At 68.6% G+C, this 54,997-nt stretch carries 58 protein-coding genes (2 of these 58 only partly in view); 28 read left to right on the forward strand and 30 right to left on the reverse strand.

Annotated features, from left to right (window positions below; all coding sequences use genetic code 11):
• A protein-coding gene (gene ubiD / locus CKO31_RS00780) for a 4-hydroxy-3-polyprenylbenzoate decarboxylase (protein WP_200233068.1) crosses the window boundary here: on the forward strand, positions 1–1,076 show its 3' portion. It extends 391 nt beyond the left edge of the window; only the last 1,076 of its 1,467 coding nucleotides appear in the window; its start codon lies off the left edge, out of view; its stop codon occupies positions 1,074–1,076.
• A 174-nt stretch (positions 1,077–1,250) separates the two neighbouring features.
• On the opposite strand, the gene rbp is transcribed toward ubiD, so the two are convergent.
• From rbp to CKO31_RS00810, 6 genes are all read right to left on the reverse strand, one after another.
• Positions 1,251–1,517, reverse strand: coding sequence for an RNA-binding regulator (gene rbp, locus CKO31_RS00785; RefSeq protein WP_200233069.1), 267 nt, complete (start codon positions 1,515–1,517; stop codon positions 1,251–1,253).
• 403 nt (positions 1,518–1,920) lie between these two features.
• Positions 1,921–3,207 carry a permease gene (locus CKO31_RS00790; RefSeq protein WP_200233071.1) on the reverse strand — a complete coding sequence of 429 codons (1,287 nt, stop codon included), beginning with the start codon at positions 3,205–3,207 and terminating at the stop codon, positions 1,921–1,923.
• Between the two features lie 103 nt (positions 3,208–3,310).
• On the reverse strand, positions 3,311–3,592 hold the full coding sequence (locus CKO31_RS00795; RefSeq protein ID WP_200233073.1) for a YMGG-like glycine zipper-containing protein: 282 nt from the start codon (positions 3,590–3,592) through the stop codon (positions 3,311–3,313).
• Positions 3,593–3,700: 108 nt separating this feature from the next.
• Entirely contained in the window at positions 3,701–3,928 is a 228-nt protein-coding gene (locus tag CKO31_RS00800) for a YMGG-like glycine zipper-containing protein (protein ID WP_200233075.1), read from the reverse strand.
• Between the two features lie 31 nt (positions 3,929–3,959).
• On the reverse strand, positions 3,960–4,355 hold the full coding sequence (locus CKO31_RS00805; RefSeq protein ID WP_200233076.1) for a Rap1a/Tai family immunity protein: 396 nt from the start codon (positions 4,353–4,355) through the stop codon (positions 3,960–3,962).
• A gap of 196 nt (positions 4,356–4,551) precedes the next feature.
• On the reverse strand, positions 4,552–5,427 hold the full coding sequence (locus CKO31_RS00810; protein ID WP_322789064.1) for an SDR family oxidoreductase: 876 nt from the start codon (positions 5,425–5,427) through the stop codon (positions 4,552–4,554).
• 216 nt (positions 5,428–5,643) lie between these two features.
• Between CKO31_RS00810 and CKO31_RS00815 the strand changes: the two genes are divergently transcribed.
• Complete coding sequence (locus tag CKO31_RS00815) at positions 5,644–6,663, forward strand: CDP-6-deoxy-delta-3,4-glucoseen reductase (RefSeq protein WP_200233077.1); 1,020 nt, start codon at positions 5,644–5,646, stop codon at positions 6,661–6,663.
• Between the two features lie 124 nt (positions 6,664–6,787).
• Here CKO31_RS00815 and CKO31_RS00820 read toward each other — a convergent pair whose 3' ends face one another.
• From CKO31_RS00820 to CKO31_RS00840, 5 genes are all read right to left on the reverse strand, one after another.
• A complete protein-coding gene (locus tag CKO31_RS00820) occupies positions 6,788–7,507 on the reverse strand; it encodes a hypothetical protein (RefSeq protein ID WP_200233078.1) in 720 nt (239 codons plus the stop codon).
• Entirely contained in the window at positions 7,504–8,358 is an 855-nt protein-coding gene (locus CKO31_RS00825) for a uroporphyrinogen-III synthase (RefSeq protein WP_200233079.1), read from the reverse strand. The genes CKO31_RS00820 and CKO31_RS00825 overlap by 4 nt, the downstream gene beginning before the upstream one ends.
• A gap of 10 nt (positions 8,359–8,368) precedes the next feature.
• Positions 8,369–9,295, reverse strand: a complete 927-nt coding sequence (hemC, locus tag CKO31_RS00830; protein ID WP_200233084.1) for a hydroxymethylbilane synthase — start codon at positions 9,293–9,295, stop codon at positions 8,369–8,371.
• 118 nt (positions 9,296–9,413) lie between these two features.
• Positions 9,414–10,148, reverse strand: a complete 735-nt coding sequence (locus CKO31_RS00835; RefSeq protein WP_200233085.1) for a LytR/AlgR family response regulator transcription factor — start codon at positions 10,146–10,148, stop codon at positions 9,414–9,416.
• A complete protein-coding gene (locus tag CKO31_RS00840; RefSeq protein WP_200233086.1) occupies positions 10,145–11,248 on the reverse strand; it encodes a sensor histidine kinase in 1,104 nt (367 codons plus the stop codon). Before CKO31_RS00840 ends, CKO31_RS00835 begins: the two co-directional genes overlap by 4 nt.
• Positions 11,249–11,345: 97 nt before the next feature.
• Between CKO31_RS00840 and argH the strand changes: the two genes are divergently transcribed.
• From argH to CKO31_RS00855, 3 genes are all read left to right on the forward strand, one after another.
• On the forward strand, positions 11,346–12,752 hold the full coding sequence (gene argH, locus CKO31_RS00845; protein ID WP_200233087.1) for an argininosuccinate lyase: 1,407 nt from the start codon (positions 11,346–11,348) through the stop codon (positions 12,750–12,752).
• 122 nt (positions 12,753–12,874) lie between these two features.
• On the forward strand, positions 12,875–13,231 hold the full coding sequence (locus CKO31_RS00850) for a nucleotide pyrophosphohydrolase (RefSeq protein WP_200233089.1): 357 nt from the start codon (positions 12,875–12,877) through the stop codon (positions 13,229–13,231).
• Between the two features lie 101 nt (positions 13,232–13,332).
• Positions 13,333–13,791 carry a Crp/Fnr family transcriptional regulator gene (locus CKO31_RS00855; RefSeq protein ID WP_200233092.1) on the forward strand — a complete coding sequence of 153 codons (459 nt, stop codon included), beginning with the start codon at positions 13,333–13,335 and terminating at the stop codon, positions 13,789–13,791.
• Positions 13,792–13,881: 90 nt separating this feature from the next.
• Here the strand turns inward: CKO31_RS00855 and CKO31_RS00860 are convergent, their stop codons facing one another.
• The 4 genes from CKO31_RS00860 to CKO31_RS00875 form a co-directional block, all read right to left on the reverse strand.
• Positions 13,882–14,880, reverse strand: a complete 999-nt coding sequence (locus tag CKO31_RS00860) for a LysM peptidoglycan-binding domain-containing protein (RefSeq protein ID WP_200233094.1) — start codon at positions 14,878–14,880, stop codon at positions 13,882–13,884.
• Positions 14,881–14,963: 83 nt separating this feature from the next.
• Entirely contained in the window at positions 14,964–15,986 is a 1,023-nt protein-coding gene (gene sohB / locus CKO31_RS00865) for a protease SohB (protein WP_200233095.1), read from the reverse strand.
• A gap of 42 nt (positions 15,987–16,028) precedes the next feature.
• Positions 16,029–16,868 (reverse strand): thymidylate synthase, encoded by an 840-nt coding sequence (locus CKO31_RS00870; RefSeq protein ID WP_200233096.1) that lies wholly within the window; start codon positions 16,866–16,868, stop codon positions 16,029–16,031.
• Positions 16,869–16,971: 103 nt separating this feature from the next.
• A complete protein-coding gene (locus CKO31_RS00875; RefSeq protein ID WP_200233097.1) occupies positions 16,972–17,130 on the reverse strand; it encodes a hypothetical protein in 159 nt (52 codons plus the stop codon).
• Positions 17,131–17,363: 233 nt separating this feature from the next.
• On the opposite strand from CKO31_RS00875, the gene CKO31_RS00880 reads away from it, so the two are divergent.
• Complete coding sequence (locus CKO31_RS00880; protein ID WP_200233098.1) at positions 17,364–18,620, forward strand: glucose-1-phosphate adenylyltransferase; 1,257 nt, start codon at positions 17,364–17,366, stop codon at positions 18,618–18,620.
• 210 nt (positions 18,621–18,830) lie between these two features.
• Positions 18,831–21,521, forward strand: a complete 2,691-nt coding sequence (locus CKO31_RS00885; RefSeq protein ID WP_200233100.1) for a sensor domain-containing protein — start codon at positions 18,831–18,833, stop codon at positions 21,519–21,521.
• A gap of 85 nt (positions 21,522–21,606) precedes the next feature.
• On the opposite strand, the gene CKO31_RS00890 is transcribed toward CKO31_RS00885, so the two are convergent.
• A complete protein-coding gene (locus tag CKO31_RS00890; RefSeq protein WP_200233105.1) occupies positions 21,607–23,022 on the reverse strand; it encodes an MBL fold metallo-hydrolase in 1,416 nt (471 codons plus the stop codon).
• A 457-nt stretch (positions 23,023–23,479) separates the two neighbouring features.
• Between CKO31_RS00890 and CKO31_RS00895 the strand changes: the two genes are divergently transcribed.
• Positions 23,480–23,959 carry a hypothetical protein gene (locus CKO31_RS00895; protein WP_200233106.1) on the forward strand — a complete coding sequence of 160 codons (480 nt, stop codon included), beginning with the start codon at positions 23,480–23,482 and terminating at the stop codon, positions 23,957–23,959.
• Here the strand turns inward: CKO31_RS00895 and CKO31_RS00900 are convergent.
• The 4 genes from CKO31_RS00900 to CKO31_RS00915 all read right to left on the reverse strand — a co-directional run bounded on the left by CKO31_RS00900 (position 23,947) and on the right by CKO31_RS00915 (position 25,470).
• On the reverse strand, positions 23,947–24,363 hold the full coding sequence (locus tag CKO31_RS00900) for an ABC transporter permease (protein WP_200233109.1): 417 nt from the start codon (positions 24,361–24,363) through the stop codon (positions 23,947–23,949). The two genes, CKO31_RS00895 and CKO31_RS00900, sit on opposite strands and share 13 nt — an antisense overlap.
• Positions 24,364–24,439: 76 nt before the next feature.
• Positions 24,440–24,754 (reverse strand): tetratricopeptide repeat protein, encoded by a 315-nt coding sequence (locus CKO31_RS00905; RefSeq protein WP_200233110.1) that lies wholly within the window; start codon positions 24,752–24,754, stop codon positions 24,440–24,442.
• A gap of 53 nt (positions 24,755–24,807) precedes the next feature.
• On the reverse strand, positions 24,808–24,978 hold the full coding sequence (locus CKO31_RS00910) for a hypothetical protein (protein ID WP_200233111.1): 171 nt from the start codon (positions 24,976–24,978) through the stop codon (positions 24,808–24,810).
• 294 nt (positions 24,979–25,272) lie between these two features.
• Positions 25,273–25,470: an Alvin_2107 family globule sulfur oxidation protein gene (locus CKO31_RS00915; protein ID WP_200233112.1), complete on the reverse strand. Its 198-nt coding sequence runs from the start codon at positions 25,468–25,470 to the stop codon at positions 25,273–25,275.
• Between the two features lie 368 nt (positions 25,471–25,838).
• Here CKO31_RS00915 and CKO31_RS00920 point away from each other — a divergent pair, with 368 nt between their 5' ends.
• The 5 genes from CKO31_RS00920 to soxZ all read left to right on the forward strand — a co-directional run bounded on the left by CKO31_RS00920 (position 25,839) and on the right by soxZ (position 31,590).
• Positions 25,839–26,882, forward strand: coding sequence for an AAA family ATPase (locus CKO31_RS00920; RefSeq protein WP_200233116.1), 1,044 nt, complete (start codon positions 25,839–25,841; stop codon positions 26,880–26,882).
• A 128-nt stretch (positions 26,883–27,010) separates the two neighbouring features.
• Positions 27,011–28,357 (forward strand): vWA domain-containing protein, encoded by a 1,347-nt coding sequence (locus tag CKO31_RS00925; protein WP_200233117.1) that lies wholly within the window; start codon positions 27,011–27,013, stop codon positions 28,355–28,357.
• 189 nt (positions 28,358–28,546) lie between these two features.
• Positions 28,547–30,019, forward strand: coding sequence for a M48 family metalloprotease (locus tag CKO31_RS00930; protein WP_200233118.1), 1,473 nt, complete (start codon positions 28,547–28,549; stop codon positions 30,017–30,019).
• Between the two features lie 673 nt (positions 30,020–30,692).
• Positions 30,693–31,166 (forward strand): thiosulfate oxidation carrier protein SoxY, encoded by a 474-nt coding sequence (gene soxY, locus CKO31_RS00935; RefSeq protein WP_200233119.1) that lies wholly within the window; start codon positions 30,693–30,695, stop codon positions 31,164–31,166.
• Positions 31,167–31,278: 112 nt separating this feature from the next.
• Positions 31,279–31,590 (forward strand): thiosulfate oxidation carrier complex protein SoxZ, encoded by a 312-nt coding sequence (soxZ, locus tag CKO31_RS00940; RefSeq protein WP_200233120.1) that lies wholly within the window; start codon positions 31,279–31,281, stop codon positions 31,588–31,590.
• Between the two features lie 135 nt (positions 31,591–31,725).
• Here the strand turns inward: soxZ and CKO31_RS00945 are convergent, their stop codons facing one another.
• From CKO31_RS00945 to CKO31_RS00955, 3 genes are all read right to left on the reverse strand, one after another.
• Positions 31,726–32,412 carry an HAD family hydrolase gene (locus CKO31_RS00945; RefSeq protein ID WP_200233121.1) on the reverse strand — a complete coding sequence of 229 codons (687 nt, stop codon included), beginning with the start codon at positions 32,410–32,412 and terminating at the stop codon, positions 31,726–31,728.
• Positions 32,413–32,591: 179 nt separating this feature from the next.
• A complete protein-coding gene (locus tag CKO31_RS00950) occupies positions 32,592–32,996 on the reverse strand; it encodes a hypothetical protein (RefSeq protein ID WP_200233122.1) in 405 nt (134 codons plus the stop codon).
• Positions 32,997–33,050: 54 nt separating this feature from the next.
• Positions 33,051–33,680 (reverse strand): AAA family ATPase, encoded by a 630-nt coding sequence (locus CKO31_RS00955; RefSeq protein ID WP_200233123.1) that lies wholly within the window; start codon positions 33,678–33,680, stop codon positions 33,051–33,053.
• 299 nt (positions 33,681–33,979) lie between these two features.
• Here CKO31_RS00955 and aqpZ point away from each other — a divergent pair, with 299 nt between their 5' ends.
• Complete coding sequence (gene aqpZ / locus CKO31_RS00960; protein WP_200233125.1) at positions 33,980–34,729, forward strand: aquaporin Z; 750 nt, start codon at positions 33,980–33,982, stop codon at positions 34,727–34,729.
• A 261-nt stretch (positions 34,730–34,990) separates the two neighbouring features.
• Here the strand turns inward: aqpZ and CKO31_RS00965 are convergent, their stop codons facing one another.
• The gene (locus CKO31_RS00965) at positions 34,991–35,578 is read right to left on the reverse strand and encodes a hypothetical protein (RefSeq protein WP_200233126.1); all 588 of its coding nucleotides are present in this window, start codon (positions 35,576–35,578) and stop codon (positions 34,991–34,993) included.
• Positions 35,579–35,761: 183 nt separating this feature from the next.
• Here CKO31_RS00965 and hemF point away from each other — a divergent pair, with 183 nt between their 5' ends.
• Entirely contained in the window at positions 35,762–36,703 is a 942-nt protein-coding gene (hemF, locus tag CKO31_RS00970) for an oxygen-dependent coproporphyrinogen oxidase (protein WP_200233127.1), read from the forward strand.
• Positions 36,704–36,903: 200 nt separating this feature from the next.
• Here hemF and CKO31_RS00975 read toward each other — a convergent pair whose 3' ends face one another.
• On the reverse strand, positions 36,904–37,953 hold the full coding sequence (locus tag CKO31_RS00975) for an FAD:protein FMN transferase (protein ID WP_200233130.1): 1,050 nt from the start codon (positions 37,951–37,953) through the stop codon (positions 36,904–36,906).
• 339 nt (positions 37,954–38,292) lie between these two features.
• Between CKO31_RS00975 and CKO31_RS00980 the strand changes: the two genes are divergently transcribed.
• The 3 genes from CKO31_RS00980 to CKO31_RS00990 all read left to right on the forward strand — a co-directional run bounded on the left by CKO31_RS00980 (position 38,293) and on the right by CKO31_RS00990 (position 40,431).
• Complete coding sequence (locus tag CKO31_RS00980; protein ID WP_200233131.1) at positions 38,293–39,213, forward strand: HAD hydrolase family protein; 921 nt, start codon at positions 38,293–38,295, stop codon at positions 39,211–39,213.
• A 208-nt stretch (positions 39,214–39,421) separates the two neighbouring features.
• Complete coding sequence (arfB, locus tag CKO31_RS00985) at positions 39,422–39,847, forward strand: alternative ribosome rescue aminoacyl-tRNA hydrolase ArfB (protein ID WP_200233132.1); 426 nt, start codon at positions 39,422–39,424, stop codon at positions 39,845–39,847.
• A gap of 113 nt (positions 39,848–39,960) precedes the next feature.
• On the forward strand, positions 39,961–40,431 hold the full coding sequence (locus CKO31_RS00990; protein ID WP_200233133.1) for a c-type cytochrome: 471 nt from the start codon (positions 39,961–39,963) through the stop codon (positions 40,429–40,431).
• On the opposite strand, the gene CKO31_RS00995 is transcribed toward CKO31_RS00990, so the two are convergent.
• The 4 genes from CKO31_RS00995 to pssA form a co-directional block, all read right to left on the reverse strand.
• Entirely contained in the window at positions 40,352–42,718 is a 2,367-nt protein-coding gene (locus CKO31_RS00995) for a multiheme c-type cytochrome (protein ID WP_242475038.1), read from the reverse strand. The two genes, CKO31_RS00990 and CKO31_RS00995, sit on opposite strands and share 80 nt — an antisense overlap.
• An 81-nt stretch (positions 42,719–42,799) precedes the next feature.
• Positions 42,800–43,459 (reverse strand): cytochrome b/b6 domain-containing protein, encoded by a 660-nt coding sequence (locus CKO31_RS01000; protein WP_200233134.1) that lies wholly within the window; start codon positions 43,457–43,459, stop codon positions 42,800–42,802.
• The gene (locus CKO31_RS26635) at positions 43,456–44,868 is read right to left on the reverse strand and encodes a cytochrome c3 family protein (protein ID WP_242475039.1); all 1,413 of its coding nucleotides are present in this window, start codon (positions 44,866–44,868) and stop codon (positions 43,456–43,458) included. Before CKO31_RS26635 ends, CKO31_RS01000 begins: the two co-directional genes overlap by 4 nt.
• Before the next feature lie 246 nt (positions 44,869–45,114).
• Entirely contained in the window at positions 45,115–45,963 is an 849-nt protein-coding gene (gene pssA, locus CKO31_RS01010; RefSeq protein WP_200233135.1) for a CDP-diacylglycerol--serine O-phosphatidyltransferase, read from the reverse strand.
• Positions 45,964–46,258: 295 nt separating this feature from the next.
• Here pssA and hoxE point away from each other — a divergent pair, with 295 nt between their 5' ends.
• From hoxE to CKO31_RS01060, 10 genes are all read left to right on the forward strand, one after another.
• Positions 46,259–46,753 (forward strand): bidirectional hydrogenase complex protein HoxE, encoded by a 495-nt coding sequence (gene hoxE / locus CKO31_RS01015; protein ID WP_200233136.1) that lies wholly within the window; start codon positions 46,259–46,261, stop codon positions 46,751–46,753.
• Complete coding sequence (nuoF, locus tag CKO31_RS01020; protein ID WP_200233137.1) at positions 46,750–48,375, forward strand: NADH-quinone oxidoreductase subunit NuoF; 1,626 nt, start codon at positions 46,750–46,752, stop codon at positions 48,373–48,375. The genes hoxE and nuoF overlap by 4 nt, the downstream gene beginning before the upstream one ends.
• 27 nt (positions 48,376–48,402) lie before the next feature.
• Entirely contained in the window at positions 48,403–48,615 is a 213-nt protein-coding gene (locus CKO31_RS01025) for a type II toxin-antitoxin system HicB family antitoxin (protein WP_242475040.1), read from the forward strand.
• The gene (locus CKO31_RS27465) at positions 48,612–48,785 is read left to right on the forward strand and encodes a type II toxin-antitoxin system HicA family toxin (RefSeq protein WP_200233141.1); all 174 of its coding nucleotides are present in this window, start codon (positions 48,612–48,614) and stop codon (positions 48,783–48,785) included. The genes CKO31_RS01025 and CKO31_RS27465 overlap by 4 nt, the downstream gene beginning before the upstream one ends.
• A gap of 54 nt (positions 48,786–48,839) precedes the next feature.
• Complete coding sequence (hoxU, locus tag CKO31_RS01035) at positions 48,840–49,571, forward strand: bidirectional hydrogenase complex protein HoxU (RefSeq protein ID WP_200233148.1); 732 nt, start codon at positions 48,840–48,842, stop codon at positions 49,569–49,571.
• Positions 49,568–50,113, forward strand: coding sequence for an NADH-quinone oxidoreductase subunit B family protein (locus tag CKO31_RS01040; RefSeq protein WP_200233150.1), 546 nt, complete (start codon positions 49,568–49,570; stop codon positions 50,111–50,113). The genes hoxU and CKO31_RS01040 overlap by 4 nt, the downstream gene beginning before the upstream one ends.
• Before the next feature lie 5 nt (positions 50,114–50,118).
• Positions 50,119–50,730 (forward strand): hypothetical protein, encoded by a 612-nt coding sequence (locus CKO31_RS01045; protein ID WP_200233152.1) that lies wholly within the window; start codon positions 50,119–50,121, stop codon positions 50,728–50,730.
• A gap of 43 nt (positions 50,731–50,773) precedes the next feature.
• Positions 50,774–52,204 (forward strand): Ni/Fe hydrogenase subunit alpha, encoded by a 1,431-nt coding sequence (locus CKO31_RS01050; protein WP_200233154.1) that lies wholly within the window; start codon positions 50,774–50,776, stop codon positions 52,202–52,204.
• 153 nt (positions 52,205–52,357) lie between these two features.
• Positions 52,358–52,834 carry a hydrogenase maturation protease gene (locus CKO31_RS01055; protein WP_200233160.1) on the forward strand — a complete coding sequence of 159 codons (477 nt, stop codon included), beginning with the start codon at positions 52,358–52,360 and terminating at the stop codon, positions 52,832–52,834.
• 174 nt (positions 52,835–53,008) lie between these two features.
• A complete protein-coding gene (locus CKO31_RS01060; RefSeq protein ID WP_200233162.1) occupies positions 53,009–54,127 on the forward strand; it encodes an alkene reductase in 1,119 nt (372 codons plus the stop codon).
• Positions 54,128–54,332: 205 nt separating this feature from the next.
• On the opposite strand, the gene zwf is transcribed toward CKO31_RS01060, so the two are convergent.
• A protein-coding gene (zwf, locus tag CKO31_RS01065; RefSeq protein WP_200233164.1) for a glucose-6-phosphate dehydrogenase crosses the window boundary here: on the reverse strand, positions 54,333–54,997 show its final stretch. Its footprint extends 832 nt past the window's final position; the window shows 665 of its 1,497 coding nt (coding positions 833–1,497); its start codon lies off the right edge, out of view; the stop codon is at positions 54,333–54,335.

A 54,997-nucleotide genomic window follows, 5' to 3' on the forward strand; every position in this document is an offset into this window, starting at 1 on the left:
TCTTCGAGGGCGCCGACGTGGACCTGGGACGCCTGCCGGTGCAGCATTGCTGGCCCGGCGACGCCGCGCCGCTCATCACCTGGGGGCTGGTGGTGACCCGAGGGCCGGAGAAGACCCGGCAGAACCTGGGCATTTACCGCATGCAGATGCTGGGCCCCAATCGGGTCATCATGCGTTGGCTGGCCCACCGCGGCGGCGCGCTCGACTACCGCGACTGGCAGCAGCACCATCCCGGCGAGCCCTTCCCCATCGCCGTCGCCCTGGGGGCGGACCCGGCGACCATCCTCGGCGCCGTCACGCCGGTGCCGGATACGCTCTCGGAGTACGCCTTCGCGGGTCTGCTGCGCGGCAGCCGCACCGAGCTCGCGACATGTCTGGGCAGCGACCTACAGGTCCCGGCGAGCGCCGAGATCGTGCTGGAGGGCCATCTGCATCCGGGCGACACGGCCCCGGAGGGTCCCTTCGGCGACCATACCGGCTACTACAACGAAGTCGACGACTTCCCGGTCTTCACCATCGAGCGCCTGACCCAGCGCCCGGAGCCCATCTACCACAGCACCTACACGGGCCGGCCGCCGGACGAGCCGGCCATCCTGGGGGTGGCCCTGAACGAGGTCTTCGTGCCCATTCTGCAGAAGCAGTTTCCGGAGATCGTGGACTTCTATCTGCCGCCCGAGGGCTGCTCCTACCGCGTGGCGGTGGTGAGCATGCACAAGCAATACCCCGGCCACGCCAAGCGGGTGATGATGGGCGTCTGGTCCTTCCTGCGGCAATTCATGTACACCAAGTTCGTCATCGTCGTCGACGCGGATGTGAGCACCCGCGACTGGCGCGACGTCATCTGGGCCATGACCACCCGTATGGACCCGGCGCGGGACACGGTGATGGTGGAGAACACCCCCATCGACTACCTGGACTTCGCCTCGCCCGTCTCCGGGCTCGGCTCCAAGGTGGGCTTCGATGCCACCAACAAATGGCAAGGCGAGACCACACGCGAGTGGGGACGGCCCATTCGCATGGACGACGCCGTCAAGGCACGCGTCGACGCGCTCTGGCCCGAGCTCGGGCTCGACTGAGCCCGGCAGCTCCCCATGGCGCCGGGCTGCCTGCGCGCTGGCGCCGCAGGGCACCAGGGGCAAGCGGACCCGCCGGCGCTTGGTCGGCCCGCTTGGTCAGCCCGCTAGGTGGGCCTGGCGTATACCCGGTCCCGAGCAGCGGGCCAGGTCCGCTGGACCGGCAGCCCGGCCGGCTCAGAAACCCCGTTGGGGGCGCTCGGTGCGGGGCCGCGCTTCGTTCACGGTGAGCTTGCGCCCATCGTGCACGGAGTCGTTCAAGGCCTGGATGGCGTCCCCCGCCTCCGCATCGTTGGGCATGTCCACGAACCCAAAGCCCTTGGATTGCCCGGAGAACTTGTCCTTGATGACGTCCGCACTCGCCACCTGGCCGAACTCGCTGAACATCTCGCGCAGCTGTTCGTCGGTGACCTGGTATTTCAGATTGCCTACATAGATCCGCATCGCACTCTCTCGACAGCACCCGTGCATTGACCCCGCTGAGGCGGCCGCCGACCAACGCACAAATCGACGACCGACCAAGAACCACAGTATGGCGGCGCGGCCTGCACGCGGTGCGCGGCGCCTGTCGGCGACAGGCAAGCTCAGCGGGCGGCGGCGAGGATGGATGAGGACTCCGATCGACGGGCGCGGGCCGATGCGGCGGCAAGGCGGGGCGGGAAGGCTGCGGGCCGGGCGGTCTGCCGCGGCGCCGCTGCCTGGTGGTGTACCGACAGACGGCGGGCGCAGGCTGGAGCCCGAATCAGCACCGTGTCCGCCGTGCGTGCGGCGCAAAGACGGCCTGTTTGGCGTATCGATGGTGGAGCTTCAGCCCGAACCCTGTGCGCGCTGCGACATGACTCGCAATCTAGTGCAAGGACTCCGGGGCGTCAACGCAGCCCGGGGTTTTTTCGACGCCGCTGACGGTGAAGCCGGCGTCTTCGACGGCCTGCACCAACGCCGGCACCGCGAAGCCGCCGCCGCTGATGCGAACACGCCCGCTCGCCAGATCCGGCGCCGCCTCGTGCACGCGCTCAAGGGCCTCCAAGGAGCGCTTGACACTGCCAACGCAGTGCTGACAGCTCATTCCCTGCACGTGCAGGACCAGGCCGGCGTCCGGCGCCCCGCCGGCGCCGCCGGGAGCACCTGCGGACGCCCGCGCCTGCCAGCGCCGCCATAGCAGATAGCCCAACAGGCCGAGCAGCACCAGCGCGGACAGCGTCGCCAGCAAGCCGCCCCCGTGCTCGTGGGGCGCATGCAGCACCGGGGCAGCGCTCAGCACCTGGTCGAACAACAGACCAAAGCCCAGGCTCATGACCACCACAGTGCCCAGGTAGAGGCCGAGCACGCTCGCACCGAGGGTCCGGTAGACGGCGCCGATGGTGGCCACATTGGTTGCCGGGCCTGCCATCAGAAACACCAGCGCCGAGCCGGCGGGCATGCCGGCGACGATGAGCGAAGCGGCGATGGGCACCGACGCCGTCGTACAGACATACAAGGGTAGCGAAATGGCGAGCACCACCAGCATGCCGACCAGCCCCTGCGCCCAGGTCTGGCCGACGAAGAAGTCCGCCGGCACCAATGTCGTGATCAGCGCCGCCACCAACACACCGGCGATCAGCCACAGGTCGATGGCCGCGAGCAGATCGAGCACCGCGTAGCGGATTGCGCCGCTGACGCCCCGGTCGCCGCCCGAGCTGTTGAGGGTGGTCTCGCCGTCGGCGCCCGCCTCCGCCGGCGCCGGCGTCAGCCGATTCACCAGCACGCCGCCGATGACGCCGGTGACGAAGGCCGCGACCAACTTAAACAGCGCAAAGGGCCAGCCGAGAAAGGCGGCACTCACCAGAATGGAGTCCACGCCCGTCTGGGGCGTGCTGATCATGAACGATGTCGTCGCACCCGGAGACGCGCCGGACTTGCGCAGCCCCAGGGCCGTCGGGATGACACCGCAGGAGCACAGCGGCAGCGGCACCCCCAGCAGCGACGCCCGCACGGTGCTGGCGAGGTCCGGCCGGCTGAGCCGCCGGTGGATGGCCGCCGCCGGCACATAGACATGCACCAGACCTGCGATGAACAGCCCGAGCAGCAGCGACGGCGACAGCTCCAGCAAGATCTGCCATAGGGCGGCGGGGAAGCGTGCGACGGCGTCCAACATAGCAGCGGTAGTCAGCGGCGGGCGTCCGACCCGGTCAAGTCCCTGACAGGGGCATTGGACGCATCCAATTCAATCTGTCTAAAGCAGCAGCACCTTTGACGCGTTAATCGGCGGCACGTTCCTCGTAGCGCTCCCGCGCTTGGCGCTCCTTCTCTTTTTCGTGCTGGTCGTAGGCATAGCCGCCGAGGGCGCCGGCGGCGGCACCGATGAGCGCGCCCTTACCGGCATCGGCGCTGGCCGAGCCGATGGCGGCACCGGTAGCCGCGCCCGCCGCGGCACCGCTGGTGGTGCGGGAGGCCGTGGTGGTGCCACAGCCGCTGACGACGAGTGCGGCGAGCACAGCGGCCAGGGCGAACTTGATAGGGAGTGCGAGGGTTACGGGCATAGGGGTGAAACCTCCGAAGTGGGCGCATGGTGCGCCGGCGCGGGGCTTCCCGCGCCGGCGGCGAGGGCCCCGCGCGGGGCGCTCGCGGCGTCAGTGCAGCGGGCACGTCTAGTCGATGTTGCCCTTTTCGTGCTGGTCGAACAGGTAGCCGCCTAGGGCGCCGGCGCCGGCACCGATGAGCGCGCCCCTGCCGGCATTGGCACTCAGCGAGCCGATGGCCGCACCAGTGGCAGCCCCGAAGAGCGCACTGGAGCCTGCCCGCTCGCCGGTGGTGGTGCCACACCCGACCAGCAGCAGTGCGACCGCCGCGAAAAAAATAGTTGCGGTTTTAGTCATCTCGATCAACTCCGATGGCTGCTAAGGACGATCAGGGACAGGGATAGCGCGCCGCCAGCGCTCGCACCAGGCCGACGACAGGCAGCTCGCCCATGCGCTCGGCATCGTCCTTGCTGGCTTCCACCCAGCTCAGAAAGGCGCGGCGACCGTCGCCGATGGTAGCGTCGTCGGGATAGCAGATCAGCCGCTTCATCTGCTCCCGATCGCTGACGGCATCATGGTATTGCACGGACGCCTCGATGAAGGCGCGGCATGCGAAGGTCGCTGCAATGTGCTCGGGCTGCTCTGGTGTGGTCGCGCACACCGCATAGAGGTCTGCGGTGGTATCGAAGTCGAAATCCTCGTCCTGCACGGCCTGGGCCGGCGCGGCGGTCAGACCGAGCACCCAGATGGCGGCCAAGGCAAGATACATGTGGCGGGCCTGCATGGCATGACTCCCAAAATGCTGTCGCTAGATCGTTCTGCTCGGTGGCACGCACCGCGTCGCCAGTCCGCCCACCGCGCCTGGATCATGCTCCCAGCACACCGGTGGGAACAAGCCTGCCGGTGGGAACAAGCGTGCCGGTGGGACAAAGGCAGCCCGGCGCCGGGCTCTTGGGCTCTTGGGCCCTGCTGTCGGGCCCTCAGCCAGCGGGAAAGCACGCCGCCAAGCCCGCCTCCAGGGTCGGGTAGCGCAGCTCGATGCTCAGCTCATCGAGCAGCTTGTGGTTGCTGAGGCGCCGCGACTCCCGCAGGTACGATAGCATGCCCGCCGAGACCCGGCCCGGCGCCTGCGCCAGCGGAATCTGCGGCGGCGCCTCCACGCCCGCGGCCGCCGCGACGCTCAGAAAATAATCCGTCATCGTGCTCGGATGGCCGTCGCAGACATTGTAGAGACTGCCGTCCGGTGCGCGCTCCATCGCCGCCAGGCAGATACGCACCAGATCCTCTGCATGGATGCGGTTCGACCAGGGCGCCTCGTCGGCGGCCACCACGGGCTGACCGGTTTCGATGCGGGCCAGTGGCAGCCGATCACAGGCGTAGATGCCCGCCACCCGCAGGATGACCAGCTCGCCGCCGCCTGCTGCGTGCCAGGCGCGCAGGCGCTCCTCGGCATCCCAGCGGCGCAGCGCCCGGTCCGCGGCGGGCTGCGGGGTCCGGGTCTCGTCCACCCAGTCGCCGCCGCAGTCACCATAGACCCCGGTGGTGCCCACATACACCAGCCGCCGCGGCTGACCGCGCTCGGCGAAGGTCTGGATGAGGCGCGCCGTGAGCGGGTCCTCGCGACCCTCGCCTGGGGGCGGCGCCAGGTGAAAAACGTCGGCACCCGCGGTGTCGAGGCGCTCCAGCGGGTCCTCCAGCAGGTCGCGCTGTAGGGGGCGGATGCCGAGGGCCGGCAGCCGTGCCGCACTCTCGGCGCTGCGCACCACGCCAGTGACCGGATTGCCGCCGCCGGCGAGGCGGGCGCCGAGCGCACGGCCGATGTAGCCGCAGCCGATGATGATCACGATCTTGCTCACTCCTGCACTAGGTTGGGGCTGAAAAAAGCTTGGGGCTGAAAAAACCGGACGGCTCGCCGCGGCCCGCGGCTCACGCCGGCGTCAACGGCGGTCGGGGCCGACGCGGCCTGCGGGGCTTGCGCGGCGGCCCGCTCATCGCGACATGGTAAGGTCCGCGCCCGTCGTCACAATGCTTGCAGACCGCACCCAAGCGGGTGCGGCCGGGAGTTTCAGGCCATGCGCTACACCATCAGTACCGAGCCCGCCGGCCACGAGTTCAGGGTCGAGCCCGGGCAGACCGTGCTCGAGGCCGCCATCGCCCAGCGCATCGGTCTGCCCTATGGCTGCCGCGACGGCAAGTGCGGCAGCTGCACCGCCCAGCTCCTCGCCGGCCGTGTCGGCTACCCCAGCGGCAAGACCGAGGCCCTGTCCGGGCAGCCGCAGGGCGCCTGCCTCACCTGCCAGGCGGTGCCGGAGACCGACATCGCGCTGCGTGTCGCCGAGCTCGAGACCGTGGCCGACATCGAGGTGCGCATCCTGCCCTGCCGCGTGGCCGACAAGACCCAGCTCAATCACGACGTGATGCGCCTGCGGCTCAAGCTGCCGGAAACCCAGCGACTGCAGTTCCTGGCCGGGCAGTACCTGGAGTTCATCCTCGCCGACGGCCGCAAGCGCGCCTTCTCCATTGCCAACGCGCCGCATGACGACGCGCTGATGGAGCTGCATGTGCGCCGGGTGCCGGGCGGCGAGTTCACGGATTTCATCTTCGATGAGCTGAAAGAGCGCACCGTTCTGCGCATCCAGGGGCCGCTCGGCAGCTTCGTGCTGCGTGAGCAGTCCGACCGGCCCATGCTCTTCATCGGCGGCGGCACCGGCTTCGCCCCCATCAAGGGGCTGCTGGAGCATGCCTTGCACATGGGGATCACCCGGCCCATGACCCTATACTGGGGCGCGCGCGCCGAGCGCGACCTCTACCTGCCCGAGCTGCCCCGGCGCTGGGCGCAAGAGCACCCAAGCTTCCGCTATGTGCCGGTGCTCTCCCAACCTGACCCCGACTGGACCGGCCGCCGGGGCTATGTCCACGAGGCGGTACTGGAAGACCATCCGGACATCGCCGACTACGACGTCTACATGAGCGGCCCGCCGGTGATGGTCGAGGCCGGGCGTGCCGCCTTCGAGGCCCGCGGCCTGTCGCCGGATCACGTCTTCTCGGATGCCTTCGAGTACGCCGCCGACAGCCCGAGCTTCAAAGGCTGAGCCGAGTCTGGGCAGGCTGAGCCGCGGGGCATTCGCAACCCCTTGTGCACAGCCATTAGGGTTCGGAGACCGTTTGCAATGGCGATGACGATCCCCGATCAGGAGCTTGAGCCTATAGCTAGCCTCAGCGCACCGGCGCCGCGCGCGGCGGCGCTTGCACCCGGGGCTCGGTGCGCGCCGGCAGCGACGGCCTAGCGCTCCGCAGGCGGGCGCGCAGTGCCGCCAGCTTAGCCGCCAGGACCGCGCCGGGCCGGTCCGGGGGACGGTGCGGCGCCGCAGCCAGGCGCTGCGCCGCAACCAGGGCCGCGTCCAGCAGCAGCAGGTCATCCGCCGCCGCCGCCGCGGCCGCCACATCCAGCTGATCCCGCAAGAGCTGCTTACTCGCGGCAGGCGCCCCGGGCGGCCGCCAGGTGCGTGACGGCGGCAGTCGCGCCGCGTCCCGCGCCAATGCCGCAAGCCTAGCCGCGAGCTCGGCGCGCTCCACACGCGAGAGGCTGCGGCGCAGGCCGGCGGACAGGCCCTGCGGCGCCCGCCCCGGGCCGCCATCCGCGGCACCGTCCGGCGCCTGCGCTGGATCTGCCGACGGCTCTTCATCCGCGGCCGCGGCCAGGGCCGCCGCCCGCTCCGCGAGCGCAGCCTCCGCCGCCTGTACCCGAGCCATCAGGCGCCGCTGCTCCTGCGCGGCGGCGGCGACGGACGCACGCATCTGCTCCAAGCCGGTACGCAGGCCGCTGCGGTAGAGCTGAGCGGTGACCACGGTGCCGAGGGCCAGCAGCACCAACAACACGGAAATCAGCAGCAGTGGCCAGCGCCGCCGGCGTGCGCCCTTGGCGCCAGCGCTCACGGCGGCTCCACCCCGCCGGCCTCGCGGCCCGTTGCCGATGCTTGCGCAGCCAGCGCACACACCGCCGCCAGCATGCCGGCGTCATCGGGCTGCGGGGCGACGGCGAGCCGGGTGAAGCCGAGCCCGCGGGCGGTCTCGGCATTGCGGGCACTCAGCACGGCCAGCGGCAGCCCCTTGAGCCAGGCATGGGCCGCGGCGGGCACCAGCGCCAGCAGGTTGTGCAGCACCTCGTCGCTGGTGGCCGTGACGACGCCGAGGGTGCTCCGCCACTGCGCGAGCGCCACACCGGCGTCCGCCGCTGGCAGCCCGCGCCGATAGACCTCGGCGTAGTGCACCTCGGCGCCGCGCTCGCCCAGCGTCTTGCCGAGCAGCGCCCGCCCGCCCTCGCCGCGGACGATGAGCACGCGCCGGCCCGTCACCTGTTGCAGTGCCGGCAGCGCCAGCAGGGCCTCACTGTCGAAGCCGGCCGCGGGCACCAGCGACGGCGCCAGCCCCGCGGCCTGCATGGCCTTGGCGGTGGCGCGGCCCACCGCGGCGAGCTGAATGTGCTCGCCGCGGTGGGCCGCCGGCGCGAGGCGCAGCGCCTGCTCGACGGCATTGCGGCTGATGAAGACCATCAGGTCCCAGCGCGCCGCCAGCAGTGCAGCGGCGGCGTCCGGGGCCGCCGGCGGCTGGATCTCGACGCTGGGGAAGCGCACCGGCTCACCGCCGGCGGCGGCCACCAGCCGGCACAGCCCCTCGGCCTGGGCGGCCGGGCGGGTCACCAGTACGCCGCAGCCGCCGAGGTCGCAGTCAGGTGGTGGCGACGGGTCGCCCGGGCGGCCGTGCGCTGGCACTGCGCGCTCGCTCATGGCCGCTCCGTCAGGCCTCGCGTAGGTCCGCCAGGATGGCGTCCGCCCCCTGGCCGGTGAGCTCATCGGCGAGGCGCTCGCCGAGGGCCTCGGCCTCCGCGACGGGCGCCCGGCCCTCGGCGCGCAGCACCTGCTTGCCGTCCGGCGTGCCGACGAGGCCGCGCATGAACAGCCCGCCGTCCTCGTGCACCGCATGGCCGGCGATAGGCACCTGGCAGCCGCCCTGGAGCTTGGCGTTCATGGCCCGCTCCGCGCGCACCCGCTCGGCGGTGGCCTGGTGGTGCAGGGGCTCGATGAGGGCATGCACGCGGGCGTCGTCGCTGCGGCACTCGATGCCGATGGCGCCCTGGCCGATGGCGGGCAGGCTGTCCGCGGCGGAAATCTGCGCGCGGATGCGCTCGGCGAAGCCGAGCCGCTTGAGGCCGGCGGCGGCGAGGATGATGGCATCGTAGACGCCGTCGTCGAGCTTGCGCAGGCGGGTGTTGACATTGCCGCGCAGGGGCTCGATGCGCAGGTCCGGGCGGCGGGCGGCGAGCTGGCACTGGCGGCGCAGGCTGGAGGTGCCGACACAGGCGCCCTCGGGCAGCTCGTCCAATGAGCCGTAGCGATTGGACACGAAGGCGTCCAGCGGGTCTTCGCGGTCCATGATCACCGCCAGATGCAGCCCCGGCGGGAAGTCCACCGGCACGTCCTTCATGGAGTGCACGGCGATGTCGGCGGTGCCCTCCAGCATGCCCTGCTCCAGCTCCTTCACGAACAGCCCCTTGCCGCCCACCTTGGCCAGGGGCGCATCCAGGATCTTGTCGCCGCGCGTGGTCATGCCGACGATCTCGACGGCGAGGTCCGGGTGCAGCCGCGTCAGCAGCGCCGACGCGTGCTCGGCCTGCCACATGGCGAGGGGGGATTTGCGGGTGGCGATCTTCAGGGTGTCGGGCATGGATGATTTCCGGCAGTCGGTTCTCGGTGGCACGGGCCAGCCGGCGGCGCGCCGGCTCCGGGCCGCCGGCGGGAGCGGGCGCCGCGGCCGCGGTGGTCCGTGGAATCAGCCATGGCCGTTAGCCATGGCGCAGGAAGCGGCGAATCTCCGGCAGATGGCGACGGCTCACGGGCAGGCGCTCCTCGCAGCCGGCGAGCACCGCGAGGGTCGCCCCGTCCGCGGCCTTCTCCAGCCCCACCAGCTGCTCGATGGCCACCAACGCATTGCGATGGATACGCACGAAGTGCTCGGGAAACTCCTGCTCCAGCGACTTGAGCGACTCGTCGATGAGCATGCGCCCGCCGGCGTGGCGCACGGTGACATACTTCTGCTCCGCCAGCAGGTAGAGCACCTCCTCGACGCCCACCGTCTGCACGCCGCCGCGATAGTGTGCACTCAGGTGACGGCGCCGCCCGCTCGGGTCCTCCTGGCCGCTGGCGACGCGCTGCGGCCGGGTGGTGCGCGGCAGACGCTCCAGGGTCGCTTGCAGACGCTCACGGCGGACGGGCTTGACCAGATAGTCGGCGACATTGTGCTCGAAGGCGTCCAGGGCGTACTCGGGGTAGGCAGTCACCAGCACCACCGCCGGCGGCGGGTCCAGGTCGGCGAGCGCCGCGGCCGTCTCCAGGCCGGACATGCCGGGCATCTTCTGGTCCAGCAACACCAGATCGGCATCGTTGTCGCGCGCTGCGGCCACGGCGTCCTCCCCGTTGGCCGCCTCGCCGACCACCGCATAGCCTTCGTCGAGCTCATCGATCAGGCGCCGCAACCGCTCCCGCGCCGGTGCCTCGTCGTCCACGAGCAGGATCTTCATGACTGCCTCCATGGGTAAGGGAAGACCAGCCGCACCAGATAATCGCCGTCCACCAGCGAGCGCGTCACCCGCGCCGTGCCGGGAAACATCGCCTCCATTCGCTGCGAGACGTTCTGCAGTGCCATGCCGTTGCCGCGATGCCGGCGCGCCGCATCCGCCGAGCGCGGCAGCGTGTTGCGGATGCTCAGGCTCACCGCGCCGCGGCGATAACGCCCGACGATACGGATCACGCCGGGCTGTGAGGACGGCTGAATGCCATGGTAAACCGCGTTCTCCACCAAGGGCTGCAGAATCAGCGGCGGCACCGCTGCATCGCCCGGTAGATCCTCGAGGTCCCAGATGACCCGCAGGCGCTCGCCGAGGCGCTGTGCCTCGATGTTCAGATAGCGCCGGGAGAGAGCCAGCTCTTCGGCGAGGGTGGTGCGGTCGGCGTCCGTGGCCAGCGACGCCCGGAACAAGTCCGCGAGGTCTTCGACCACCTCTTCGGCGAGGCGCGGATCGGTCTGGGTCAGGCTGGCGATTGTGTTCATGCTGTTGAACAGGAAGTGCGGACGAATGCGCGCCTGCAGGGTCTTGAGCCGGGCGTTGGCCACAGCCTCCACTTGGGAACGCCACTGCTGATGCAGGTAAAGGTAACGCAACATCAACGCCCCGACGATGGCCGAAATCAGCCCGGCGCGAATCAGGAGCCCGCGCGCCCCATCGTCGGGGAAGAGTCCCGCGGCTTCGGCCCAGGGCACCAGAATCGTACACATAAAGGCGACCGCCACGGCACTGGCGACGATCACCGCCAGCGCTGTGACCACCGCCGCGGGGCCGGGCATGCGCCGCAGCGGTATGCGCAGGATGCACAATAGGCTGGCGCCCAGCATGACGATGCCGAGCACCAGCAAAGACAGCGGACCGAGCCGCGCCCAGAAGCCCGCGAGCGGGCTGCTGGAGGCCAGCGCCAGCAAAATCGCGAGCAGCTCCCCGTACAGCACCACGCCGAGCGTCATGGGCAGGCTGCAGAAATCGGGCAGCAGGGCGGGCGCGTGTGCCGCCGGTGCGGCTTTGGACGCTGCCTCGCGCGGGGCACGCGGCGGCGGGCTTGTGGCCATGGGCTGTGTGTAGACTCCGGACGGCGCGGCCCTGTAATCTGAGCCGGCTTCGGCTTTCCGTTCTCTCAGTCCGCCAATTTACCAGCACACGAGCGCAATGACCGATTCCGCCGCAAAACCCTGGGCCGGGCGCTTCGAGCAACCGACCGACGCCTTCGTCGAGGCCTTCACGGCATCGGTGGGGTTCGACCATCGCCTCTATCGCCAGGACATCGCCGGCTCCATCGCCCATGCGCGCATGCTCGCCCATCAGGGCATCCTCGATGCAGACGAGTGCGATGCCATCGTCGCGGGCTTGACACGCATCGGCGAGCGCATCACCGCCGGCGACTTTGCATGGTCCGAGGCGCTGGAAGACGTGCACATGAACATTGAGGCGGCGCTCACCGCCGAGGTCGGCGACGCCGGCAAGCGCCTGCACACCGGCCGCTCCCGCAACGATCAGGTGGCCACCGACATTCGCCTATGGTTGCGCGAGGAGATCGACGCCCTGCTCGGCGGCATCGACGCCCTGGTGGCAGCGCTGCTGGACCTCGCCGAGCGCGAGGCGGAAACCATCATGCCGGGCTTCACGCATTTGCAGGTGGCCCAGCCCATCACCTTCGGCCATCACATGATGGCCTGGGTGGAGATGCTCGAGCGCGATGCGGATCGCTTTCGCGACTGCCGCCGGCGCCTCAATGTCATGCCGCTCGGCGCCGCCGCGCTGGCAGGCACCACTTATCCCATCGACCGCAGCTTCACCGCCGCGGCCCTCGGCTTCGAGCACGCAGCGGAGAACTCCTTGGACGCGGTCTCCGACCGCGACTTCGCCATCGAATTCGCCGCCGCGGCGGCCATCGCGATGATGCACCTGTCGCGCTGCTCCGAGGAGCTGATCCTCTGGTCCTCCGCGCAATTTGGCTTCATCGAGCTGTCGGACGCCTACTGCACTGGCTCGTCCATCATGCCGCAGAAAAAGAACCCGGACGTGCCGGAGCTGGTGCGCGGCAAGACGGGACGCATCTTCGGGCACCTGATGGGCTTGCTGACCCTGATGAAGGGCCAGCCGCTGGCATACAACAAGGACAACCAAGAGGACAAAGAGCCCCTGTTCGACACCGCCGACAACCTGCGCGGCGCGCTCAAAGTATTCGCCGACATGATGCGCCACGTCAGCTGCAACCGCGCGCGCATGCGCGCGGCGGCGAGCCAGGGCTTCGCGACGGCCACCGATCTGGCGGACTATCTGGTGCACCGAGGCATCGCCTTCCGCGACGCACACGAGATCGTCGGCAAGGCCGTAGCCTTCGGTATCCGCAGCGGCCGTGACCTCGCCGAGCTGAGCTTGGAAGAGCTGCGCCGGTTCTCCCCGGCCATCGGCGAGGACGTCTACAGCGTCCTGACGCTGGAGGGCGCCGTGGCCGCGCGCAATCACTTGGGCGGCACGGCTCCCGAGCAAGTGCGCGCCGCCATCGCACGCAAGCGCCGGGCCCGGGCCGAGACGGGCGATGCCGGGCGCTGAGCCCGCAAGCGCCCGACGCACACCCGAAGCCTGGCCCGGCGACAGCGCCGGGGCGATGCACAGCACGAGTGCATCGGCCCTGAGGCCTGCGCAGGTGCCCCCGGCCCGCCTACGAGGACCCCATGGGCGATAGCATCGACGACCTGAGCGAGCGCCTGCTCGCCTTTGCCCGCGCCCGAGACTGGGAGCAGTTCCAGTCGCCGAAGAACCTGGCCATGGCGCTTGCCGGCGAAGCCGGGGAGCTGCTCGAGCACTTCCAGTGGCTCACCGAGGCCCAGAGCGCGGACCTGAGCCCGGAGAAGCGCCGCGCCGTCGCGCATGAGCTCGCGGACATCCTGAGCTACCTGCTGCGCCTGGCCGAGCGCCTCGACGTCGACCTCATCGCCGCGACGCACGAGAAGATCGCCATCAACGAGGTCCGCTACCCTGCCGAGCGGGTGCGGGGCGATGCCAGGCGCGCCAGTGAGTACGAGGATTGACGGGCGCGCTCGGTCCAGCGCGTACAGACGCAGGCGGCGTCAGGGTCTAAACTGCGGACACTACGCAGCCGCGCGTCAGCGCGCGAGTCGACGAGTCAATCATGAGCATCGACGCCGCAATCTCCCAATGTCCGGTGTTCCAGGGCGTGCCGCTGACGCGCGCCCGCGCCCTGCTGGCGGGCGGGCAGCAGCGGACCATCGCGACGGGCGAGATCCTCATCGACGAAGGCCTGCCGAACGAGCACCTGCACCTGGTCCTGTCCGGGCGCCTGCGGGTGATGCTGCCCATCAATGAATCACGCTTTCGCACGGTGCATCTCGCCGATTTGGAAATGGGCGCCCTCACCGGCGAGTACTCGGCCTTCGACCAGCGCCCGGCCTCGGCGCGGGTCAGCGCCGTGGAGACCACGGTGCTGCTGTCGCAGCGCGCCCACGCGTTCACGGCGGCCCTGGACCAGGACCCGGAGACCGCCAAGCACGTCTATCGCAATCTGCTGGAGCTGCTCATCGAGCGTCTGCGGGCCACGGACGCCGAGGCGGAGGTCATCATACCCGTGTGACCGACGCCGGTGATTTGCCTCGCACGGATGCCTGCGGCAGCGGTGCTCATGGCCGGGTGCCAAGCCGAGACTGGCGGTCGCGCCGCCCCCTCAGGGAATAATGAGCCGCATACCGAGCCGCAGCTCGTCGGGGCCATTGAGCACGTCTTGGTTGGCCTCGAAGATGCGTCGCCAGGCGCTCGGATCACCATAGACCTTGGCAGCGATGCGCGAGAGGGTATCTGCGGCGCGCACCTCATAGACCGCCTTGGCTCGGGCGCCTGCATCGGTACTGCGGCGGCCGCCGGACGCTGCGTCGTCACCGCCCTGCGGCTTACGCTGGCGCTCGCCCTGGGGACCGGCCTGGCGGGCGTGCTGGCGGGCGTGCTGGGAGCCGCTGTCGAGAAGCGGCGCATCGCTCACCGGCGTCGGCGCCGCGCTCCGGGCCCGGGCGCTGGCGGCCTCCAGGCGATTGTCCAGCTCCAATACGCGCTGCACCGCCTCGGCCTGGCGCTCCTTGGCGGTCGCCAGCTCCAGCGACAGGCGCTCGTTCTCGGTGCGCACCCGCGCATGGGCCTCCTCCAGCGCCGCGTGCAGCTTCTCGGCCTTGTCCGCCCGCAGCAGGGCCTCGTCGACGGTGAGCTGCTGTTGCTTGAGGCGTGCCTCCAGCTCGGCGACGCGCGCATCCAGCGCCTTGACTTGGTCTTCGGCTTCCCGGCGCGCGCGCTCTGACGCGGCGAGCCGGCGCTGGAGGGCTTGCACGCGTGCGGCCTCGCCGACGAGCGCCGCCTCGCCTGGCTCGCCGTCCACCTCGCTCAGGCGTGCGTCTAGGCGCTCGGCCAGCGTGGCGAGCCGCGAGGCCTGGGCATCCAACCGCTCGGCTATGGCCCGCTCACCCTCCAGGGCCCGCAGACGCTCGGTCAGGGCCGCGTTCTCCTGCAGGAGCCGCTCGCGCTCGGTCCGCAGCGCAGGCTCCCCTGCGGCGGCCTTGGGAGCGCTGTCCTGCGCGGAGGTCGGGGGCGCCGGCAGCAACATCAGGGCGGCCGCCAGCACGGCGGCGCAAGCACCGGCCACGGGATGGATCAGCTGGACCGCAAGACGGGCTGGCATGGACAGAACAGGTGGCATGGCAGAGCAGGCTTGCGCCTCGGGTCTGATGTCTGAAACCGGCCGCCGAGCGCCCGACGCCGACATCAGTCGCGTGCTGGTGATCCGGCGAAGGCGGCGGGCAGGCGCGTCAACAGGGCGCGCATACCGCTGGCGAGACGCTGCCAAGGGCGTTTCTTGGACTGCCAGCGCAGCCGGTAGAGATCGCGGCTGGCGCGCGCGGCGAGCAAGTAATCGTCGCTGGTGCTGAGATCGTCCACCAGCCCCAAGCCGAGCGCCTGCTCGCCGTACCAGTACTCACCGGTGGCGACCTTGTCGAGATCCAAATCCTTACGGTACTCCCGAATGAAGCCCTTGAACAGTTGGTGTGTTTCCTCGAGGTGCTCGCGGAGCTTGGCACGACCGGCCTCGGTGTTCTCACCGAACAGGGTCAGGGTCCGCTTGTAGTCTCCGGCGGTATGCAGCTCGAAGTCGATCCCCTGATGCTGGAGCCAGCGATGGAAGTTCGGCAGCTGGGCGATCACCCCGATGGAGCCGATGATGGCGAAAGGCGCGGCAACGATGCGATCGGCGACGCAGGCCATCAGATAGCCCCCGCTGGCGGCGACCCGGTCCACTGCGACCGTCAGCGCAATACCGCGCCGGCGGATACGCAGCAGCTGCGAGGCGCCGAGGCCATGCTCGTGCACGGCGCCGCCGGCGTTGTCCAAGCGCACCAGCACCTCGTCGCCCTCGCCTGCTTCTTGCAGCAGGGCCGAGACGGTCTCGCGCAGGCCGCCCACCTCGCTGGCGAGCAGGTCACCGTGGAAGTCCAGCACGAACAGGCGCGGGCGCTCGGCGGTCTCTGCCTTGGCCCGAGCCTTGTGGGCTTTTTGCTCCGCCTTGGCCCAGCGCTTGTATGCCTTGGGCGGCAGGGTCGCGCGCTTGAGGCCGTCCGCCATGTCCTCGTAGCGGTCATTGAGGTTGGTGATCTCGAGCCGACCGCCGTCGACCTCGTGCCCGCCCTGGTGGCGGGCACGCAGCGCCAGCGCCACGAAAACGCCGAGCAGCGCCAGCAGGGTCAGGGTCTTGGCAGTGAACAGGCCGTAGTCGATCAGGGCATCCAGCAAGGATTGGCCTCCTCAGGGTTGCGCGCCGCTCATCGCCGCCGCTCAGACGGCGATGGGGGCGCGGATGGGCGGGTGCGGGTCGTAACCCGTGATGGCGACGTCGTCGAAGCGGTAATCGAACAGCGTCGGCGGGCGACGGCGCAAGTCCAGCCGAGGCAGCGGACGCAGCTCGCGTGATAGTTGTGCGTAGACGATGTCGTCGGTGAGATGGTTCCGGTACAGATGCAGGTCGCCGAAGGTGTGCACGAGCTCGCCCGGCGCGAGGTCGCACTGCTGGGCCACCATGTGCGTGAGCAGCGCGTAGCTCGCGATGTTGAAAGGCACGCCGAGAAACAGATCGGCACTGCGCTGGTAGAGCTGGCAGGAGAGGCGTCCCGCCTGCACGTAGAACTGAAACAAGCAATGGCAGGGCGCCAGCGCCATCCGCCCGGAGGCCGCGTTCTCCGCCGGCGCCACACCGGCGGCCGGCAGGTCCGCGGGATTCCAGGCCGACACCACCAAGCGGCGCGAGCCCGGGTCGCGCCGGATGGTCGCCACGATCTCCGCCAGCTGATCGATACTGTGACCGTCAGGGGCCGGCCAGCTGCGCCACTGGCGGCCGTAAATCGGCCCGAGCTCCCCGTCCGGCGCCGCCCACTCGTCCCAAATGCTCACGCCCCGGGCGGTCAGCCAATGGTTGTTGGTGGAGCCGGACAGGAACCAGAGCAGCTCGTAGACGACGCTCTTGACATGCACGCGCTTGGTGGTCACCAGCGGGAAGCCGGCGGCGAGGTCGAAGCGCACTTGGCGACCGAACACCGAGCGCGTGCCGATGCCGGTACGGTCGGCCTTATCGACGCCGTTGTCGATGACATCGCGCAGAAGGTCGTGATACTGCTGCATACGTGGTCCGTGAGCTGGGGCCGGGCCGCTTGGGGGCGGATACGCTGCCCGGCGCGCGCCCGGACCCGTGCCGGGGCGACGGCCCGGGCAGTCAGCCCGGATGTCAGGGCTGCGTGACCTCGGCGCAGGGATAGAGCCGCGCCATCACCGTCGGCACCACGTCGGCGACCGCGGCCTCGGGATCCGCCGCGCGGCGCAGCGCGGACAGCCAAGCGGCGGCCAGCAGCAGGACGACGACGTAGCGGGCGCGCGAGGGGTCCATCTAGGCTCCCGAGGCGAGACTCGGCTGACAAGGGCTGCGGGGAGTTTACCCGAACCGGCACTCGGTCGACGACGGCTCGGATCGGGTCGGGACACTGCCGCCGCAGCCGATGCCGATGGCCCAAGGCATCCACCGAAGCATTTTCCGCCATACCCGCACGACGTGGCCGGCCCAGCGGTTTATCATGTAAGTAACCAGCGCAGTCGGCGCCGGAGAGAGCGCCCGGAGGACAGATGCCAGACCGAATCATCGCTTTCGTCATGGCCGGCGGCCAAGGCTCGCGCCTGCAGCCGCTGACCGCGGCCCGCTCCAAGCCCTCGGTGCCCTTCGGCTCGCGCTATCGCATCGTCGACTTCGTGCTGAGCAACCTGATCAACTCCCAGATCAGGACTATCTATCTGTTGGTGCAGTACAAATCCCAGTCCCTCATCGAGCATGTGCGCAAGGGCTGGACCATCTCGCCGCTGATCGCCGATCAGTTCGTCACCGTAGTGCCGCCGCAAATGCGTCTCAGCGAGTCCTGGTTCCAGGGCACCGCCGACGCCGTGCGCCAGAACATCAATCTGGTGGAGGAGCATGCCCCGGACTTCGTCGTCGTCTTCGGCGCGGATCACATCTACCGCATGGACATCCAGCAGATGATCGACGCGCACAAGGCGCGCGAGGCGGACGTCAGCATCGCCGCCCTGCCGGTGCCCATCGAAGACGCCCGCAGCTTTGGCGTCATCGCCGCCGACAGCCATGGCCGCATCGAGGCTTTCCAGGAGAAGCCCGCCAGACCATCGCCGCTGCCGGAGGATCCGAACAGCGCCTACGCCTCCATGGGCAACTATGTCTTCAGCACCCAGGTGCTCATCGACGCCCTCTACGACGCCCAACAGGCGGGTGAGACAGACTTCGGCAGCCATGTGCTGCCGCGGCTGCTGGAGAGCGGCAAACGGCTGTTCGCCTACGACTTCGCGTGCAACGTGGTGCCCGGCATCAAGCCGTATGAGACCCGCGTGTACTGGCGTGACGTCGGCAACATCGACGCCTATTTCAACGCCCACAAGGACGTGCTCGGCGCCGAGCCCGTGTTCGACGCCTTCAACTCCAACTGGCCCATCTACTCCAGCAACTACCAGGGCCCGGTGGCGCGGGTGCTCGGCGGGCAGCTCGACAACACGCTGCTGGGTGCGGCCACCGTCGTCCACGGCAACACCAACATCAAGGAAAGCATCATCCGCCGCGAGGCGGTCATCGAAGAAGACGTGGAGCTCGACGAGTGCATCGTCATGGACTATGTGCGGGTCTGCAAGGGCTCGCGCCTAAAGCGCGTCATCATCGACCGCCACAACATCATCGAGCCGGGCTCGATCATCGGCTTCGACCGCGAGGCCGACCTCGCCCGCGGCTACACCGTCTCCGCCGGAGGCGTGACCGTGATCCCGGCCGGACAGCCGAACGTCTTCGCCCGCTCCGGGGGCGGCTACGGAGGCTACTCGGAGTAAGTCCAAGCCCGCCCCGATCGACGAGCGCAGCAGCCGCCGGCGACGTAGCCGAGGGCGCCCGCCAATCTCGACCGCGTCTCACACTAGAGCCCGGCGGCTCTCGGCCGATGCGCAGGCGATGCCGCCTCGACGCCGATGCCAGCGGGCATGCACCAGCCGGCGCTTAGAAATGCACCCACAGCGGCACCCCGGCTGAGATCAGGCTGATTCATGCGTGCTTCTCCCGACCGCCCTTCGCCAACGCGGGCGGCGCTGCAGACGGCGCTCAGCTACGCGGCGCTCGCCACGGGGTGGATTCTGGCCTCCGATCTGGCTCTGGGGCTGCTGGACCCCATGGCGGAAGCCCTCTTGCGGTGGCAAGTGCTCAAGGGCCTGGGCTTCGTCGCCGTGACGTCCGGCTTGTTCTTCCTGCTGATGCGCGTGCACCTGCAACGGGAGCAGGAAGGCGCACGACGCTTCTCGAGGCTGGTCGAGAACCTGCCGGGCATGGCCTACCGGTGTGAGAATGACCGCTACTGGACCATGCGCTATGTCAGTCAGGCAGCGCAGTCGCTAACGGGCTACACACCGGGCGAGCTGCTCGACAATACCCGACTCGCCTACGCCGAGCTCATCGACCCCGAAGACCGCGAGCGCGTTTGGCAGCAAGTGCAGACGGCCGTCAGCGAAGGACGACCCTTTCGCATCGAGTACCGGCTACGCCGGCGCGACGGCGCGAGGGCCTGGATCTGGGAGCAAGGTCGCAGCGTACCAGACCCGGACCACAAGGGCCGTATGCTCCTCGAAGGGATCATGCTCGATATCACCGAGCAGAAGCTCGCGGAAGCCACCACCGAGCAAACCGTCAAACGCTTGGCGGCCCTCGGCGACAACCTGCCGGGCGGCGCCATCTATCGGCTGCATCGCGATGCCGACGGCGCGTATCGCTTTACCTACGCCTCCCGCGGCATCGAGCGAATCCTGGGCATCGGCCGCGACCGCATGCTCGCCGATGCGCATGCGGTCTTCGCGCTGACGGAGCCGCCTCACGGCGCGGTGATCAGGGAGACCAACGAGCGTTCTGCGCAGGATCTGAGCGTCGTCGACATGGAGCTGCCGCAGCGTCTGCCGGACGGCACACGCAAGTGGATCGCAGTGCGCTCCATGCCCTATCGATTGGCCGACGGCAGCGTCTTCTGGGACGGCATCGTACTCGACATCAGCGAGCGCAAGCAGGCCGAGGAAAAGCTCCGCGAGGCCGCCGCCGTCTTTGCCAGCACGGCGGAGGGGGTTGCGATCACCGGCCTCGACGGTTGCATCCGCGACGTCAATCAGGCGTTTTGCGATATCACGGGTTATCGGCGCGAGGACGTCATCGGTGAGCACCCCGGGCTGCTGCAATCCGAGCGCCATGATCATGGTTTTTATCTGTCCATGTACCGGTCGCTGCGCAAGACAGGGAAATGGCATGGAGAGGTCTGGCAGCGGCATCAAAGCGGCATGGAGTATCCGGCGCTACTGACCATCAGCATGGTCTGGGATCAGCAGGGACGAGCGAGCGGCTATGTCGGCGTTTTCACCGACATTACCGCCATCAAACAATCCGAGCAGCGGCTGGATTACCTGGCGCACCACGACGGCCTCACGCAACTGCCGAACCGCCTGCTGTTCGACAACCGTTTGCAGAAGAGCATTCGCTCGGCCATGCGTCGGAACGAGACACTCGCCGTCTTGTTCATGGACATCGATCGCTTCAAGCACATCAACGACAGCCTGGGCCACTCCTCCGGGGACAAGCTGCTGCAGCAGCTGGCTCAGCGCTTACGGGCGGCCATGAACAGCAGCGACCTGGTCGCGCGCATCAGCGGTGATGAGTTCGTCGTGCTGTTGACTAGCATCCGGAATGCTGACGCCGTGGTCAGCATGGTGCACAGGCTGATGGCCCCACTCAAAGAGCCCTTCATAGTGGATGGCAACGAAGTGCGCGTCACCACCAGCATCGGTATCAGTCTGTGCCCCGATGACGGCCGCAGCGCGGCCGAGCTGTTGCGCAATGCCGATGCGGCCATGTACCAGGCCAAGGAAGAGGGCGGCAACACCTATCGCTTCTACACCGAGGAGATGACGGCGGCCGCCTTCGAGCATGTCTATCTGGACAATGCCCTGCGCAGCGCCCTGGAGCGCGAGCAATTCCGCCTCGTCTATCAACCGCAGGTGGACATGGCATCCGGCCGGCTGTTGGGCGTCGAGGCCCTGTTGCGCTGGGATCATCCCGAAGAGGGCCTGATCCCGCCCGGGCGCTTCATTCATATCGCCGAGCAAAGCGGTCTGATCCGGGACATCGGCCTGTGGGTGCTGCGCACGGCCTGTAGCCAGGGCCGGCACTGGCTCGATCAGGGCTTTGCATTCGGTACCCTTGCGGTCAATGTCGCAACCCGGCAAATCCATGATGCGAGCTTCGTCCCCGCCATCGAGCGCACGCTCGCCGACACTGGCCTACCGCCCGACTGTCTCGACCTGGAGATCAGCGAAGACTTCGTCATGCGCCATGTCAACGTCGGCGCGGAGAGGCTCCAGAGGCTGCGCGCCCAGGGCGTCGGCATCGCCATCGACGACTTCGGTACCGGTTATTCGTCACTCGGTCACCTCAAGCGCCTCCCCATCAACAAGCTCAAGATCGACCAATCCTTTGTCCGGGATATCCCCGACGATCACGACGACATGGCCATCTGCGACGCCGTAATCGCCATCGGCCGGTCCCTGGGCCTCACCGTCATCGCCGAAGGCGTCGAGACCGAGGCACAGGTCGATTGCCTGCGCGGCAAGGGCTGCAGCATCGCCCAAGGGTATCTCTTCGGGCGACCCGTGCCCGCCGAAGAGATCGTCCGCGCCTTCGCCGCGACTCCGGCCGGCATCGACTGAGCAGATCCGACACACCGGCACAGCGCCCGGGTAAGGACTGATCCCTCGGCCGTGTCGGTCAGGCATCGACGCGGGCCGAAGCCGGTCAGCCGTCGTCCGGTGCGGTGGTGGGGAAGCCTTCCGCTTGCCAGCCCGTCATGCCGCCGAGCACATGCGCCACGTCCGGATGCCCGTGGGACTTCAGCACGCTCGCCGCCACCGAGGAGCGAAAGCCGCTGCCGCAGATAACGGCGATGGGCCGCTCGCGGCCGCCGCCGGCGAGGAGCTCGTCGGCGCGCCGGGTCAGCTCGGCCCCGGTGAGATGCACGGCGCCCGGGATATGGCCGGCGCTCCACTCCGCCGGCTGGCGCACATCGAGCACCATCAGGTCGTCGCGCCGGTCCAGCGCGCGGCGCAGCTCGTGCACCGTCCACTGCGGCAGGACCTCAATGGGCTTGCCGGCGGTGCGCCAGGCGAGCATGCCGCCGCCGAGCCAGCCCTTGGGCAGCGGATAGCCGATGCGCAGCAGCTGCCAGCAGACCTCCCAGAGGTCCTCGGCGCGATCCAGCACCAGCACCAGGTCCTGATCATAGGGCAGCACGCTGCCGGCCCAGGTGGCGAAGCTGCTGCCGATGCCGACATTGATGGCGCCCGGGATATGCGCGGCGAAGGCCTCCGGCGCGCGGCAGTCGAGCACCACGGCACCCTCCTCGCGGGCGCGCTCGAAGGCGTCCAGGTCCAACGGCGGCGGGTCGGCGAGCACGCCGAGTAGCGGCGGCCCCTCGCTGTTCAGCCGGCGCATGCGCGGCCAATAGGGCGGTACCGCCGGCAGGTCCGTCAGGTCCATACAGTGACCGACAAACTCGTCCTTGGAGGCGAGATTGGACAGCATCGCGTTCATGCGCCGCTCGTAGCCGATGGTGGTCGACAGCCGGCTGCCGATGTGCCCGCCGCAGAGCGAGCCAGCCACATGGGTGGGATAGACCTCGACGAAGTCCGGCAGGGGCAGGATCTTGCGCTGTAGGGTATCGCAGAAGGCCTCGGCACCGCGGCGGGCCTCCGCCTCGCCGCCGAGCAGATCCGGCCGCGCCAGATCGCCCACCAGCAGCGCACCGCCGGAGAAGAGGATCGCGGGCTCCTCGCCGCGTGAGCGGTCGGTGACCAGCAGGCTCACGTGCTCCGGCGTGTGCCCCGGGGTGTGCAACAGCTCGAAGCGGACCTCGCCCATGTCCAATTGCTCACCGTCGTCCATGGCTCGCACCGGATAGCCCAGCTCGGCGCGGGCGCCGGCCAGGAGCTGCACGTCGGTGCGCGCCGGCAGCTCGCAAATGCCGGAGAGGTAGTCGTTGTGCTGATGGGTGTCGCAGGCATAGCGGATACGAAGCCCCTGGCTGCGGGCTTCCGCGAAATAGGTCTCGACGTCGCGGCGGACATCGAGCACCAAGGCCTCGCCGGTGTCTTCGGAACCGACCAGGTAAGAGGCGTGGCCCAGACTCTCGAGATAGAACTGCTTGAAGATCATGATCGCCCTCTTGCTGCGGCTCAACGGGCGCGGGGGCGCCGATTGCTGAGCCATGCGGGGAGCAAGAGGCGGGCCGGGGCTGGCGCTCGGCCGCCAGCCATGGCGCCGGCGGCGGGGCGGGCGCCGCGGTGATCGCCAGCAAGGCGCGGCGTCGGCGGGGATGCAAACCGGCGCGGGCGCAACCGGAGGATGCGTGACAGCGCGGCCATTTGCACACACCGCTGGGCAGTTGCACCAGCCGCCGGGTGCTTTGCCCCGGCCGGGCATCGCTCGGGCAGCGCCGCAACGGAGCCCGGCACTGCCCACGGGGCCGGCGACCCCAGCATCTGCGGGCGCCGCCGTTGTCCGCAGCGCGACGTTCCGTAATGCCGGCACGGCGCTTGCGCCAATCGAGGTGTCGCACGCCCGGCATGTCGCCATGCACCGGGCTCCAACCGAATCACCTGGAGAAGACGCCATGAGCGAAACCCTGTACGTCCGCGCACACGAGCCCCGCACGGCCGATCGAGTCGTCAACGAGCTGTTGGATCGCGAGCACTTCTCGCCGGAGCGCCTGCACGCCTACGGCAAACGCCTGCCCGGCGGCCTGCGAGTGGAGGCCACACGCTGGCGCAGCACGGCGCTGGCCATCCTGCCGGGCGCCGTCGTCGGAGCCGTCGCGGTGCCGTTTCTGTGGCTGGTCGTGGTCGAGACGCCGAGCGATGTCGCCACCCTGGCGCTCGGCCTGATCGGCGCCGTGGTCGCCGGCGGCTGGTCGCTGCTACACGAGCGCCACAAGGACTCGCCGATGAATGCCCAAAAGCGCGCCATGCGCCATGGCGACCTGCTGATCGCCGCCGATGTAGACGATCGCGACAGGGACGCGGTGGAGCGCCGCATCGGCGAAGCACACCCGGAGGTGGACGTGCTGGGCGCGAACCCGGGTCAGCGCGCGTGATAGAGGCCGGCGTAGGCGTCCGGGTCCAGGATCTCGCGGATATCCACGAAGCTGCCGCTCAGCCGCCGCCACCGCGTGAGGACCAGTGCAACATAGAGCCCGCCGATGGCATAGACCACCAGCACGGCCACGTGCAGGGCCAGGTCGGTGACCGGCAGCCCGGCCACCAGCGGGCGGGCCAGGGCCACCGCGTGGCTGACGGGGAGCACCTGCATCGCCGCCTGCATGGCCGGCGGCAGCCCCGCGATGGGGTAGAAGACGCCGCAGAGGATGAGCATGGGCGTCACGACCAGGATCGCAGCAGCGCTGAAGGCGGCCTTGGTGGCGCACCAGAGCCTCTCCCCCGACAGGATGTCGTCCAGCGCCAGCGGCGTGGCCCGCGTGGCGTCGTAGGTGCGCTGCATCTGCGTAGGCGTGAGCACCGAATGGTTGGTGAGCAGCAGCGTCGTGCCGCGGGCCCGCGAGCTCAGGCCCGCGAGCTCAGGAACGGCCGATAACGCGCAGCGACGCCCCCGCACGCAGGCGCTTGGCGGCCGCGTATTCGTCATCGGTCATCTGGCTGCCGACGATGTTGCGCAGCAGGTCGGCGTCCGCATCGCCCTGCTCCACCGCCAGCGACAGCCAGTAGTGCGCTTGGGCCAGGTCGATGGTCACGCCCCGACCCTCCGCGTAGATAAGGCCCAGGGCGTACTGCGCGTCCACTTCGCCGCGCTCGGCTGCCTCGCGCACGGCACCCACCTTGCTCGGGTCGTTACGCAGCAGAATCAGGTCTTTGAGATAGCTGTTGTCACTCATGGCTCGTGGCTCCGGCGCCGCTGCGCCTGCGTGCTGCGAAATCGGTATCCAGTCTAGTCTCCGCGGCCTGCGTCGTAACTGGACTCGTAACTGGTCTCGTAACTGGCGAGCAAAGCATCATGGGCATCGAAGCCGACGATGTCCCGCAGCACCCCGAAGCTGACGCGCTGCGCGGGCGTCTGCCCGGTCGACAGCTGGCTCAGCGCCGCTTGCATAGCGTGCACGACGCTGATGCCGGGCGCGAGTCAGCGGCGCTCGGGTGCCGGCGGTCTGCAAGGCTGGGGGCCACCCGCCGGTAACCGGCGCGGGCGCACATGCAGGCGCAGGCGCACATGCAAAAGAAAAGGCGGGGATCGCCCGCCTATCTTCCGTCCGGCATGCGACCTGCCGGTGTGGGTGACACCCAGGTCGGCGGCGGCCCCAATGCCGAATCGGTCCGTATTTCGGTCCGATCAGGCTCCGCGCGCCCGCTGTCGGGCCGCCCGGGCAACCGCGAGCGCTGGTGAGTGCTGTATGGCTCAGCTCTTCACCCAGTTACCGAAGTTGTCGGTGGTCTTGCCTTCACCGTCGGCGTATCCGGCCTCGTAGGCCTCGGTGAGCCGCTGCTCCTCGCGCTTGGGGTTCTGCAGGAAGCCGCATTGCCATCCCTGTACGTACTCGTCGTCGACACCCATTTGCTCCATCTTGGTCACGGCGTCGTAGTAGAACTGATTCATCTCCGCTCTCCGCAATCGCGTTCTTTGGTGTTACGCCTCGACCCGGGGCGCCCCGGGTCGCTCGAGACAACTGCTGACCCGTCCCGTTTCCGCCCAGGTGAGCCGGCGCAGCCGCGGCTTCAGAGGTGGGCGGCGACGATCCCCGACCGACGCGGTCAGTCTAACGGATAAGCATACCGTTTTTTTCTAATGCGTGCCAATGCGAACGCCCAGCTCTCAACCCAGCGCTCGCCCCGGCACTTGCGACGGGCCGCAGCGCACACTACATCATCAGGCTGCGTCGCGCCGGATTGCCGCCGCGCGCGCGCCGGGTCCACCAGCCCCGCGAGCACCGACGCCCGCCACAACCCGACAGGAGATCGCCGCGCATGCGCCCCGCCCAACTGCTCCGCGTCTTGGAACGCGAATTCGCCAGCACCGCCGAAGGCCACCACACTCCGGTGATGCTCTGGGGACCGCCGGGGGTGGGCAAATCACAGATGGTCGCGCACATCGCCGAGCGCCACGCCGTGCCGGTCATCGATATTCGGCTCTCGCAAATGGAGCCGAGCGATCTGCGCGGCATCCCGTTTCGCGTCGCGGACAAGGTGGAGTGGGCCGTGCCGGCCATCCTGCCGGATAGCGAGCGCCATGGGGCGGCCGGTGTGCTCTTCCTGGACGAGATCACGTCCGCCCCGCCGGCGGTGTCGGCGGCGGCCTATCAGCTGATCCTCGACCGCCGCCTCGGCGAGTACGAGGTGCCCCAGCACTGGGCCATCTTCGCCGCCGGCAACCGTCAGGGCGACCGCGGCGTCACTTACAGCATGCCGGCGCCGCTGGCGAACCGCTTCTCGCACTTCGAGGTGGACACGCACCTGGACGACTGGGTCGCCTGGGCCTATGCCACCGGCATCGACGAGCGCATCATCGCCTTCCTGCGCTTTCGCCCGGAGTTGCTCTTCGACTTCGACCCGGCGCACAATCCGGTGGCCTTCCCGTCGCCGCGCTCCTGGGAATTCGCGCACCGCGCGCTGCGCAAGTTCGAGGACGACGCGCAGCTGCTGCAGGGCACGCTTCAGGGCTGCGTCGGCCCGGCGGCGGGGGTAGAGATAACGGCCTTCGTCAACAGCCTGGACCAGATGCCCGACCTGGATGCCATCTGCGCCGGCGACGACGTCTCGGTCCCGCGGGAGATCGACCTCCAGTACGCGGTCGCGGCCGCCCTGGTGGGCAAGGCCATACGCGCCAAAGACACCGAAGACGGCGAGCCGATCATCGGCAACATCCTCGCCTACGCCGGGCGCTTCCCGCAGCGCGAGATGGGCGTCATGCTGGTCTCCGACCTACACCGGGCCATCGGCAACGACCTGTTCGACGTGCCGGCGTTCGCCGATTGGGCGAGCGCCGTTGCCGATGTGATGCTGTACGAGTAAGGGCGGAGGGCTGAGGGCCGAGGAGCAGCGGCCAGGGCGTGCGTCCTCAGCCCTCAGCCCTCAGCCCTCAGCCCTCAGCCCTTGAGTCAGCTAATCAGCGCCTGCCGGAGCAAACTGATACGCAACCCATGACCGATACCACCGACATCGACCTTGGCAGGATAGAGACCAAGCTCGCCTCGGCGCGCACCAAGCTGATCCTGGATAAGCCCTTCCTCGGCGCCCTGGTGCTGCGCCTGCCCATGCAGCCGGCGGGCGGCGACTGGTGCCCCACCACGGCGACGGACGCCAAGCGCTTCTACTACAACCCGAGCTACATCGACGCCCTGTCCCTGGACGAGACCCAGTTCATGCTCGCCCACGAGGCGCTGCACTGCGCGCTGTCGCACTTCGCCCGCCGCCAGCACCGGGTCAAGCACCGCTGGGACCTCGCCTGCGACTACGCCGTCAACCCCCTGCTGCTGGACGACGGCCTGAAGCCGCCGCCGAACGCCCTGGTGATGCCCATGTACAAGGGCATGACGGCGGAGGAGATCTACCCGCTGCTGGACGACAACGACCAGTCCGAGACCCTGGACACCCACGCCTACGACAGTGAATCGGAAGGCGGCCAGCAGGGCGAGCACAGCGACCTGGACGAGCGCGACATCCAGCAGCAGCAGCAATCTCGCAGCGAGCAGGGCGACGACGGCGAGGGCGGCGGCGCTGAGCCGAGAGCCGACGGCCGCGACGGCGGCAGTCCGCGCGGCGAGGCCAGCGACGCCGATCAGGGCGCAGCCGGCGCCGAGTCGCAGCCCGAGCCCGGCGATGATGGCGCCGACGCGCCGCCGCCGCTGACCCCGGACGAGCGCGAGACCCTGCAGGTGCAGTGGCAGCAGCGTATGGCCGGTGCCGCCCAGCAGGCCATGCAGGCGGGCAAGCTGCGCGGTGAGCTCAAGCGCATGATCGACCACCTGCTACAGCCACAGCTGCCGTGGCGCATGCTGCTCGCGCGCTACATGAACAGCATCAGCCGCGAGGACTACAGCTGGTCGCGTCCGTCGCGGCGCGAAGGCGACTTCATCATGCCCAGCCTGCGCAGCCACCAGCTGGACCTGGTGGTGGCCATCGACACCTCTGGGTCCATCAAGGACGGCGAGATGCAGGAGTTCATCGATGAAGTGGACGCGCTCAAGGCCCAGGTCCGCGCCCGGGTCACCCTGCTGCCCTGCGACGCGTCGCTCTGCGACGGCGCACCCTTCTACTTCGAGCCCTGGGAGCAGTTCCAGCGCCCGCAGCAGGTCGGCGGTGGCGGCGGCACCAGCTTCCGGCCCGTCTTCCAATGGGTGGAGCAGCAAGGACTCCGGCCCGATCTGCTCGTCTACTTCACCGATGCCGACGGCGCGTTTCCGGCGGACCAGCCCGCGTACCCGGTCATCTGGCTGGTCAAGGGCAAGAGCCAGGTGCCCTGGGGTCAGCGAATCCAACTGAACTGAAAGACTCGCCGGGCCCGCCCGGCAGCGCTCCGCGGCGGCGGGGCGACGGCGCTTCGCCCAGCGCTGCAACGCCGTGCCCGACGGCGGCACGCCGACTCTCGTACATTCGCGCGAAATTTGTGCGAAATTGCTCGGTCTCAGGTACAGAGCTAAGCCACAGCGAAACGCGCACGCCTCATGTCCGCCTGCATGACCCAACCGCGGTGGCGGTTGTCCGCCGCCCTCGCCGGCTGCCTGCTGACGCTCGTCCTGCTGTCGGCGCCCGGGCAGAGCGGCGCCGACGCCCTGGACCTGCCCGACTTCGGCAGCAGTGCCGACACGGTCCTGTCGCGGGCCGAGCAGCGCGACCTGGGGCGCGAGTTCATGAAGTGGGTGCGCAAGTCGCTGGAGGTCAGCACGGACCCCCTGCTCACCGACTATGTCCAGGCGCTGGGCCACCGGCTGGTGCGTGCCAGCCGCGAGACCAGCGGGCGTTACGACTTCTTCGTCGTCGAGGACCCGCGCATCAACGCCTTCGCCGGTCCCTCGGGCAACATCGGCGTCAACGCAGGGCTGATCCTCTCCGCCGAGACCGAGTCGGAGCTCGCTGCGGTGCTGGCACACGAAATCGCGCACGTCAGCCAAAATCATTTGCTGCGGCGCTTCGCGGCGCAGAAGCAGATGACGGTCCCGGCCACGGCGCTGCTCATCGCCGCGGCGGTGCTCGGCGCCGCGGTAGACCCCCAGGCCGGGGCCGCCGCGCTCATGGGCGCCCAGGGCGCACTGGTGCAGCAGCAGATCAATTTCACTCGCACCAACGAAGAAGAAGCCGACCGCATCGGCATCGATACCCTGGCCCGGGCCGGGCACGATCCCTACGCCATGCCGGGCTTCTTCAAGAAGCTCACCCAAGCCAACCGCGTCTACGAGAGCGGCGCGCCCGAGCTGCTGCGCACGCACCCGGTCACCTCGGACCGCATCGCCGATGCCCTGGCCCGCGCCGAGCGCTTCGGCCCCAACCAGAAGCCGGACAGTCTGCGCTTCCATCTCACCCGGGCACACCTGCGTGAGCAGAGCTACAACCGCGCCGAGCAGGCCATCGACCACTTTCGCGACACCCTCCGGAAGGACCGCTACCGTAACGAGACCGCCGAGCGCTATGGCTATGCCCGCGCCCTGGCCCGCGCCGGCCGGCTGGATGCCGCGGCCAAGCAGCTGGCCCCGCTACTCGAGCAGCACCCGAGCCAGGTGGAATTCCTGGTGCTCCAGTCGCAGCTCGACCGGCGCCGCGGCGACGCGGACAAGGCCGTGCGCGACTTGAAGGGCACCGTGGGCCTGGCGCCGGGCAACTGGCCGCTGCAGCAAGCCTATGCAGAGGCGCTGCTGGACGCGGGTAAGCCCGCGGCCGCACTGGCGACGCTGGAGCGACTCATCGGCCTGCGCCCGGACATCGCGCCGGTGTACGGACTGATGGCCGACGCCGCCGGCAAGGCGGGTGAGCAAGCGGCGGCCATGCGCTGGCGAGCCGAGCTGCTGTTTCGCTCCGGCGATCTAAAGCCGGCCATCCGCCAGCTGGAGCTCGCGCTGCGCCAACCGGGGCTCGAATTCCACCAAGCCGCCAAGATCCAAGTACGCCTGGACGAGCTCCAGGCGGAGGAGCATCGCCGCGAGGCCAAGCGTTAAGCCTTCTGGACCAAAACCCTGTTATCTTCGAAGTTTCAGCCGGGAAACTTGCTATTTCCCCACCCCCTTGGATGCGCTATGCTGCTGAGCACGTCGACGAAGGCCCACTCCCGGCCGGAAGGTCCAACAGCCAAACGGCCCGTTCGGCCAGCTCCCGCAGCGCCCGGCTTAGCAGCGACAGGCCCCATGGCACCAGCCCATCAGGGCGCCAGTCACAGCCCGGCGCAGTCATCAGGGCGAGGCGGCCTAGGGGTGCATCAGGCAAGAGGTCCCGAAGACAGGGATCAGCGATCGGCGCGAGAAAACGACAAGACACCTGGAGGCCCGCAGTTGTACCCGTCGCGCTCCGCGCGCACCATCGCCGCATTCACCGCCGCGCGGGCAGCCGCTCCGGGCGAGACCCGAAAACGGCCATTGCGCGGGTACCTCTCCGCGTTGTCTGACAGGCCCTCCCGCAAAGCTTCTATCGTGCGCCCTGCACGCTCGGCCGGCACCGCTCACCGGCACGCCCACTGGGGCGAGCGGCCATTGCACGGCAGCACGACGAAGGGGCCGCGCATGCCGGTAAACGCCGATACTGCGCAGACCTGACAAGACCGGCAGCGTGGGCTGCTGGCGCCGATCGAACGATCGACCCACCCGAACCAACCAAACGATCCAGAGGAGATTCCCAATGATCGATGCAAAGCGCAGAACCCTGCTCAAGGGCTCCCTTGGTGCCGGCGCCGTCGGCGTCGCAGTGGGTGCCGGACTGCTCACGCCCCGCGCCGTGCTCGCCAATTGGCCCGAGGCGGCGTTCAAGGCCGAGGATCAGTCCACGGCGCTGAATGACCTGCTCGGCTCCGACACCATCGAGGACAGCGACAAGGTCAAGATCAAAGCCCCGGACATCGCCGAGAACGGCGCCGTCGTGCCGGTCACCGTCGAGGGTGAGGTGGACGGCGCCAAGTCCATTTCCATCTTCGCGGCCGGCAACAACACGCCGCTCATCGCCTCCTTCGAGATGAGCGAGAACTCGGTGCCCTTCGTGTCCACCCGCATCAAGATGGCCAAGACGGCCGACGTCGTGGCGGTGGTCCAGACTCCCGACGGCCTGCTCGGCGCCGCCAAGCCGGTCAAGGTCACCATCGGCGGCTGCGGCGGCTGATGTCCGACGCCTGGGGAGCCGAGCGCCAGACGCTTCGGCCCGGCGTGAGCATCCAGCCCAGCCAGCGATCGCGACCGACCACCGACGGCAACAGCTTTTGAGGTAAACCAACATGTCCGATATCAAGATCCGCGCCAAGAGCAGCAACGGCGTCACCACCGTCAAGTCCCTGATGAGCCATGTCATGGAGACCGGCCTGCGCAAGGACAAGGAAACCGGCGACCCCATCCCAGCCCACTTCATTCAGGAAGTCACGGCCAAGTGGAAGGACGATGTGGTGATGACCGCCCTGTGGAGCGGCGGCGTCTCCAAGAATCCCTACCTGTCGTTCAAGTTCAACGGCGGCGAGCCTGGTGATCCGATCGAGATCACCTGGGTCGACAACCAGGGCAACAGCGAGACCGGCACCGCCGAGATCAGCTGACGCCGACCGGATTCGGCTGACGCCAAATCCGGACCATCGGCAGCCGCCAAAAACCGCCGCCGGCCCTCGGGCCGGCGGCGGTTTTTTTTTGGGCCGGTAGGCGATGTCGGCGGCTTTGACAGCCGGTCCGAGCCTTCAGTCGGCATCCAGTCCCAGGGCGTGCAGGACCCGCCAGGACAGCTCATCCGGCGTGCGGGAGATGACCTCCGCCGGAATCTCGTGCTTGAGGTGCAGCCGGTCGAAGTCCTCGAAGCCGTAGGACACCATGAAGGGGTGCATGCCGGTATTGACCGCTGCACGGAAGTCCTTCGCCTCGTCGCCGCAGGCAAAGGCGCGGGCGGGGTTGACTTCGAGCTCCTCCCGGGTGCGCCGGAAATACGGCAGCTTGTCCTCGGACAACGGCAGATGCACCAGGAAATCCAGCAGATCCGGCTCGATGCCGTGGCGGTCGAAAAGCCGGGTCAGAGTCTCCACCGGATTATTGGTGATGTTACGCGTGACGATGCCGACCTTGATGTCCGGCTCGGCGGCGATGCGGCGGATCAGGCGCTCCATGCCCTCGAACATGCTCGCCTCCTCGCGGTAGACCTCCGTCAGTGTCTCCACCACCTTGGCGCGGGTGCCGCGGCCGAGCTGTTGGCGCAGGTTCTGCGGCATCTCCTTGAGGCCGCCCAAATACTTGAAGATGTTACGACGCTTCTGGAAACGGGCGAGCGGACCGATGTCCATGCCGTGGTGGGCGAAGGTCTTCTCGATAGCCTTGAAGGCGTCGATGGTGGTGCCGTCGGCGTCGAGGATCAGCAGACGGTCATTGGTATACATGGCGCATGCGTCAACCGGGCGCAACGCGCAGCCGCGGCCCGGGTGCCGGGCCGCCGGCGGCACTGCTGAGTTCTGGGCAAACCCTGTGGATTTTCGCACATTGCGGGCACCCTGGAGCAGCAGAACACGCCGAGGCGCACCAGACGAGGGCATGGGGCAGGGCCGCGTTGGCGCGGGGCTCAGAACAAACGCCGGCGCAGCAAGTAGAGGGAGAGTCCGGCGGCGAGAGCCACCGCCGCGGCGCGCACCAGCGGATGGCGACCGATGGCCGCAGCGCGAGCCGAGAGCCCCCGCTCTGCTGCCGGCCCTGCGGGCGTGGACGCCGCCGCGGCCTCTCGGTGATGAGGCGCTGCCGACGTTGCGCTGGTCTCCGATTCCGGCGGCGGCGCCGGGCGATGCGCCTGCCAAGGGGCGGCGGCTGGGCGCCCTGTCGCGCCTTTTGCCGGCGCTTGCCCCTGCCCCGCATTGGGCTCACCCGCCGACCTCGACTGCCCAGCGGCGGCCTGCGTGTCGAAGCCATGCGGCGGCGCAGACTTGCTGCGCTGCTTGGGATCCAGACTCAGCTTGGCGCGTTTGGCCGTCATCGGCATGACCTCGTGGTGCCGGCGGCAATGCACGGATTGCCGGGCTAAGCTCGATTACACCACCTGCGCGAGCGCCCGCCACAGCGCGTCGACCTCGGCGGCAGCCTTGCCCTGGGCCTCGAACTCCACCACGGCGCGGCCGTCGATGAGCGCATGGCTGAAGGCGGCGCGCTGGCTCAGGGCTACCGGGCACACCGGCGCCGGATAGGCGGTGAGTGCCTCCCGGGCTTCGGCCACCAGGCGCGGCTCCCGCGCCCGGGTGCGCGGCGGACAGGCGTTCAGCACGATCTGCGCCGGCACCTTGAGATCCGCCACCAGCGCCGTGGTGATGCCGATGGCATCCAGATCCAGGATTGCAGGGCGGGTCGGAATCACCACCGCATCGGAGCACTCGGCACAGGCGCGCGACTGCTCGGAGCTGTGCGGCGCGGTGTCGACGATCACCCAATCGAAGCCGCGCCCCGCTGCCTGCTCCAGGATGCCAGACAACTCGGTGCCCTGCCCTTGCACCAGCGCCGGCTCCGCGGCCGCACGGCGCTGCCACCACGCGCCGGCGCTGCCCTGAGGGTCCGTGTCCACCAACAAGACCCGGTGGCCGGCGCGCTGAGCCTGCACCGCCAGGTGGATGGCGAGGGTCGTCTTGCCGGTGCCGCCCTTCTGCGCGATCAGACTCAGCGTCTTCATGGGTCGAAGTATCAGCCAGCAATCGCCGCCTGTCGAGGCAGGACGACGGGCTCGGCGTACGGCTGGCCACCGCCTGGGGCCGGGCAGGCCCGCGGGACCGACCAGGACGGCTTAATGCGTACATTGGTCGGGAATTTACCGCCAAGCGACGCGAAATCCATTGAACCCTCGCAGCTTGGGCACAATGAGCCGATCGCCGGCGCGGCGGTCCGTGCCGCGAACAAAAAACCCCGAACGGGCTGGCAGCTCACAGCCGCCCAAGCCGTCGTTTCCGGACGACTCACTGAGGAATCCACGCGATGACCCTGATGAAGCGATCCGTCGCCGAGCTGATCGGCACTTTCTGGCTGGTCCTCGGCGGCTGTGGCAGCGCCGTGCTCGCCGCCGGCTTCCCCGAAGTGGGCATCGGCCTGCTCGGCGTCTCCTTCGCCTTCGGCCTCACGGTGCTGACCATGGTGTACGGCATCGGCCACATCTCCGGGTGCCACCTGAACCCGGCCGTGTCCGTCGGGCTCGCGGTAGGCGGGCGCTTTGCCTGGTCGGACCTGCCGGCCTATGTCATCGCTCAGGTCGGCGGCGCAACCCTGGCGGCATTCCTGATTTGGTACATCGCCGCCGGCGCACCGGAGTTCGCGCTGAGCGCCAATGCCCTGGCGGTGAACGGCTATGGTCCGCTGTCGCCCGGCGGCTACTCCCTCGCCGCCGGCTTCGTCACCGAAGTGGTGCTGACCATGATGTTCCTGCTCATCATCCTGGGCGCGACGGACAAGCGCGCGCCGGCGGTCTCCGCCGGCATCGCCATCGGCCTGGCGCTGACGCTGATCCACCTCATCAGCATCCCGGTGACCAATACCTCCGTGAACCCGGCCCGCAGCACCGGGCCGGCCATCGCACTGATGACAGGCGGCTACGGCCAGGCCATGGGCCAGCTTTGGCTGTTCTGGGTGGCGCCCATCATCGGCGCCGGCCTGGCCGGGGTGATCTACAACCTGTTCGCCGTCGCCGACGAGCCGACGGAGATCGAGAAGCTGGGCGGCAAGGTGGCCTGAGGCCGGAGGCCGGAGGCCAAGTGGCACAGGATCGGCGCGCCGCCCGGAGCACCGACGCCGGGCGAATGCTCAGGGACACGCTGCACAGTGCCGCGCAGGCGGTGCTGTTCTTCACAGGCCCAGTGGCTCGCATGCCACGCAGGATCGCGGCAGGGATGCCGCTCCCAAGGCCGCGGCACAGACCCTTAGCGTCCTTCTCTATTTCGAACGGCTTTTCGTCGTGGTCATCGTGTCCTTCATGGTGCCATCCTCGTTCTGGGCTCAGTCGCCTGCGCTCGCCGGTGCCCGGGTCAGACCCTCGATGAAGCCGACGAAGGCCGGTCGCTGCGCCGCCACCAGCGCCGCAGGCCCGTGCAGCTGGGGATAGAGCTTGCCCTCGGGCGTCTCGACGATGCCCGCGAGCAGCATCCGGTCCGCCAGCGCATCCCCGGACGGCCCCATGCCGACGCCGCGGGCATAGCTGCCGCGCAGGCTCACCAGAGTCGCCGCGAAGTCGTCGCCCAGCCGAGTGCTCAGCTCGGTGATCTCGGGCTCCACGGACCCGCCGTCGGGGCCCGTGAACTGGGACTGCCAGCGCTCCACGTTCGCCTCCACGCTGCCGCCCTGCGTTGGACCGAAGTAGTAGACGACCATCTCCGCGCCGTCGCCGTCGCCCGCGACGGGCACCGCGAACTGCGCCAGGCGCATGTTGCTCTCGGGCTGCTGGGCCTGCCAATCCGCCGGCACACTCGAGTGCATGCCGAGCAGCTCCACGGGCTGGGTGTCGGTGGTGTCACCGGCAAAGGCCCACGGGGCGAAGACGCCGAGCAGCAGGAAGGCGGCGGTGATGAACAGGCGACGGCGGGGCATGATGCACCTCGGTGGGCAGGCGGCGTGTGAAAAGCCCGAGCCTACAGCAGCCGCAACTCCCTGACGAATGCCGCGGCATCCGCCCCGGCGGGAGCGCCGCAGCCGGCCCGTCCCTCGGCTACCATGCGGCCAAACGCGCAACGCCCCGAGCGGCGCCCACCACACCATCCAGGGGAGCCCAGCATGTCCGACCAGCCCGACACCAACGCCGTGCGCGACTACCTGCTGGACCTGCAGGACCGCATCTGCCGCGACCTCGCCGCCGAGGACGGCGGTGCCGACTTCCGCGAAGACGCCTGGGAGCGCCCCGCCGGCGGCGGCGGGCGCTCGCGGGTCATGGAGGGCGGCGCCGTCTTCGAGAAGGGCGGCATCAACTTCTCCGATGTCCAGGGCGAGAAGCTGCCGCCGTCGGCGAGCGCGTCCCGCCCGGAGCTCGCCGGGCGCGGCTTCCGCGCCATGGGCGTGTCCCTGGTGATGCATCCCTGGAACCCCTTCGTGCCCACCTCGCACATGAACGTGCGCTTCTTCATCGCCGAAAAGTCAGGCGAGCCGCCGGTGTGGTGGTTCGGCGGCGGCTTTGATCTCACGCCCTACTACGGCAACGATGAAGACGTCATCCACTGGCACCGCACCGCCCGCGCCGCCTGCGAGGGCTTCGGCGACCCAGGCGAGACCTCCGCCCAGCTCCACGCCCGGCTCAAGCGCTGGTGCGACGAGTATTTCTATCTCAAGCACCGCCAGGAGCCGCGCGGCGTCGGCGGGCTCTTCTTCGACGATCTCAACGCCTGGCGCTTCGAGAAGTGCTTCGCCTTCATGCGCAGCGTCGCCGACCACTACATCCCCGCCTACCGCCCCATCGTCGCCCGCCGCAAGGGGCTCTACTACGGCGACGAAGAGCGCGACTTCCAGTGCTACCGGCGCGGGCGCTACGTGGAGTTCAACCTGGTCTACGACCGCGGCACCCTCTTCGGTCTGCAATCCGGCGGGCGCACCGAGTCCATCCTCATGTCCCTGCCGCCGCAGGTGAGCTTCCGCTATGACTGGCACCCGGCGCCCGAGAGCCCGGAAGCGGAGCTCTACGACCGCTTCCTGGTGCCCCAGGACTGGCTGGAGGAGGCGCCGTAGGGTAGGCGAAGCGACAGCTTGCGCACCAACCGCGGTAAGCGCCACCGCGGCCCCTACCGATTTCGGTCTCATGCAACGAAGGCAACGGCCAGCAGCGTGTTGTGGGAGCGGCATCCCTGCCGCGATGCGCCGCGCTCGGGCATCGAGTCGCGCCAGGGATGGCGCTCCCACAGCGCCCAGGGCCGGCTGCGGCGGAGCGACTAGCCGCCGGACATCCGCGCGAAGGCGGTGCTCTCGGTGACCCGCAGCTCGTCGCCGAAGCGCTCCACGAACAGGGCGATGAGGCCGCGGTCATTGGCCAGTGCCATGCCCCGCTCCGGGCCCAGCACCAGCAGGGCCGTGGCCCAGGCATCGGCCTCGGCGCAGCGCTCGGCCAGCACGGTCACGGACGCCAGCTGGTGGTCCACCGGCCGGCCCGTGGCCGGGTCGATGGTGTGGGAGTAGCGGCGGCCGTCCAGCTCGAAGAAGTTGCGGTAGTCGCCGGAGGTGGCCATGCCGAGGTCCGTCAGTGCCACCACCCGCAGCACGACCCGGCGCCCGGGTTCCGGGCGCTCGATGGCGATGCGCCAGGGCTCGCCCTCGGCGTTGACGCCGCGCCCGCGCAGCTCGCCGCCGATCTCCACCAGATAGTCCGTGATGCCGGCGTCTTCCAGCAGCGCAGCCATGCGGTCGACGCCATAGCCCTTGGCGATGGCGGACAGATCGACATAGAGATCCGGCTGAGCCTTGCGCAGCGCCGGCGGATCGCTGCGGGTCGCGAGCAAATCCCAGCCGACGCGCGCCAGGGCGGCGTCGATCTCGGCCTGCGCCGGCAGCTGATCCGCCTTCACCTCGGGCCCGAAGCCCCAGAGGTTTACCAGCGGGCCGACGGTGACGTCGAAGCCGCCGTCGGTGAGGGTGCTGACGGCGATTGCCGTGTCCACCAGCCGCACCAGCTCGGCGGAGACCGGGAGCCAGTCCGTGCTCTCCGCGGCATTGAAGCGCGAGAGCTCGGAGCTCGCCCGATAGGTGGACATGCGCTCGTTCACCGCCTCCAGCTCGGCGCTGATGCGCGCATACAGATCCGCCTGGTCCAAGCGCTCCGGCGGATGCGGCACCTGCACGCTCCAGCTGGTGCCCATGGTGGTGCCTACCAGGCTCAGCGTGTGCTCACGTGGCCCGCAGCCGGACAGGGCCAGCAGCGCCAGGGCGGCAAAGGCCCCCAACAGCCGCAGGACCGGCGGGCGCGAGCCGAAGCTCAGGGTAGACATGGGTGGCAGCAGCATGGGCTCAGCAAAAGCAAAATCGGGCGCGCCGGAGGATCAACACCAAAGCGAGGGCCAGCGCAAACCTCCCAAGCTCGCGACGGCTGGACATGGGCGCCGACCTTATCCAAGCTGCACTCCGTTGCACATACCCCCACCCAGCCAAGCCGGCGCCGACGGCAACGCGAGCCGGCTGTGCTCAGCGCCGTTCCCCTTTGTCGTTGTCGTGCTCGTCTGCGCAATGCGACGACGACCACGCCATGGCTTGGGCATCATGCTGGGGCATCTTGCTGGGGCGTCTTGCTGGGGAGCTGGGCGTCCGCGACAACGTGAGGCTGCGCAGAGATGTACAAGCTGGTGGTCTCCGACCTGGACGGCACGCTGCTGCGGCCGGATCACCGCCTCGGCGATTATACGCGGGGCGTGCTGGCGCAGCTGCGTGCCTGCGGGGTCGATCTCGTACTCGCCTCCGGGCGGCACTTCATGGACATCCGCATCCTCGCCGACTCGCTGGCGAGCCATACGCAGGAGCCCGGTGATGCGGTGCGCGACGGCGCCCGTGGGAGCGGCATCCCTGCCGCGACTCGCCCCGCCGCCGCGAGCGCACCAGGCGAGCGTGGCCACCTCGTCAGCTGTAACGGCGCCGCCGTCAACACCGCCGACGGCCGGCTCATGCAGGCCACCCGCCTGCCCGCGGAGTCCCTGGACTTCCTGCTCCGAGACCCGCTATTCCGCAATGTGCAAACCAACGTCTTCCTCACCGACGCCTGGCTGGTGGAGGAGCCGGACCCGAGCCTGCTGCGCTATCACCAGGACTCGGGCTTCCACTACCAAGTGGCGGACTTTGCGGCCTTGGACGGCACCGATGTGCTCAAGGTCATCTACCATGGCGAGCATCGGCATCTGCTGGCGCTGGAAGCGGAGATCCTCGCCCGCCACGACGGCCGACTCGGCACCACCTTCTCGCTGCCGCAGACGCTGGAGGTGATGGCCCATGGCGTGAGCAAAGGGGCGGCGCTGGCGCGCCTGCTCGATGATCTGGCGCTGACGCCGGCCGATGTGGTCTGCTTCGGCGACGGCCTCAACGACCTGGAGATGCTCCAGCTCGTGGCCAATGGCGGCGGCCTGGCGCTGTTGATGGACAACGCCGATCAGCGCGTGCACCAGGCCCTGCCGGATCTGCCCCGTATCGGCAGCCATGCGGACGAGGCGGTGGCAGGATATCTGGCACGGATGCTGGCGCAAGGCGGCTTCGAGCCGGCGTGAGGCCCCCTTGCCGTCGACGGGACGGGACCGGCACCCGACCGCGCGTTCTTGATGCAACGAGCGCCGCACCGCAGCCACCGCAGCGGGCTGTCGCAGCCGCCAGTCGGGGCAGAACGCGCTGCGCCAGACCGGCTCGAGCCGCGGCGCCGGTTTTGTTGCGCCTGCTGCCCGTTGCGGCCGTTGCGCGACCCGAGCCCAAACCACCGACATGACCCTGCAAGTCACTCCCAACATCGCCATCGACGAAGACGAGCTCAGCGAGCGCTTCGTGCGCGCGCCCGGACCCGGCGGCCAGAACGTCAACAAGGTCGAAACCGCCGCACAGTTGCGCTTCGACGTGCGCCATTCGCCGTCGCTGCCGGCGGGCGTACGGGCACGCCTCGAGAAGCTCGCCGGCTCCCGCGTCGACAGCGACGGCGTGCTGACCATCCACGCCCACCGCCACCGCACCCGCGAGCGCAACCGCGCCGACGCCCGCGAGCGCCTGGCGGCGCTCATCGCCAAGGCGAGCCACGTCCCCAAGCCGCGGCGCCCCACCAAGCCCTCCCGTGCCGCCAAGGCCCGCCGGGTGGAGGAGAAGAAGCAGCGCGCCCGAACCAAGCGACTGCGGGGCTCGATCCGCGGCGACGAGTAAGCCGCCCGACGCATCACTCAATCACGGAGCAGCGGCGGCGCCATCCCACTCGGGACGATTATCGGGGCTCGCAGGGCCGAAGGGCCCGCTCCACCCGGGAGGACACACCGACCATGAGCATCCGCCTGGATGTCGCCGCCCTCGTGCTGGCGACCACTTGTTATGCATCGACCACCGAGGCCCTCGCGGGCGAGGATTCGTCACCGGCACTCACCTGGAACTGCGCCGGCTGCCATGGACCCGACGGCGTCAGTGTCGGCTCGGCCATGCCCAGCATCGCCGGTATGGACCCGCGCTATTTCATTCCACTGATGCGCCGCTTCGGCTCCGACGAGCGCTGGTCCACGGTCATGGGTCGCATCGCCAGGGGGTACGACTCGCTGGAGCTGCGGGCCATGGCCTTATACTTCGCCGACGGCGACTGGATACCCGCCGGCGTGAGTGCCGACGCCGATCTGCCGGTGGGAGATGCGGGGGTCCCTCCCCGCAAGGCGCTCGAAAGCGTCAGCGGCGGGCTGAGAGCGCCGCGCCGGCCGCGGGCTCCACGGCGAAGTCCTCGTCGACTTCTTCGGCGATTTCCATAGACGACAGCTCTTCGACCCGCTCCGGCGGATAGCCCAGGGCGGCGAAGTCCATGATGCCGTCGGGGCTGTGGCAGTCCTTGCAGGTGTGGCCCTGGCGCTGGATGCCGTGATTGACCATGAGCGTGCCCATTTGGCGCATCCAGTTGGCCTGCACATTGGGCGTGCTGCCATCGGGCAGGATGGGGAACTTCGTCTTCCAGCCGCCCTCGACGCCGAAGTAGGACATGAACTCGTCCATCATGTAGAGCTTGAAGGGCTCCTGATACATGCGTCGGACGATGGGGTCCTGAATGGCGACCTTCATGGACTCCAGTGGATCACCCTGCTGATAGTAGGTGGCGTAGTCGAAGGGCAGGATCATGGCCCCGAACGGCCCTTGGTTGGTCATGTCCTCGTACATCATGGCGTTGAAGGGCTTGAAAGGATAGATGCGGCTCTCGCCGCTTTCCATGGCCGCCTTCAGGTTCTTCTGGATCATGGCCTTGCGCTTCTCGAGCATCTCCGGCGGGAGCTGCGACAGGGGCTGGGTGGCGGCCTTGACGTATTGCTCCACGTCCAGGTCCGGATAGCTCTGCTTCAGCTCCTCCGCTTTGGCGCGGACGGCTTCGATGATCTCCGGGTCCGTGATCTCGGCCATCTGCTGCATCAGCGGGTTGTAGCTGCCGTCACCCTCGGGGTTGCTGCCGAGCGCATTGGCCAGGAAGGTGCCATTGCCGTTGAACCACAGGTAGATGATGCCCTTGCCCGGCTCGCCGGACTTGTAGACGTCGGTGAACTCCCAGAGGCCCTCGTCCTCGTTCCAGGTGGGGTGCACCCAGTCGCGCAAAACGACGTTGTTGTCCTCCAGCTGCTTGATGTGGCAGGTCTCGCAGGCGATGCGAGCGACGTGGCCATTCAGCAGCGCGCGGTGGTCGGAGGCGTTGTGCGGCGCCTTGCTGTGGCAGCTCTCGCAGGTGACGTCCTTATCCGGCAGGTCGTTGGCCACCAGGTCGACGCCCATACGCCCGCGCGGGATCTTGTGCCCCTCGGGCACATGGCAGTCGGTGCACTGGATGTTGGCCGCGGCGTGGACATCGTGCGCTTCGCTGAAAGGGTTACCGCGCTTGGCGCCGGTGTGCAGGATGCGCTGGTGCTTCTCGCCCAGGTGCTTGGCGGCGACGTTGTGCACATAGGCGTCGCCGCCCATGTTGTGCTGGTGACAGTTGAGGCAGTTCTCCTTGCTGGTCTGGCCGACGGTGATGGCTGCGCGCATGCTGCGGTCTTGGTTCCAGCGCGTACCATGCTTGTCCTCGAGGACATAGCGCTGGTTCATGTCGTACTGATCCGAATGGCAGATGAGGCAGTCGATGCCCTGCTTCGCCGTCTGCGGCACGTCTCCCACCGGCATCATCTTCTCGGTGGCCGGATGGTAATTGCCGCCAATGTGGCACTGCCCGCAGCCCTCGCTGCGCAGGACCGTCTGGCCGTGTGCGCCTGCACCAGGCTCGGCCGCGCCGGAGTGGGGCTCGGACACGGCATCGGCGGGGCCATCGGACTCGCCGTAGGCGATCTGCGTCACGCCGGGCTCGCCCGCATCGGCGCCGTCCACAGGGGAGTGGGCCGGCTCGGTGGCCGGCTCGCTGTGGGGTTGCGTCTCCACCAGCGCGGCCCAGCCCGTCCAGGAGAAGCTGCCGGGAATGCCGCAGGCGCGGTTGATCTTGCCGACGGGGATCTGTCGGTTTTCCGGCGCGTTCACCAGGCGGCCGTCGTAGCCGTAGGTGGAGAAGCCGCCGGCGGCCGCGCTCTGGAACTTGAAATGCACCGAGTTGACGATATCGCCCAGGGTGTCGACCGTCTCCAGGCTGCCGTCGCCGTGCTGCACCTGCATGGTCTCGTGGCACTCCAGGCAGGTGGCCGGGCCCTGGTAGGTGCGCATGCCGGCGTCACGGAAGTACTTGATGTGGCTGTAGTCCGTGTCCTCCATGAAGGAGGGCGTCTGCATCAGCATCTCGACCTTCAGCTCGCGCGCGAAGGGATCCCCGTCCATGGCGACGATGGCCTCGGCGCGCTCGCGCCGGGCTGCTTCGGTGAGGTCCAGCGCCAGCTGCTCGAATTCGGCATCCGACAGGGTCTCGCTGTTCGGATAGGTGAGCGGTGCGTTGGTGACGCCGGTGTAGGCATCGAAGGCGATGGGGTATACCACCTTGTAGAGGAGATAGCCCGCGGCGAGCACGGCGATGCCGATCAGCGCCCAGCGGCCGGCCCGCGGCGGTTTGGCGTTGGCATTGGCTTGTGCAGAGGTGTTCATGGTCTGGAAGTCCGTATACGGCTCGGCTGTCTCGAAGGTTGACCTGATTGTACGACGCAGTCGTCGGCGCCCGGCGGCGATTTACTGCGTCTCGGCGGCGGCGCCGTCCCTCGCGCCTCGCCCCTCGTCACTCGCACCTTCCCGATGCCAGCCGCTGATCATGGCCTTGAGGTTCGTGGTGGGGGTCTCGCCGGTGGTGATGATGTACACGTGCACCACCAGGAACAGCAGCATCATCCAAGCCAGCAGCAGGTGCGCCATGGCCACCACCCAGATGCTGCCGAAGCCGAAGATCGTCTCCGGCAGCTCCGCCGAGAACAGGAAGGCCCAGCCGCTGATAATCAGCAGCGGCATCAGGCCGTACATGACACCGACGTAGCTCAGGGTCTGGAGCGCATTCAGCTTGTGCTCGGCGCTGACGTGAAATGGGTGGGGCTCGTTCACGAAGATGCCGTAGACGTAGTAGCGCACCTGGCGGTAGAGATCCGTGGGCAGGGTGCGCAGGTTGATCAGGTAGTGCTTGCCGTTGCCGCCCACCAGGTTGCCGATCAGAAACAGCACCCAGGAGACGGTCAGCAGGATGCCGCTGGTGTTGTGCACCGGCACGGCAACGTCGAAGGGGATCAGCCAGCCGAGGGCAAAATGCATGCTGATCCCTGTAATCAAAGACACCGTGAACAGCAGGGCGTTCAGCCAGTGCCAGAGCCTGAGCCAGACGGGATACAGATAAATTGCGCTCATTGGGCCTCCCCCTTGGCCGTGTGGGCCCGCTTGTGTGCCAAATACCGACCGTAGCCATGGGCGGCGATGCCGATGACCATCAGCCCGACGATGGCGAGCCCGATCAGGTCGATCAGCGGGCTGCGGCTCATGCCGATGATATAGGCATCGTTGTAAATGGCGTGGGAGAAGAAGCCCGCCTGCTCACGCTCTTGCTCGGCGCGGTGCACATAGAGCTGGGCGAGCAGCTGGCCGCCCTGACTGTGGCATTCGACGCAGTTCTGATTGCTGTCCTCGGCGCCCAGCAGCTCGTGCGAAGGGGCGTAGAGGTCGCGGCCTTCCACCGGCGTGTGGCAGTCGATGCAGCGCACCGAGGCCCAGTGCCGCCGCGGCTGCGGCAGCCAATCGTGCCCCTTGGGCACCGGCGAGCGCAGCTCCGTGTGGCAGTCTAGGCACAGATTGTTGTTGGCGGCGACCACCTGCGGCACCGGCGTGTCGTTGGGCACCGGGCGGAACTCGTGCGGGTTGTGGCATGAAAAGCAGCTGAAGGGCTCCTCCTCCTGCTTGGCATGCACGCTGTCGTGGTACTGGATGTCGAAGCCGTCGAGCTTGGGCGGCTGGTGCGCCTCGTCGTCCTGGCGCTCCGCATGGCATTCCACGCATTGCAGGCCTTCGTCGGCGCTGCTGGTGCGGTGCGGATAGTGCTTGTAGCCACGGTCGTGGCAGTCGCGACAGGCGAGCTCGTTGTGCACCGAGTGCTTGTAAGCCTCGCGGTCGATGGAAAGATCGACGATCTCCCGGGTCTCGCGGTCCCGATAGGCCATGGTCTCCATCCAATGGCAGCGCATGCACTCCGGGCTGTCGCCGCTGCTAATGCCGCCCGCCTGCCCGGACTCACCACCGGCTTCGGCACCCGCGCGCGCCATCCCGGCGCCCGACGCGCCGCTAACGTCCGGATAGGCGGATTCGGCAGGCTCGGGGGCCACCGCCGGCGCTGCCGGCGGCTCGGGCGCTGCCGGCGGCTCGGCGACCGTGATGGCCGCCCCGGCATCGTCTGCGGCAGCGATGGCCCGTGCACCTGCGCCAGCCCCTGTCGGCATGCCCGCCTGCGGCGCCTGAGCGGACACCGGTGCCACCTCGGCCGGCATGCCGGCGCTCGGTTGTTGCGCGGCTTGCGGCGGCTGGGGCTGGGGCCGGGGCTGAGCGGGTAGCGGAGCTGCCGCCGGATATTGAGGCCCCACCATGGGCGCAAAGCCGGGAGGGGGCGGCGGGTAGCCGCCGGGCGCGGGCACCCAACGGGGTGGGTAGATCTCGCCGCCATCGTCAGCGTGGACGGCGCCTGGCACTGCCGAGGAGAACAGCAGCGACAGCAGCATGGCCAGCGACCACGGGGCCGCCTGGCTGCGCAGGTGATTCAGGATGCCACTCATCTAGGCCTACTCGTGCTCATTCACGGAATCGGGACCGGGATCGCCCGGCGGAGGTTCACGCTACCGGCCGACATCGGCACGGATAATGATCTGACGCAAAAAGCAGGCCCGCGAAGCCCAGACGGAGCCTCGGCGAGACAGCGCCCAACGTCGGTATTGATCCGGGACAGGTGCGCATGCGCCAGCGGTGGAGCGCCAACGGTGGAGCTCAGGGCCCGCCCGGACCGTGCTTCTGGCGCGCAGAGGTCAGGACCGCCCGGGCGCCGGCTCACGCCGGCGCCGGCCGCGGCGGCGACGGCGCTGCACCAGGGTCAGCACCGGCCCGGACAAGGCATAGGCCAGAAACAGCAGGAAAAGCACGATAGGCGGGTCCAGCACCACCAGCGCAAAGCCCAGCATCACCACCACCATCACCATGAACGGCACCTGCCCGTTCAGGTCCAGCAGCTTGAAGCTCTGATAGCGAAAATTGCTGACCATGAGCAACCCCGCGCCCGCCGTGAACAGCGCCACCAGCAGCGAGACGCTGGCGCCGGCGATGCCGTTGTCCACGCCGATCCACACCGAGGCCGCGATGATGGCCGCCGCCGCCGGGCTCGGCAAACCCTGGAAGTAGCGCTTGTCGGCGATGCCGATCTGGGTGTTGAAGCGCGCGAGCCGCAGCGCCGCACCGGCCGTGTAGACGAAGGCCGCCAGCCAGCCGAGCTTGCCGAGCCCGCCGAGTGCCCACTCGTAGGCCACCAGCGCTGGTGCGACGCCGAAGGCGACCATGTCCGAGAGGCTGTCGAACTCCGCGCCGAAGTCGGTCTGGGTGTTGGTCATGCGGGCGATGCGCCCGTCGAAGCCGTCCAGCAGCATGGCCGCGAAGATGGCCAGCGCTGCCGCTTCGTAGCGTCCGGCGTTGGCCGAGAGCACGGCGTAGAAGCCGGCGAAGAGCGCGGCGGTGGTAAAGAGGTTCGGCAGCAGGTAAATGCCGCGCCGGCGGCGCCGCGAGCGCCCGCTTGGGGCCTGGCCTGGACCGGCGGCGGGCGCCGGCACAGGCTCGGGCTCGGACTCGGGCCCGTGCTGGTGCGGGTTGTAGGGGGGCTCTGGCATCTGCGCTGGCAGGTCGCTCGGGTGGCTGGCGGGGGTTGGGCGCCGACATCCTGGCATGCCGATCTGCGCGGGACGCAGGCTGCGGCCAGGCGCTAGGGAGTATAGCCAGGACGCAACGCCTCTCACCACCGCACGCAAGCGGTGCATCGGTCCCGCAGCGCCCCGGATTGCGCACCGTTGGTGGTCATCGAATCTTTATTTTGACAATGCCGCGCAGCGCGTTTTAATGACTCGTGCGCAACGCCCCCGGAGACCCGCCGGAGGCGGCGTTCCGGCAGCCACCATGGAGCCTCTCATGCAGCGACCCCGACCGGACCTGCCCAGCAACGACAAGCGCTGGAAGCTGGTCAACGCCACCATGCGCCGCAACGGCTACGCCGGGCACGCGCTCATCGAGGCCCTGCACGCGGTGCAGGACGCCTTCGGCTTTCTGGATGAAGAGGCCATGACCTTTGTGGCGGATTCCCTGGACCTGCCACTCAGCAAGGTCTACGGCGTCGCCACCTTCTACCATCTGTTCATGCTCAAGCCCCAGGGCCGCCACGCCTGCGTGGTGTGCACGGGCACGGCCTGCTACATCAAGGGCGCGGGCGCCCTCATCGAGGGCATCGAAGAGCGCTTCGGCGCCGCCCCCGGCGAGACCACCGAGGACAAGGCCCTGTCCGTGCTCACGGCGCGCTGCGTCGGCGCCTGCGGCCTGGCACCGGCCGTGGTGGTGGACGGCAAGGTCATCGGCAAGCTCGGGCCCGAGGCCTTCTGCGACCGGCTCGCCCAGGAGATCGCGGAATGAATATCGACGACCTCGAAGATCTCGCGGCTAAATACCGCACCGAGCAGGGCGATGCCGACCTGGAGGTACGGGTCTGCGTCGCCACCGCCTGCCACTCCTCCGGCGCCCCCGACGTTGTCGATGCGCTCAACGCCGCCGCCGAAGAGCCGGCCGCGGACGGCGAGCACAGCTGCAGGGTCAAGGGCGTCGGCTGCATGGGGCTGTGCTCGGTGGGGCCCATGGTGGCGGTGGCGGAGCCGGGCGCGGACCTGCGCGAGTCAACGCTATACCGGGAAGTGGCGCCAGACGATGCCGCCGAGATCATGCAGCATGCGCGCAAGCCGGGCGCCGGCCCGGTGGCGCGGCTGCACTGCCCGAGCGACCAGCCTTTCTTTGCGCGCCAGCGGTGGGTCGTGCGCGAGAACTCCGGCATCGTCGACCCGGACAGCTTCAAGGGCTATGTCGCCGTCGGCGGCTATGCGGCCATGGTGCAGGCACTGACCGAGATGACCCCGCAGGAGGTCATCAACGAGGTCACCACCAGCGGGCTGCGCGGACGCGGCGGCGGCGGTTATCCCACCGGCCTCAAGTGGTCCACGGTGGCGAAGATGCCCGAGGGGCAGAAATACGTCATCTGCAACGCCGACGAGGGCGACCCCGGCGCCTTCATGGACCGAGCGGTGCTGGAATCCGACCCGCACCGGCTGCTGGAGGGCATGGCCATCGCCGCCTACGCCGTCGGCGCCAACAAGGGCTACATCTACATCCGCGCCGAATACCCGCTCGCCGTGGAGCGGCTCAAGACCGCCATCCGCAAGGCCAAGCGCCAGGGCTTCCTCGGCAACCACATCTGCGAGACCCAGTTCAACTTCGACGTGGAGATTCGCCTCGGCGCCGGCGCCTTCGTCTGTGGCGAAGAAACAGCGCTGATGGCATCGGTAGAAGGCGGTCGCGGCCACCCGCGCCCGCGCCCGCCCTACCCTGCGGAGTACGGACTCTGGGGCCACCCGACGCTCATCAACAACGTCGAGACCTACGCCAACATCGCGCCCATCATCAGCAACGGCGGCGACTGGTTCGCCGGCATCGGCACAGACAAATCCAAGGGCACCAAGGTCTTCGCGCTGGCCGGCAACATCGTCAACGGCGGACTCATCGAAGTCGACATGGGCATGACGCTGCGGGAGATCATCTTCGACATCGGCGGCGGCATCCCCGACGGCAAGGCCTTCAAGGCGGTGCAGACCGGTGGCCCCTCCGGCGGCTGCGTGCCGGAGGCGCACCTCGACATGCCGGTGGACTACGACAGCCTGAAGACGCTCGGCACCATGATGGGCTCCGGCGGCATGATCGTCATGGACGACACGGCCAACATGGTCGACGTGGCCCGCTTCTTCATGGAGTTCTGCATGGACGAGTCCTGCGGCAAGTGCGTCCCCTGCCGCGCCGGCACCCAGCAGATGCACGGACTCTTGGACCGCATCGCCAAGGCCGAGGCCACCCGCGCCGACCTGGAGCTGCTGGAGGAGCTGTGCGAAGTGGTGCAGGCCACCAGCCTCTGCGGCCTAGGGCAGACGGCGCCGAATCCGGTCATGTCAACGCTGCGGTATTTCCGGCATGAGTACGAGGAAAAGCTGGGTTGAAGCCAATGTTCACCCGGCACGAGTGACATGACCGAGGACATCGAGCACATGAAGAAGCTGAGATTCGTGTACTGGCAGGACGACGCTTTCTGGCTTGGATATCTGGAGGAGTTTCCGGATTACATGACGCAAGGCGAGTCACTGGATGAGCTCGAGGAGAATCTGCGGGACATCTACAAGGAGCTGACTTCAGACACGCTGCCCTTGGTCAGACGCGTCGGCGAGCTGGACGTGGTGTGAAGCGGAGGGATTTGATTAAACGGCTGGAATCCATGGGCTGTGTCCTGATCCGTCATGGTGGGCGGCACGACTGGTATCACAACCCGGAGACCAAAGAATCACAGCCGGTTCCAAGGCATCGCGAAATCCGAGAGACACTGGCGAAGCAGATCATCAAGAAGCTCAGCTAACCGCGCTCCGTCATCACCAAGCCACCCAGCCAAAGCCCCGGACGAGGACACCCCATGCCCATCCGCGCCCAGCAACCCAACGTCAGTGTCGTCACGCTGAACATCGACGGCCAGGATCTCTCGGCCCGAGCAGACGAGACCATTATCGAGGTGTGCCGGGAGAACAAGATCCCCATCCCGAGCCTGTGCTGGATGGACGGCCTGTCCGTGGTCGGCGCCTGCCGCCTGTGCGTCGTGGAGGTGGACGGCGGTCCGCGGCTCCAGGCCGCCTGCGCCACCCGGGTGCGCGAGGGCATGTCGGTGCAGACCAACACCGACAAGCTCCAGCGCTACCGCCGCACGCTGGTGGAGCTGCTGTTCGCCGAGCGCAACCACGTCTGCGCCGTCTGCGTGTCCAACGGCCACTGCGAGCTGCAATGGCTGGCACAGAAATGCGGCGTGGACCACGTGCGCATGCCCTACAGGAACACCGGCTACAGGGTGGACTCCAGCCACGAGATGTTCCGGGTGGATCACAACCGCTGCGTGCTCTGCACCCGCTGCGTGCGAGTCTGCGACGAGATCGAGGGCGCCCATACCTGGGACGTCATGGGCCGCGGCAGCGGCTGCCAGGTGGTGACGGACCTGGCCAAGCCCTGGGGCGAGAGCGACAGCTGCACCAGCTGCGGCAAATGCGTGCAGGTCTGCCCCACCGGCGCCCTGGTGAAGCAGGGCACTTCCGTCGGCGAGATGGTCAAAGACCAGCAGTTCCTGTCCATCCTGGCGCGGCGGAGAAGCAACCGATGAGCAGCAGCAGTCAAAAGGTCACGGTCGCCACCACCTGGCTCGACGGCTGCTCCGGCTGCCACATGTCCTTTCTGGACATGGACGAGCGGCTGGTGGACCTGGCCGAGCAGATCGACATCGTCTACAGCCCCTTCGTCGATGCCAAAGAGCTGCCGCCGCAGGTGGATTTAGGGATTCTGGAGGGCTCCATCAGCAACGACGAGGACCTGCACAAGGCCCGCGAATTCCGCGCCCACTGCAAGGTGCTGCTGAGCCTCGGCGACTGCGCCGTCAACGGCAATGTCCCGGCCATGCGCAACCCCTTCAAGCTGGACGACGTCATCGAGCGCAGCTACCGAGAGAACGTCGACCTAAACCCGCAAATCCCCACCGAGGGCGTACCGCAGTTGCTATCCACCGTGCGCCCGGTGCATGGCGTGGTATCGGTGGATATCTTCGTGCCCGGCTGCCCGCCGCAGGCGGATGCCATCCACTATGTCCTCACAGAGCTCATCGCCGGGCGCACGCCGGACCCGAGCCAAGTGACGCGGTTCGGGGCATGACGGGCATGCGGATCGTGGGAGCGGCGTCCCCGCCGCGACGGGCCAAGCCCGGCGACGCGCAGGGCCAAGGGCGGGTCGATCCTCGCAACGGCAGAGGGTGCAACAGGCCCAAGGCGCGGCACGCACTGACCGCTGCCCTGCTGGCACTCGCCTGGGTGCTCGCCAGCGTGCCGGCGGCGGCGCAGCAGACGGCGGCGGAGCGCATCGAGCTGCTGGAGGCCAAGCTGCGGGCGCTCACGGCGCGCGTCACCGCGCTCGAGGCGAGCCAGGGCAATGCCGTGGCGCCGGAGCCCGGCGGCATCGCCTGGGTCCTCGGCGAAGACCTGCGGGGGCGGCCCTTCCGCATCGCCCACAAGGCACTGGACCTGGATGACGGGCGCGTGGAGCTGCTGTTGCAGATCACCGAGCCGGTGCCGGGCGCGGAGCGCTGGATTGCCGGCGGCCCCGCGCCCATCCGTCTCACGCTGCGCACCCCGGACGGCAGCGAGCGGCGCTTCTACATGACGCTGCTGCGCGGTGCGTCGCTCGAGCCGGGCGGGCACCTGCACCTGCTCGCCGAGCTGGACCCCGCGCTGGCCGCAGGGGCGAGCCAGATCGTCGTCGAGCACGCGGACTGAGCCCCGCTGGCATCGATTCACAACCGCCAAAGGCCGAATCACCATGAGCCGCACCATCAGCATCGAACCGGTGACCCGCATCGAGGGCCATGCCCGCATCTCGCTGCAGCTCGCCGATACCGGCGAGGTGGAAGACGCCAAGTTCCACCTGACCCAGTTCCGCGGCTTCGAGAAGTTCTGCGAGGGCCGCCCCTACCGCGAGATGCCCTCGCTCACGGCACGCACCTGTGGCATCTGCCCGGTGAGCCACCTGCTGGCCTCCAACAAGGCCTGCGATGATCTGCTTGCGGTGACCATTCCGCCGACGGCCGAGAAGCTCCGGCGGGTGATGAACCTGGCGCAGCTGCTGCAAAGCCATGCGCTCAGCTTCTTCCATCTCAGCTCGCCGGACCTGCTGCTGGGCTGGGACTCCGACCCCAAGGACCGGAACATCTTCGGCGTTATGCGCGCCGACCCGCAGCTGGCCAAGAACGGCATCCGCCTGCGGCAGGTGGGCCAGAGCATCATCGAGACCCTGGGCGGCAAGAAGATCCATCCCACCTGGGTGGTACCCGGCGGCGTCAACGAGGCGCTGACGGTGGAGAAGCGCGACGCCATGCTGGCAATGCTGCCGGAGGCCCTCACCATCGCCAAGGACACCTACGCCTTCTTCAAGACCCTGGTGCCCCAGTTCCAGGACGAGGCGAGCCACTTCGGCACCATGAAGACCATGTTCCTGAGCCTGGTCTCGCCGGAGGGTGACCTGGAGCACTACGACGGCTTCCTGCGCCTCAAGGATGCCACCGGCCGCATCGTCGAGGACAAAGTGCCGCCGCGGGAGTACCCGCGCCTCATCGGCGAGGCCGTCGAGGACTTCAGCTACATGAAGTTCCCGTACTACAAGCCGCTCGGCTATCCCAAGGGCATCTACCGCGTCGGCCCCCTGGCCCGGCTCAACAACGCCGACGCCTGCGGCACCCCCTTCGCCGACGTGGCGCTGGCGGAGTTCCGCACCCTTCAGGACGACGCCGGCCCCATCACCTCCAGCTTCCACTACCACTACGCGCGGCTGGTGGAGGTCATCTACGCCATCGAGAGCATGCAGCGCCTGCTGAAGGACCCGGCGATTCTCGACAGCCGCGTGCGCGCCCGCGCCCGCGGCAACAAGAGCGAGGGCCTCGGCGTCGCCGAAGCCCCGCGCGGCACCCTGATGCACCACTACAAGATCGACGACGAGGGCCTCATCACCTGGGCGGACCTCATCATCGCCACCGGCCACAACAACCTGGCCATGAATCGCAGCATCAAGGAAGTCGCGGATGCCTACGTGGACGGCACCGAGGTGAAAGAGGGCATGCTGAACCGCGTCGAGGCCGTCATCCGCTGCTTCGACCCCTGCCTGTCCTGCGCCTCCCACGCCTTCGGGCAGATGCCCATGGTCATCGACATCCACAACGCCGCCGGCGAGGTGGTGCGGCGCATCAGTCGTGATTGACGCAAAGAGTACGGAGTACGAGGTACGAAGTACGGGGCCGCCTGCTGGGCCGGGCACTCCGTCGTTCACGCTTTCCCGCCGGTGAGGCAGGGCTGGCGGCGAGACGGCGCCGGCTCTTCCATCGTACTCCGCACTCCGCACTCCGCACTTCCCATGCACACCCTCATCGTCGGCTACGGCAGCCCCATCCGCGGGGACGACGCCGTCGGTCCGCTGCTGGCGGAGCGCATCGCCGAACAGGCCGCCCTTGGCGATTGGCCGGCGGGCACCGAGGTCCAGGCGCGGCACATCCTCACCGCCGAGATCGTCGCCGATCTGCACACCGCCGACCGGGTGATCTTCATCGACGCCGCCGCCGATACCGCGGCCGGCGAGGTGCGCAGGCTGCGCCTGCGTCCGGACCCCACCGCCCTGTCAACCATGGCCCATTTCCACGACCCGCGCGAGCTCCTCGCCTGGTGCGAGAGCCTCTACGCCAGCGTGCCCGACGCCTGGCTCGTCTCGGTTGGCGGCGCTGCTTGGGACTATGGCCACTTCGACCTCAGCCCCCCGGTGCTGGCGGCGCTCCCGGCGGCCGTTTGCGCCGTGCACGAGCTCTGCACCCCCGCGCCCGCCGCAACCCCCAGCTAACCCCGCACACGTCCCCAGGCCAGTCGCAGGAATTCAGTATACCGTCCCCATTTCAAAAAACGGGGACGGTATACCGAATAGACCGCAAGGCTGTTGTGACCGCGCCGCAACGGCGAATCTGCGATCATGAGGGTTTGCTTATCGAGCTCAGATCAGTCTTCGGGAGTCACCCCCATGACCGCGACCCAAGCCACCGATGATCCGCTGTTCACGCCGCTTCAGGCCGGCGAGCTGCGTCTGCCGAACCGCATCGTCCTCGGGCCGCTGACCCGCTCGCGGGCTCAGCAGCCGGGTAATGTGCCCGGGCCCATGAATGCCGAATACTATGCCCAGCGCGCCGGCGCCGGACTCATCGTCTCCGAGGCGACCAACATCTCCCAGGTGGGCATGGGCTATGCGCTCACCCCCGGCATCTTCACCGACGAGCAGGTTGCCGGCTGGCGGCTGGTGACCGACGCCGTGCACGCCGCCGGCGGGCAGATGGTGCTGCAGCTGTGGCACTGCGGGCGCATGTCCCATGAGGCGCTGCATCCGGGCATCCCGCCCATGGCGCCGTCCGCCGTGCATTGCGACGCCTGCCAGGTGTTCTACGTGGACGACGAAGGCAAGGGCGGGCTCAGGCCCGTCTCGCCGCCCAAGGCCATGACCAAGACCGACATCGACGCCACCATCCAGGACTATGTCACCGCCACCCGCAATGCCCTGGCCGCGGGCTTCGACGGGGTGGAGGTGCACAGCGCCAACGGCTACCTGCTGCACGAATTCCTCGCCAGCAACACCAACCAGCGCACGGATGAATACGGCGGCAGTATCCAGAACCGGGCACGGATGCTGTTCGAGGTCATGGACGCGGTGCTGGGCGAGCTGCCCGCCGGGCGCGTGGGCGTACGTGTCTCGCCCTTGTTCAAGCTGAACGGCATCGACGACGCCGACCCCGCGGAGACCTTCGGCTACGCCTCAGAGCACCTCGGCAAGCGCGGCATTGCCTATCTGCATGTGGCCGACACCGACGTCATGCGCGGCGCCGAGCCCAAGATGGAGCAAATCCTGCCCTTTACCCGCGGCAAGTTCGACGGCGTGGTCATGCTAAACGGCGCCTACACGCCCGAGCGCGCCCGCCAGGCCATCGAGGATGGCGACGGCGACTGCATCGCCTTCGGCCGGCTCTTCCTGGCCAACCCGGACCTGCCCGAGCGCATCCGCCGCGGCGGCCCCTACAACGAGCCCAACCCCGCCACCTTCTACGGCGGCGGCGCCGAGGGCTACACCGACTATCCCACCCTCGAGGACTAACGCCACAGCAAAAACGGGGACGGTATATTCAATTCGAATATCTCAGCGCCAGTCCCTGATCCGGTGTGGGTGCGCCGACGTCTAGTCGGCGCGTCCCCGCCCCTGCGCCTCAGGCTCTCGACGCGGGCAGCCGGCTTCCCACGGGACTCCTGCACCTCGGCGCGCCCGCACCGCTTACTCCACACAGCCGGCACCGGCCCAGCGGTCACTCCTCGAGCCCGTTGCGCCAATTCTGATCATCCTTGTCGAACAGCCGGGTGGCCTCTGTCGGTCCCCAGCTGCCGGCCTCGTAGGTGTGGATGTACTCCCGCTCGGTGGCCCAGAGCTTGAGCACCGGGTCCACCACCCGCCAGGCGTGCTCCACCTCATCAGAGCGCAGGAAGAGAGCATGATCACCGGAGAGCACGTCTAGGATCAGCGCCTCGTAGGCGTCGATTTGGTCGCGGCCGATGGAGCAGGTACTCGCATCCAACCGCTCGGTCTGCGTGCGCATGGTGAGCCCCGGCTGCTTCACCAGCAGCTCGAAGCGCATGCACTCGTTGGGCGAGATATTGAGCAGTAGCCAGTTCGGCTTCAGCTGCTCAATGGGTGTGTCGCTGAAGAGCTGCTGCGGCGGGTGGCGGAAGCGGATCGCGATGAGCGAGTGCGACGCCCCCAGCCGTTTGCCAGTGCGCAGATAAAAGGGCACGCCGCGCCAGCGCCAGTTGTCGATGTAGAGCTTCAGCGCGGCGTAGGTTTCGGTGGTGCTGCCCGGATCGACACCCTCCTCTTCCAGATAGCCGGGGACGCGATCACCGTTGCTCTCACCGGCCCGATACTGGGCGCGGAAGGCATGCGCATGCACCGCCTGGCGCGGAATGGGCCTAATCG

Source organism: Thiohalocapsa halophila (assembly GCF_016583825.1).
Classification (GTDB): Bacteria; Pseudomonadota; Gammaproteobacteria; order Chromatiales; family Chromatiaceae; genus Thiohalocapsa; species Thiohalocapsa halophila.

Coding starts and splice junctions, on each gene's coding strand:
- rbp (WP_200233069.1), bottom strand. CDS start 1,517: ATGCGGATCTATGTAGGCAATCTGAAATACCAGGTCACCGACGAACAG.
- CKO31_RS00790 (WP_200233071.1), bottom strand. CDS start 3,207: ATGTTGGACGCCGTCGCACGCTTCCCCGCCGCCCTATGGCAGATCTTG.
- CKO31_RS00795 (WP_200233073.1), bottom strand. CDS start 3,592: ATGCCCGTAACCCTCGCACTCCCTATCAAGTTCGCCCTGGCCGCTGTG.
- CKO31_RS00800 (WP_200233075.1), bottom strand. CDS start 3,928: ATGACTAAAACCGCAACTATTTTTTTCGCGGCGGTCGCACTGCTGCTG.
- CKO31_RS00805 (WP_200233076.1), bottom strand. CDS start 4,355: ATGCAGGCCCGCCACATGTATCTTGCCTTGGCCGCCATCTGGGTGCTC.
- CKO31_RS00815 (WP_200233077.1), top strand. CDS start 5,644: ATGCGCTACACCATCAGTACCGAGCCCGCCGGCCACGAGTTCAGGGTC.
- CKO31_RS00825 (WP_200233079.1), bottom strand. CDS start 8,358: ATGAGCGAGCGCGCAGTGCCAGCGCACGGCCGCCCGGGCGACCCGTCG.
- hemC (WP_200233084.1), bottom strand. CDS start 9,295: ATGCCCGACACCCTGAAGATCGCCACCCGCAAATCCCCCCTCGCCATG.
- CKO31_RS00835 (WP_200233085.1), bottom strand. CDS start 10,148: ATGAAGATCCTGCTCGTGGACGACGAGGCACCGGCGCGGGAGCGGTTG.
- CKO31_RS00840 (WP_200233086.1), bottom strand. CDS start 11,248: ATGGCCACAAGCCCGCCGCCGCGTGCCCCGCGCGAGGCAGCGTCCAAA.
- argH (WP_200233087.1), top strand. CDS start 11,346: ATGACCGATTCCGCCGCAAAACCCTGGGCCGGGCGCTTCGAGCAACCG.
- CKO31_RS00850 (WP_200233089.1), top strand. CDS start 12,875: ATGGGCGATAGCATCGACGACCTGAGCGAGCGCCTGCTCGCCTTTGCC.
- CKO31_RS00855 (WP_200233092.1), top strand. CDS start 13,333: ATGAGCATCGACGCCGCAATCTCCCAATGTCCGGTGTTCCAGGGCGTG.
- CKO31_RS00860 (WP_200233094.1), bottom strand. CDS start 14,880: ATGCCAGCCCGTCTTGCGGTCCAGCTGATCCATCCCGTGGCCGGTGCT.
- CKO31_RS00870 (WP_200233096.1), bottom strand. CDS start 16,868: ATGCAGCAGTATCACGACCTTCTGCGCGATGTCATCGACAACGGCGTC.
- CKO31_RS00875 (WP_200233097.1), bottom strand. CDS start 17,130: ATGGACCCCTCGCGCGCCCGCTACGTCGTCGTCCTGCTGCTGGCCGCC.
- CKO31_RS00880 (WP_200233098.1), top strand. CDS start 17,364: ATGCCAGACCGAATCATCGCTTTCGTCATGGCCGGCGGCCAAGGCTCG.
- CKO31_RS00885 (WP_200233100.1), top strand. CDS start 18,831: ATGCGTGCTTCTCCCGACCGCCCTTCGCCAACGCGGGCGGCGCTGCAG.
- CKO31_RS00890 (WP_200233105.1), bottom strand. CDS start 23,022: ATGATCTTCAAGCAGTTCTATCTCGAGAGTCTGGGCCACGCCTCTTAC.
- CKO31_RS00895 (WP_200233106.1), top strand. CDS start 23,480: ATGAGCGAAACCCTGTACGTCCGCGCACACGAGCCCCGCACGGCCGAT.
- CKO31_RS00900 (WP_200233109.1), bottom strand. CDS start 24,363: ATGCAGCGCACCTACGACGCCACGCGGGCCACGCCGCTGGCGCTGGAC.
- CKO31_RS00905 (WP_200233110.1), bottom strand. CDS start 24,754: ATGAGTGACAACAGCTATCTCAAAGACCTGATTCTGCTGCGTAACGAC.
- CKO31_RS00915 (WP_200233112.1), bottom strand. CDS start 25,470: ATGAATCAGTTCTACTACGACGCCGTGACCAAGATGGAGCAAATGGGT.
- CKO31_RS00920 (WP_200233116.1), top strand. CDS start 25,839: ATGCGCCCCGCCCAACTGCTCCGCGTCTTGGAACGCGAATTCGCCAGC.
- CKO31_RS00925 (WP_200233117.1), top strand. CDS start 27,011: ATGACCGATACCACCGACATCGACCTTGGCAGGATAGAGACCAAGCTC.
- CKO31_RS00930 (WP_200233118.1), top strand. CDS start 28,547: ATGACCCAACCGCGGTGGCGGTTGTCCGCCGCCCTCGCCGGCTGCCTG.
- soxY (WP_200233119.1), top strand. CDS start 30,693: ATGATCGATGCAAAGCGCAGAACCCTGCTCAAGGGCTCCCTTGGTGCC.
- soxZ (WP_200233120.1), top strand. CDS start 31,279: ATGTCCGATATCAAGATCCGCGCCAAGAGCAGCAACGGCGTCACCACC.
- CKO31_RS00945 (WP_200233121.1), bottom strand. CDS start 32,412: ATGTATACCAATGACCGTCTGCTGATCCTCGACGCCGACGGCACCACC.
- CKO31_RS00950 (WP_200233122.1), bottom strand. CDS start 32,996: ATGACGGCCAAACGCGCCAAGCTGAGTCTGGATCCCAAGCAGCGCAGC.
- CKO31_RS00955 (WP_200233123.1), bottom strand. CDS start 33,680: ATGAAGACGCTGAGTCTGATCGCGCAGAAGGGCGGCACCGGCAAGACG.
- aqpZ (WP_200233125.1), top strand. CDS start 33,980: ATGACCCTGATGAAGCGATCCGTCGCCGAGCTGATCGGCACTTTCTGG.
- CKO31_RS00965 (WP_200233126.1), bottom strand. CDS start 35,578: ATGCCCCGCCGTCGCCTGTTCATCACCGCCGCCTTCCTGCTGCTCGGC.
- hemF (WP_200233127.1), top strand. CDS start 35,762: ATGTCCGACCAGCCCGACACCAACGCCGTGCGCGACTACCTGCTGGAC.
- CKO31_RS00975 (WP_200233130.1), bottom strand. CDS start 37,953: ATGTCTACCCTGAGCTTCGGCTCGCGCCCGCCGGTCCTGCGGCTGTTG.
- CKO31_RS00980 (WP_200233131.1), top strand. CDS start 38,293: ATGTACAAGCTGGTGGTCTCCGACCTGGACGGCACGCTGCTGCGGCCG.
- arfB (WP_200233132.1), top strand. CDS start 39,422: ATGACCCTGCAAGTCACTCCCAACATCGCCATCGACGAAGACGAGCTC.
- CKO31_RS00990 (WP_200233133.1), top strand. CDS start 39,961: ATGAGCATCCGCCTGGATGTCGCCGCCCTCGTGCTGGCGACCACTTGT.
- CKO31_RS00995 (WP_242475038.1), bottom strand. CDS start 42,718: ATGAACACCTCTGCACAAGCCAATGCCAACGCCAAACCGCCGCGGGCC.
- CKO31_RS01000 (WP_200233134.1), bottom strand. CDS start 43,459: ATGAGCGCAATTTATCTGTATCCCGTCTGGCTCAGGCTCTGGCACTGG.
- CKO31_RS26635 (WP_242475039.1), bottom strand. CDS start 44,868: ATGAGTGGCATCCTGAATCACCTGCGCAGCCAGGCGGCCCCGTGGTCG.
- pssA (WP_200233135.1), bottom strand. CDS start 45,963: ATGCCAGAGCCCCCCTACAACCCGCACCAGCACGGGCCCGAGTCCGAG.
- hoxE (WP_200233136.1), top strand. CDS start 46,259: ATGCAGCGACCCCGACCGGACCTGCCCAGCAACGACAAGCGCTGGAAG.
- nuoF (WP_200233137.1), top strand. CDS start 46,750: ATGAATATCGACGACCTCGAAGATCTCGCGGCTAAATACCGCACCGAG.
- CKO31_RS01025 (WP_242475040.1), top strand. CDS start 48,403: ATGACCGAGGACATCGAGCACATGAAGAAGCTGAGATTCGTGTACTGG.
- hoxU (WP_200233148.1), top strand. CDS start 48,840: ATGCCCATCCGCGCCCAGCAACCCAACGTCAGTGTCGTCACGCTGAAC.
- CKO31_RS01040 (WP_200233150.1), top strand. CDS start 49,568: ATGAGCAGCAGCAGTCAAAAGGTCACGGTCGCCACCACCTGGCTCGAC.
- CKO31_RS01045 (WP_200233152.1), top strand. CDS start 50,119: ATGCGGATCGTGGGAGCGGCGTCCCCGCCGCGACGGGCCAAGCCCGGC.
- CKO31_RS01050 (WP_200233154.1), top strand. CDS start 50,774: ATGAGCCGCACCATCAGCATCGAACCGGTGACCCGCATCGAGGGCCAT.
- CKO31_RS01055 (WP_200233160.1), top strand. CDS start 52,358: ATGCACACCCTCATCGTCGGCTACGGCAGCCCCATCCGCGGGGACGAC.
- CKO31_RS01060 (WP_200233162.1), top strand. CDS start 53,009: ATGACCGCGACCCAAGCCACCGATGATCCGCTGTTCACGCCGCTTCAG.